We start from the raw sequence: 57,671 nt of genomic DNA on the forward strand, positions 1-57,671 counted from the left end.
CGCTTGATTGTCAAGGGTTTTTCTGAAAGTTTTTTGAAGAAGTTTTCTTCAAAAAACATATACAGGCGGTTATGAAGCGCTTTTCGCGGCGTGTCCGCCGCAAGACAGCTTGATTATTATAGCAAGGAGTATGACTCTTGTCAAGGGCTGTTTTTGATTTTTTCGACAAATTTTGAGAGGGATTTTTGGGCAAGGTGTATATTGGGGTGGTGGGTGGTGATGGGTACAAGGGGTTGTGATGGGAAGGTGGGGCGGGCGGCATGTATGCCGCCCCTACATGGGCGACCTGGCGGGAGTAAGGGGCAATAAAGGCAATGTGCGGCGGAGGGTCAAGCCCCCTCCCTACAATATGGAAGATTAAATTGCAGTAACGGCAAGGTGGAGGGCCGGGCATGCCCGGCCCCTACAGGGGGACGGAAGGTAAGGTTGGCGATAGTGGCAGGGTGCGCGGGCGGCATGTATGCCGCCCCTACGGGTGGGCCGCTTTTTGAATGGTTTCCGTGAGGGGCAGATTGGGTTGCAGTCGTATTTCACAGTGCATCCAGCAGTTGTTCGCGCATCCATTTTAGGATGCGGCGCTCGCGGCGGGAGATTTGGACTTGGGTGGTGCCCAGGACGCGGGCGGTCTCACTTTGGGTGCGGCCAGCGAAAAAGCGCAGGCGGATGAGCTGGCGGTCGTTGGTGTTCAGCTTGTCCATCACCTCGGCCAGGCCGATGCGGTCGGAGAGTTCTTCCTCCGGCGAATCCACCGGCACGTCAAACTCTTTCAGTCCATCCTCGTCATCGGTCGGTGTCAGGCTTAAGGTAGGCAGGGCTGCACGGATGGCAAGGGCAATCTGCTCGGGTGTTGTGTCCAGTGTCTCTGCAAGTTCTGTGACACTCGGCTCCTGGCCGGTACGTTTCAGGCAGCGCTCGCGCTCGGCGTTGATCTTCAAGCTCAATTCTTTTAAAGAACGGCTCACCTTGACTGTGCCGCCATCGCGGAACAGCTTTTTGATTTCTCCCAAAATCACCGGCACGGCATAGGTGGAAAAGCAGACACCCCGCCCAGTATCAAAACCATCGCAGGCCTTGACCAGCCCCAGGCAGCCCGCGGCATACAGCTCCTCGTACTCGATCCCCCGCCCCTTGAAGCGCCCGGCGCAGGCATGGACTAGGCCCAAATTCTTCTCAATAAATTCTTCGCGCGGCAGATCTCGGATGTCAGCAGGCATGGCTGTCCCCTCCTTTTATATATGTAGGGGGTTCACGCGCGGGCATCCAGCCGCTTGGTCAGGGTCACGCGGGTGCCGCGCCCCGGCGCAGAGGAAACTTTGACCTTATCCATAAAGCTCTGCATGACCGCAAAGCCCAGGCCCGCGCGTTCCTCGGCGTCGCCTGTGGTGAACATCGGTTCCATGGCCTTAGCGATATCCGGGATGCCGACGCCGCGGTCGGTGATGGTGATACGCACGACGCCGCCCTCATAGATGGCTGCCGTCATTGTGATGGGGCCGATGCGGTCCGGGTAGGCGTGGACAATGCAGTTGGTCACGGCCTCGGACACAGCGGTCTTGATATCAGCCAACTGAGGCACGGTGGGATCCAGTTGCACCAGAAACGCCGCCAGCGCCGCGCGGGCAAAGCCCTCGTTGACGGAGCGGCCCGCAAAGGTGATTTTTACCTGATTGAGCATTTTCATCTGTGTTTTCCTCCGTTCAGGCGTAGGTGATGTGGGCCAAGTCCAGCATGCGCCGCACGGCCCGGGGTGGGTTCTGGACAGTCAGGCGGCCGCCCAGTGCGCCGATGTGGCGGCCGCGGCCCAGGATAAGCCCGACGCCGGAGGAATCCATGAAAGTGACGCCGGAGAAGTCCAGCGTCAGAAGTTCGGGAAGGCGGTCATCGATTTGGGCGTCGATTTCCTTGCGCAGCGATTGGGCAGCGTGGTGGTCAATCTCGCCGCTGAGGTAGGCGGCAAGGGTACCGCTGCCGGGGATGAAGGTAACTTTGGCCATAGGTTTGTCCTTCTTTTTGTAGGTAAAGTTGCGGTTTCGGGGACGTTGTGCGGGCGGAGCAGAGCCCCGCCCCTACGGAGTGGTTTGTATTTTGATAGGGTGATAATGGGAACGTGGAGGGCCGGGCGCGCCCGGCCCCTACCTGGGTGGTGAAATTTTAATTGCGCGATAAAGGCAAGGTGCGCGGGAGGGATGAATCCCTCCCCTGCAAGCGATTGAAAAGCTGCTGTAAAGCCAATCGCGGCAAATAAAAAAGCCCGTACCGTTATGATACAGGCTTGGGGGTGTTTATTTTGTCAAAATCGCGGGACGCGGGTTATTTTTCTGCTTCTTTGAGAAGCCAGGGGCGGGCCTCGGCGGCAAGGTAGAGCGAGCCGCAGACGACGACGCCCGCAAGGTTGTTCTCGTCGGCGTAGTCAACGGCCTTGCGCAGGGCGTCAGGTACACTTTCGGCGGCCTCAGCGTCCATGTGGAAGCGGGCCTCCTTCTGCAGATCCTTGGCGCTCAGGGCGCGGGGGCAGTTGGGGGTGACGGTGTAGACCTTGGCAAAGCAGGGCGCGAGGTCGGAGAGCATATCCTTATAATCTTTGTCAGCCAGCACGCCCAGCACGCCGACGAGGTTTTCCTCAAAATCGGCACGGGTCAGGGTCGCGGCCAGCATCTTGGCACCATCGGGGTTGTGGCAGCCGTCCAGCAGCAGCAGCGGGTGGCGGCGCAGCACCTCGATGCGGGCAGGCATTTTGGCGTTGGCAAGGCCCGCGAGGATGGCATCGTCGGAAATATCATAGCCAAACTCCCGCCAAAGGGCGAGGGCGATCTCCACCGCCATGGCGGCGTGGTTGGCCTGGTGGGTACCGGGCAGCCCCAGCGCGGTGCGGTAGCCGCCGTAGTCGATGCGGTTTTCCAGCCGTTTGCCGCGCAGCAGCGTCAAATCGTCCTTATCCGGCGTGATGATGCTGGTGTGGGCCTCAGCGGCAGCGGTCAGGATCGGGCCCATAGCCTCGGCAGGCTGGTCGGGATAGTTGACGACGACGCTGCCCTCCTTGATGATGCCGGCCTTCTCTGCGGCAATTTTATCGAGGGTATCGCCCAGCACTTCCATGTGGTCATAGCCAATTTTCGTGATCGCGGCCACCAGCTTGTGGGGCACAACGTTCGTAGCATCGCAGCGACCGCCCAGGCCGGTTTCCAGCACGACGAGGTCACACTTTTCGCGGGCGAACCAAAGCAGCGCCAGCGCAGTGACAGCTTCAAACTCCACCGGCTTTTCGCCGCCCTCGGCCTCGATGGCATCCACGGCGTCCATCACCTTCTGGGTCAGGCTGGCCAGCGTGCGGGGCGAGATCATCTCACCGTCGATTTGGAAACGTTCCCGGAAATCAACGACATAGGGGCTGATGGTCAAGCCGGTCTTGTAGCCCGCTGCCGTCAGAATGGACGACGTCATGGCCGCCAGGCTTCCCTTGCCGTTGGTGCCTGCAATGTGGATGCACTGCAGCTCTTTTTCCGGGTTGTCCAGATGGTCACACAGGTTCTGCATCCGGGCCAGGCCCGGTTTTCCCTGCCCCATGCGCGGCAGGGCGTGCAGGGCTTCGATTGCCTGTTGGGTCGTCATTCTTCATCCTCCTCATCGTCATCGGTCAAGGGGCGGTTTTCCTGCGCCTCGTGGGCGCGGCGGGCGGCACGGCGGGCCAGCCGCTCATGCTCGCGCTGGCGCATTTCTTCCTGTTCGGCGCGCAGGGCACGGTTTTCGCGCTCAACACGGACAAACGCCGCGATGCCGCGGAAAATCAGCAAAATGATAAGGGCCACAAACAGCCCAGCCACAACGCCGGACATATCGATCCAGACATCCACGACTGACGAGGTGCGGCTGACGCTGCGCAGCTGGATCGTCTCGTCCATCAGGGCGGTGGTCATGCCGCCCAGCAGCGGCCAACTCATGTGGCGGACAAAATGCTTGGTGTAGACGCGGATGCAGAGCATCAGCAGGAAGCCCTCCACCGTGAACTCCAAAAAGTGGGCCAGTTTGCGGATGGTATGTTCGGACAGAGGGCCGAGGTGAACCTTTGCCAGCAGGTCATTGACGTAGGCCATAACGGCCTGGCTGCGGGCCGAGGACACCGTACCGGTCTCCATCGAGTTTCGGAAGATAAATGCGATGCAGGCGATCAGCGCCGCCGTGAAAATCACGCGGAACAAGATCAGCCACGGACTGGTTCTTTGCTTTTCCATAATACTCCTTTAATGATACAACTCCTCTATGAACCCTCATTATAACACCCGATGGGGGCAAGAGCAAGTATCCCACACAAAAAACGCGCCTTGCCGCTGGAATGGGCAAGGCGCCGGAAGGCAGTTATATGGGCGAACCGTGTTCACCCGCGCCGTTTAAAGGCAAGCAGGTGTTTGCGGAAACGCTGGGGCCGCAGGGCAAACCGCGTTTCACAGTACCGCCGTCAGCGCCAGGGCGTAGAGTGGCAGGATCATGAGCAGCAACTGCAAAACCTGTTTGGCCGCAATGATCGCCAAATCCATAGATGTTCTTTTCCCTCTTATCGGCCGCCTTTTTGCGGCCCACCCACAATAAAGGCCCAGATTTGAAAGTTGTTAAGAAAAGAATAATGTGCTATTCTTAAATAAATATAATATTTGTGGGGGAACAGCCATGAACATACAGATTTTTGGCACAAACAAGAGCTTTGACACGAAAAAAGCCCAGCGCTGGTTTAAAGAACGGCGCATCAAATTCCAGATGGTGGATTTAAAGGAAAAGGGCTTGAGCCGGGGCGAGTTTGACAACGTCTGCCGTGCCGTGGGCGGCTGGGCCAAGCTGGTGGACGACGCAGCCAAGGACAAGGATACACTGGCCTTGCTGCAATGGCTGGACGAGAGCCAGCAGGCCGACAAGCTGTTTGAGAACCAGCAGCTTTTGCGCCAACCCATTGTACGCAATGGCAAGCAGGCTACGGTGGGTTATTGCCCGGAGGTGTGGGAGAAATGGGAATGAATCTGCCTTAGGTAAAAATCAAATCCGCTTTCCTCTTGACATTTCCCGCATTGTGTTGTACATTATAAGGTACAAATGCAGTGCGAAAGAGTGTACCCGCATCGTACTTTTGCAGCAAGCCGGGGGTTGATGCAAGCCCGGCAAAGCGCGGCGGGTGCTGTCACTTTCAAGCAGGTGCGGTGAGAGGGGGCTGCTCCCCTGCCAGCTGCGCCCGGGGTTGCCGCCGTTATCAGGGCAGGCGGGCTTGCTGGCCTGCCGCAAAGCGGCCTTTTGCAAGGCAACTTGGGTGGTACCGCGACTTGAACTTTTCAGGCCGTCCCATGATACATCATGGGGCGGCCTTTTTGTTTTGCAAAAACACGCCCCGCACATTTTCCAGGAGGTTACAATATGCCGAAAGAACTCGCCAAACAATATGCCCCGCAGGGCACCGAGGACCGCATCTACCAGAACTGGTGCGACAAGGGGTATTTCCATACCCAGATCGACCGCAGCAAAAAGCCGTTTACCATCGTCATGCCGCCGCCGAACGTTACCGGCCAGCTGCACATGGGCCACGCCATGGACGAAACCTGGCAGGACATTCTGACCCGCTACAAGCGGATGCAGGGCTACGCCGCCCTGTGGGTGCCCGGCACCGATCACGCATCCATTGCCACCGAGGCCAAAGTCGTTGCCAAAATGCGCGAGGAGGGCCTGACCAAAGAGATGGTCGGCCGCGACGGCTTTTTGGAGCGCGCCTGGGACTGGAAGAACACCTACGGCAACCGCATCGTCAGCCAGCTGAAAAAGCTGGGCTGCTCCTGCGACTGGCAACGCGAGCGCTTCACGATGGACGAGGGCTGCTCCAACGCCGTCAAGGAAGTGTTCGTCCGCCTGTACAATGAGGGCCTGATCTACCGCGGAAACCGCATGGTCAACTGGTGCCCCCACTGCAACACCTCTATCTCTGACGCCGAGGTCGAGTACGAGGCCAAGGAGGGCAGCTTCTGGCATCTGCTCTACCCCGTCAAGGAGACCGGCGAAATGCTGGAGCTGGCTACCACCCGCCCCGAGACGATGCTGGGCGATACTGCCGTTGCCATCAACGCCGAGGACCCGCGCTACAAGCACCTGCACGGCTGCCATGTGGTGCTGCCGCTGCTGGGCCGTGAAATCCCCATCGTCTGCGACGAGCACGCCGACATGGAAAAGGGCACCGGCGTCGTGAAGATCACCCCCGCCCACGACCCCAACGACTTTGAGGTCGGCAAGCGCCACGACCTGCCGATGATCCGCGTGCTGACCTATGACGGCCACATGACCGGTGCTGCCGACAAGGCCGCCGTCGATGCCGAGAAGGCCGCCGGCCGCGCAGCTGCCGATGAGCCGGATGTTCTGGACTGCGGCAAATATGCCGGCATGACCGCGCTGGAGGCCCGCAAGGCCATTCTGGCCGATCTGGAGGCCTGCGGTGCGCTGAAGGAGACCGAGCCCCTGACCCATGAGGTCGGCACCTGCTACCGCTGCCACTCCGTCATTGAGCCGATGGTCTCCAAGCAGTGGTTCGTCAAGATGGAGCCGCTGGCCAAGCCCGCCATCGAGAGCGTTGAGAAGGGCGAGATCAAGTTCGTGCCTGACCGCTTCACCAAGAACTACATCAACTGGATGAAGGGCGGCCGTGACTGGTGCATCAGCCGCCAGCTGTGGTGGGGCCACCAGATCCCCGCGTGGTACTGCGATGACTGCGGCGAGACCGTTGTTGCCAAAGAGGCTCCCTGCACCTGCCCCAAGTGCGGCAGCACCAAACTGACCCAGGACCCTGACACGCTGGATACCTGGTTCAGCTCCGCCCTGTGGCCGTTCTCCACCCTGGGCTGGCCCAACGAGAACGCCGAGGATTACAACTACTTCTACCCCACCAACACCCTCGTCACCGGCTACGACATCATCGGTTTCTGGGTTTCCCGCATGATTTTCTCCGGCCTTGCCTACACCGGCAAAGCGCCGTTTGACACGGTGCTCATCCACGGCATTGTCCGTGACAGCCAGGGCCGCAAGATGTCTAAATCTCTGGGCAATGGCATTGACCCGCTGGAAGTCATTGAGCAGTACGGCGCGGACGCTTTGCGCATGATGCTGATCATCGGCTCCACCGCCGGTAATGATATGCGTTACAGCGACGAAAAAGTGCTTGCCTGCCGCAACTTTGCCAACAAGCTGTGGAACGCTTCCCGTTTTGTGCAGATGAACCTGCCCGAGGACTTTGAGCCGGGCCTGCCTGCCGAAGACCTGCTGGACATGAGCGACAAGTGGATTTTGAGTGAGCTTGCCAAGGTTGCCGCCGAGGCCACCGCAAACCTCGACAAGTACGAGCTGGGCCTGGCCGCCGAGAAGGTCGAGAACTTCATCTGGGAAGTCTACTGCGACTGGTATATCGAGATCTGCAAGACCCGCCTGAACGGCGAGGACGCAGCTGCCGCCGACGCCGCCCGCAAGGTGCTCGTCTATGTGCTGGACAAGGCGCTGAAGCTGCTGCACCCCTTCATGCCGTTCATTACCGAGGAAATCTATCAGGCCCTGCCTGGCAGCGCCGAGACCATCATGAACGAGAAGTGGCCCGGCGACGAGAACATGAAGGTTTGGGCCGAGGACTGCGCCGACTTTGAGAAACTGATGGACTACATCAAGGCGGTCCGCGCCATGCGCGCCGAGATGAACGTCCACCCCGCCAAAAAGACGAGCATGGTCATTGAGACCGCCAGCCCGGCCGCCTTTGAGAAGGGCGGCGCGTATCTGGCCCGTTTCGCCTTTGCCACAGACGTGACGGTCACTGCCAAGTACGAGGGCAGCACCGACGGCATGGTCAACGTGGCGACTCCCGACGCGAAGGGCTTTATCCCGATGATGGAGCTGATCGACCGCGAGAAGGAGCTTGCCCGCCTGAACAAGGAGCTGACGAAGGCCGAGAAGGAGCTGGGGATGTTCACAAACCAGCTGAACAACCCGAAGTTCGTCGAGAAGGCCCCCGCAAAGCTGGTCGAGGAGACCCGCGCCAAGCTGGCCGCCGCCCAGGAGAAAGCCGCCAAGATCAAGGAGAGCATTGCGGCGCTGGGGTAAGTCTGAAGGCTTCCCCCGTGGGGGAAGCTGTCACCGCAGGTGACTGATGAGGGCAGCATTTCCGCCGCAGCTCGTTCGCGGGCAATACTGGCACAATCGCCCCTCATCCGGCCCTTCGGGCCACCTTCCCCCGCAGGGGGAAGGCTTTTCAGCCACAAACAAAAAATAACCCCGCCCCGTCAGGAACTGCATCCTGACGGGGCGGGGTTTTCTCGTTACAGCACAAAAATTGCAGAAAAAAAGTTCAGAGCAAATTACTTGCGGCGCTTGCCCTTGGTGGTCTTGCGGGTGTTGGTCTTGGCGGCAGCGGTCTTGGCAGCCTCAACGGTCTTTTCGACGACGGGCTTTGCGGTCTCGACAGCCTTCTCAACGACAGGCTCGGCGGCCTTGACGGCCTTCTCGACGGCGGGCTTTGCAGCCTTGACAGCCTTCTCGGCAACCGGCTTAGCGGCCTTAACAGCCTTCTCAACAACAGGCTCGGCAGCCTTGACAGCCTCGGTGGCGGCCTTCTCGGCGGCAGCCTTGGCCTTGACGGCGGAAGCCTTCACACTGGTCTTGGGCTTGCGGGTGACTTCGTTGATGGTCCAGAACTGGTTGTCGCCGTTGACGTCAGCCCAAATCTGCAGCACGGTGCCGTTCTCGGTAGCCATGCCCGGGTCAAGCAGCTTGCCGGCCAGGTTGGACTTGATCTTCACGCGGCCATCGTTGGTCGGCTCAACGACCCACAGCTGGCTGGAAGCCTGTGCGCCCTCCCACTGGTGGACGCGGGTGCCGTCGCTGACGCCGCCCATGTCCAGGTCAAGCATCTTTGCGGTGAAACGGTTCTGGATGCGGTAAACTCCGTCGCCTGCTGCGACGAAGTTCCACTGCTGCCACTCGGCGTTGGCGTTGTCCCACAGCTGGATCTTCGCGCCGTTGTCGATGTTATAGTCAGCGACTTCGACGACTTTGCCGTTGGCGGCACTGATGGTGTAGAACTTACCTTCGGTAATAACGGTCTGTGCAATTTTCTTCTTGGGTGCCATAATGGAATCCCCTCCTGTGTATTGTTAAAAATAGTGTATGTAAGGCGGCCTGTTTTCCCTCTGGCCGCGTGGTCAGGCAGCGCTTTTTGCGTGTCTACGCATACTATTATAACCAATTTTTCCCTCGTCGTCAACTTTTTGGCGCTGTTGCGGCATTTTGCACAAAAACTGCCGGGACAGCGGATGCTATCCCGGCAGTTTTGATTGATTTCAGGCTGTTTTGCGACCTTTTTCGACGGTTTAGCTGTTCTCGGCAAAATTGCCGGTGTACAGGCGATAGTAACGGCCCTTCTGGGCAATCAGCTCGTCGTGGGTGCCGCGCTCGATGATGCGGCCCTGCTCCAACACCATGATGCAGTCCGAGTTGCGCACCGTGGACAGGCGGTGGGCAATGACGAAGGTCGTGCGGCCATACATCAGGCCGTCCATGCCGTCCTGCACGAGCTTTTCGGTGCGGGTGTCGATGGAGGAAGTTGCCTCGTCGAGGATCAGCACCGGCGGATCCGCGACCGCTGCACGGGCGATAGCCAGCAGCTGGCGCTGACCCTGGCTCAGGTTCGTGCCATCGCCGGTCAGCATCGTGTTGTAGCCGTCGGGCAGGTGCTTGATGAAGGTATCGGCGTTCGCCAGCTTGGCGGCTGCCATGCACTCTTCATCGGTGGCGGTCAGGCGGCCATAACGGATGTTCTCCATGACCGTGCCGGTGAACAAGTGGGTGTCCTGCAAGACGATACCCAGCGAGGAACGCAGCGCGTCCTTCTCGATGGATTTGATATCGTGGCCGTCGTACAAGATCTGGCCCTTCTGGATATCGTAGAAGCGGTTGATGAGGTTCGTGATGGTCGTCTTGCCTGCACCGGTGGAGCCGACGAAGGCGATCTTCTGGCCTGGGCGGCCGTACAGGTTGATATCGTGCAGGACGATCTTCTTCTCATCGTAGCCGAAGTCGACATCCTTAAAGACGATATCGCCCTTCAGCTCGGTATACTGGGGCTTGCCGTCAGCTCCGATGTGCTTCCACGCCCACATGCCGGTGGACTCGTTGGTCTCGGTGACGGTGTCGTCAGCGGCGTACTTCGCATGGACAAGGGTGATATCGCCCTCGTTGACTTCCGGCTTTTCATCCAGCAGCGCAAAGATACGCGCACCGCCGGCCAATGCCATGACAACAGAGTTCAGCTGCATGGAGATCTGGCTGATGGGCTGGTTGAACTGGCGGGTCAGCACCAGGAAGCTGGCCAGACCGCCCAGCGACAGGCTACCGCCAAAGCCGCTGATGACCAGCGCACCGCCGATGATGGCGCAGAGTACGTAGGACAGGTTGCCCAGCTGGCCGTTGACCGGCATTGCCACCAGAGAGTAGGCGTTGGCCTTGTCGGCACTGTGGAACAGCTCATCGTTGAGTTCGTTGAACTCCTTGATGGCGGCTTCCTCATGGCAGAAAACCTTGACGACCTTCTGGCCGTTCATCATTTCCTCGATATAGCCGTTGACCTTGCCCAGTTCCTGCTGCTGCTTGATGAAGAACTTGCCGGAATTTCCGGTCAGGTACTTGGTTGCCAACAGCATAACGCCGACCATAGCCAGCGCCAGCAGCGTCAGGGGGATGCTGAGGTAAATCATCGAGAACAGCACGCCGATGATGGTGACGATGGTGTTGACGAGCTGCGGCAGACTCTGGCTGATCATCTGGCGCAGGGTGTCGATATCGTTGGTGTAGACCGACATGATATCGCCGTGGGCGTGGGTGTCAAAGTATTTGATGGGCAGCGTCTGCATATGGGTGAACATTTCGTCACGCAGGTCTTTCAGCGTGCCCTGGGTGATTTTTGCCATCAGGCGGTTCTGCACAAATACGGCGCAGATGCCGACGCAGTAGAACGCTGCCACGCGGGCGATGGCGGCGGCCAGGCCGCTGAAATCCGTGCTGCCGGAATTCAGCAGCGGCAGGATGTACCCGTCAATCAGCGTTTGGGAGAACATAACGCCCTGCAGCTGGGCGAATACCGCCAGCAGGATGCAGCAGAGCACCACAATGACCTGTGCCTTATAGCGGCTCATCACATAGGCAAGGATGCGCTTGAACACCTTGCCGGGGTTTTCGACCTTGGGGCGGGGGCCGTTATTGCGCCCGCCGGGGCCGACCTTGACAACTTTTGCCTGCTGTGCCATTATGCCTCCCCTCCCTTCTCGTCAAAATCGCCGGAGCCCTTGGTCTGGCTGTTGTAGACATCCTGGTAAATCGCGTTGTTTTTCAGCAGATTGGCGGGGGTGTCAAAACCGCTGACCCTGCCGTTATCCAGCACAAGCACCTTGTCCGCATTCTCCACAGAGGAAATGCGCTGGGCAATGATAAAGACCGTCGTGCCGGGGATCTTCTCGGCAAACGAGTGGCGGATCTTCGCGTCGGTCGCGGTATCGACGGCGGAGGTGGAGTCGTCCAGAATCAGGATGCGGGGCTTTTTCAGCAGCGCACGGGCAATGCAGAGGCGCTGCTTCTGGCCGCCGGAGACGTTGTTGCCGCCCTGCTCAATGTGGGTCTGGTACTTATCGGGGAAGCGCTCGATAAATTCATCGGCGCAGGCCTGCTTGCAGGCATCTTCGATCTCGGCGTCGGTAGCGTCGGGGTTGCCCCAGCGCAGGTTCTCGGCGATCGTGCCGCTGAACAGCTCGTTCTTCTGCAGCACCATGGCGACGTTGTTGCGCAGCGTCTCCAAATCGTAGCGGCGCACATCGACGCCGCCGATGGTCACGCTGCCCTCGGTCACATCGTACAGACGGGGCAGCAGCTGCACAAGGCTGGACTTAGCCGAGCCGGTACCGCCGATGATGCCGATGGTCTGGCCGGACTGGATATCGAGGTTGATATCCTCCAGCGCCTTCTTTCCATCCTTTTTATAGGCAAAGCTGACGTGGTCGAACTTGACGGAGCCGTCCTTAACTTCCATGATGGGGTCCTCGCCGTTGGTCAGATCGGACTGCTCGTCCAGGACCTCGGCCACGCGCCTGGCGGAGGCCATAGACATCGTGATCATAACAAAGACCGTCGAGAGCATCATCAGGCTCATGAGGATGTTCATGCAGTAGCTCAGCATACTCATCAGGTCGCCGGTGGTAAAGGTCGTTGCGCCGGAGCTGACGATGAGCTGTGCGCCGATCCAGGAGATGATCAGGATGCAGCTGTACACGGTCAGCTGCATGAGCGGGGCGTTCCAGGCCAGAATCATTTCCGCACGCATCAGCAGGCGGCGGACGTTCTCGCTGGCTTTCTGAAACTTCTCGCCCTCGAACTTCTCACGCACATAGGCCTTGACCACGCGGATGGCGGAGACGTTCTCCTGCACGCTCTCGTTCAGGTCATCGTACTTGCGGAAAGCCTCGCCAAAATACTTGGTGGCACGGGTCATGATGAACACCAGTGCGCATCCCAGCAGAATGACGGCGATCAAGTAAATGTTGGCCAGCTGGCGGTTGATGGTGTAGGACATGATGAGCGCCACGATCATGCTGGCGGGTGCGCGGATGGACATACGCAGCAGCATCTGGTAGGCATTCTGAATGTTCGTCACATCAGTGGTCATACGGGTGACAAGGCCCGCAGTGGAGTATTTGTCAATGTTGGCAAAGCTGAAAGTCTGGATGTTTTCAAACATCGCACGGCGCAGGTTGCGGGCAAAGCCGGTGGCCGCATGTGAGCCGGCAACAGCGCCGAGAATACCGAACAACAGGCCGAACAGCGCAGCCACGATCATCTGAGCGCCGACGGTGTAGATGACCTGCATATTGCCCGGCGTGACGCCGTTGTCAATGATGGAGGCCATGAGCTTCGGGATGATCATTTCCATGATGACTTCCGCAATCATAAACAGCGGCGTCAACACAGAGACGAGCCGAATGCCCTTGGTTTCACGTCCGAGTGTTTTTAACAAGTGATATTTCCCCTCTCTTAGTTGGTATTTCCCTCTTCCAGAATGTGCTGCGCGTTGCGCAGGGTTTGTTCCAGCACAGCGCGGGCGACGGCGGCCTGCTGCGGGTCAATGCCCTTCTGCAGGTCACTTTCAAACTGTGCGATGCTGGCTTCAATTTCCGCATGACAGGCGCGGCCCTTGTCGGTGGCGACAAGCCGTTTCAAGCGGGCGTCCTTCTCGACGGCGCAGCGGGTGATGAAACCGTCCTGCTCCATGCCCTGCAAAAGGGCGGTGACGCTGGAACGGCGAATGTTGAACCACTGTTCAATATCGCGCTGGTAGACATCCCGCCCGTTGCGGTTGGCGCGGACGATGTCGCCAAGCACCATGCCCCGCACACCGGAAAGATCCGGGTTGACGCCGGAAATGCGGGCATCGAGCGCCCTGCGTATGACCCGCGCACTCTGGTTCAGCAGTGCGCCGAAGTGAACATCGGCACAGCAGCCGCAGTCATTTGGCGATGGTTCGTGCATGATTTCCTCCCTTCCCTGTTGATTTTGCGATAATCAGTTAGATTGTGGATTGTTCGCCTTCTAACTATTCGTTTGCGTACTTTACTAGTATATCACAGGTTTGGGGAATGTCAAGAGGTTTTTTAGGTTGTGTCTGCGGGGCTTTGCGTGCGCGTTTGCCATCAGCCGCCGCTTTCCGGCTCCACCCCCAAATACGGCAGCGCCTTTCTTAGTACCTCAGCGCACACCGGGCCGGAGAGCGCCCCACCGCTGGTGGTCCAGCTGTGGGGTTCATCCAAGCAGATCAGCACCGCAATTTTCGGGTCGTCTATGGGCGCGACCGACACAAAGCTTGCAATGCGCGCCCCCTCGTTGGCGCTGTCCAGCTTCTGGCTCGTACCGCTCTTGCCGCCGACACGGTAGCCTTCCAGCGCGGCCTGTTTGCCGGTGCCGCCGGTCACGACGCCCTCCATCAAGCGGCGCATCGTGGCCGAGGTTTCCTCGCTGATGACCCGCCGCTTCACGGTCGGCGCCATTTCCTTTATAATAGTCCCGTCCGGGGCCGTGATTTTCGCCACCACATAGGGCTGCATCAGCTCACCGCCGTTCACCACCGCACAAACCGCTGTGAGCATCTGTAAATAGCTGACCTTGCTGCTCTGCCCAAAGGAACAACTCGCCAGCTCCACCGGGCCCATTTTATCCGCCGTGTAATACTCGCTGCGGCGTATCTCGCCCGGCAGGTCGATACCCGTTGCCTCCCGCAGGCCGAAGTCCGCAAAATAATCGCAGAAACGTTCTTTCCCGAGACGTGCGCCGATTTGGATAAAGCAGGGGTTGCAGCTGACCGCCAGCCCCCGGGCAAATGTCTCGGTGCCGTGGATGTGCCCATTGGCGCAGCGGAACCGCGTACCTGCGACAGAAATTTTACCTGCGCAGGTAAAATAATCTGTGGCCCTGCACGCGCCGGAGTCCAGCGCCGCCGACGCCGTGATGAGCTTGAACACGCTACCCGGCTCGTACAGGTCGCTGATGGCCTTGTTGCGCCACTGGGCCTGCTGAGCTTTTTGCAGTGCGGTGCTGCGTTCCTCGCCGCTCAGGGCGTTCACGGTGTCGCGGACTTCCTTATTTATAAGAGTGCGCGGCGCATTGGGGTCGTAGTCTGGTTGGCAGGACATGGCCAGCACCGCGCCGGTGTGGACGTCCATCACGATGCCGACGCCCCGCTCGGCGACATGGTGCTCCTCCACGGCGGCGGCCAGGGCACTTTCGAGCCAATGCTGGATGTTCGCGTCGATGGTCAGCGTCAGTGTGTTGCCGGGTACGGCGTCCACCAGCGTTTGGTAGTGGGTGGGCAGGTCGTACCCCCAGGCGTTCTTGGCGGTCAGGATGCGCCCATTCTTCCCGGTCAATTCATCGTTGTAGCGCAGTTCCAGCCCCCACAGGCCCGCGTTGTCCACATCGGTAAAGCCCAGGATGCCGCCCATAAAGTTTCCTTCCGGGTAGACGCGCTTGGTGTCCTGGCGTATCTGCACGCCATCCACGCCGTTGGCCGTGCACCAGTCCCGCACGGCATCGGCCATATCTTTATCCACACGGCGGCGCAAAAGGCAGTCGTTGGAGCTGCGCTGGCTGAATTTTGCCAGCGTATCGTCATAATCCAGTTCCAAGATCTCGCTCAGCGCCCGGGCAGCGGGTTCAACTTTGTCGTCGGCCATTTCCCGCGGGGCGGCGCGGATGGTCCAGCAGGTCTTGCTGGCGGCCAGCAGCGTGCCGTCGGCGGAGTAAATCTCCCCGCGGGCGGCGGGCAGCGTGGCCCCGCGCAGCTGTTGGTCGGCGGCACGGGCCGCGTAGCCGCCGGGGTCACGCAGCATCAGGATGAACAGCCGCACGACCAGCCCGCCCAGGCACCCCACCGCCAGCACCGCCGCCAAAAGCCGCGTGCGCAGGCGCATTTTTGCGTTTTGCTGCGGCGTAATATGACGCATACGCTCTGCCCCCTTCCCCATACAATAAGCGTATGAGCCCGCGATGGGCAAAATGACGAATTATCGGCAGTAAATTCTCCGTATTGTCGATTGACCATTTAGACATAAAGGGTGTATACTGTATACAATAGATTTTGACATTTAATTATCAAAGTCAAAAAAGAGCATTTTATTTATATAAGGAGGCATAACCCTATGGCTAGATTTACTTTACCTCGTGACCTGTACCACGGCCCCAACGCGCTGGAAGCACTGAAAACACTGCCCGGCAAACGCGCGATGATTTGCGTCGGCGGCGGCTCGATGAAGCGTTTCGGCTTCCTGGACCGTGCGGAGGCGTACTTAAAAGAGGCCGGCATGGAGGTTGAGCTGTTTGAAGGCATCGAGCCTGACCCGTCGGTCGAGACAGTCATGAAGGGCGCTGCCGCTATGGAAAAATTCCAGCCCGACTGGATCGTCGCAATCGGCGGTGGCTCCCCCATCGATGCCGCCAAGGCCATGTGGATCAAGTACGAGTACCCCGATATCACCTTTGAGGATATGTGCAAGGTGTTCGGCATCCCGCCGCTGCGCCGCAAGGCCCATTTCTGCGCCATTTCTTCCACCTCCGGCACCGCGACCGAGGTCACGGCGTTCTCCATCATCACCGACTACGAGAAGGGTATCAAGTACCCCATCGCCGACTTTGAGATCACCCCCGATGTCGCCATCGTTGACCCAGAGCTGGCCCACACCATGCCTAAGAAACTCGTCGCCCACACCGGTATGGACGCCATGACCCACGCCATCGAGGCTTATGTTTCCACCGCCAACTGCGACTTCACCGACCCGCTGGCCCTGCACGCCATCGAGATGATCCAGGCGGATCTCGTCGGCAGCTACAACGGCGATATGGAAAAGCGCGATGCAATGCACAACGCCCAGTGCCTGGCCGGTATGGCGTTCTCGAACGCTTTGCTGGGCATCGTCCACAGCATGGCCCACAAGACCGGTGCGGCCTTTGCTGATTACGGCGCCCACATCATCCACGGCGCAGCCAACGCCATGTACCTGCCCAAGGTCATTGCCTTCAACGCGAAGGATCCGACCGCCAAGGCACGCTATGGCGTTATCGCTGACAAGATGCACCTGGGCGGCGCGAACGACGACGAGAAGGTCGATCTGCTCATCAAATACCTGCGCGGCATGAACGACGATTTGAACATCCCGCACTGCATCGGCCACTACGGCCCCGACTCCTACCCCGCAGAGCAGGGCTTCGTGCCGGAGAATGTCTTCCTTGAGAGACTGCCCGAAATCGCCAAGAACGCGATTGCCGACGCCTGCACCGGTTCCAACCCGCGCCAGCCCAGCCAGGAAGAGATGGAAAAGCTGCTGAAGTGCTGCTACTACGACACCGAGGTCGACTTCTAAACCAGATTTATTCCTAACTTTAACAAGCCCGCAGCAACCTCCAAGCTGCTGTGTTCCCCTGCCCCGGCCGCGTCCCTCTGCGGCCGGGGCCTTGTTTTTTTGTAAAGTGGGCAATATCCTTGCGATTTGATTTTTCGCCATTTTGGCTGCAAACGCTGCCGTTACAATGTTTTACGCTATATTTTGAACAAGTGTCAAAACGTTGATTTCGTATAAATTTTGCGGTATAATAACGGTAAAATCCAAGAAAAAAAGGAGTAATTTCATGGCAGCCGCTGCAAAGCCGCAAGCGCCGCTCTTCACCAAGCGGGCGCTTTTTACCCTGATCTGGCCCCTGCTGCTGGAGCAGACCCTCAGCGTGACCATGGGCATGGCCGATACACTGATGGTCTCCGGCGTGGGCGAAGCCGCTGTTTCCAGCGTTTCACTGGTGGACAGCCTAAATATTTTGATTATTCAAATTCTGTCTGCCCTGGCCACCGGCGGCGCGGTCATTGCCAGCCAATACCTGGGCCGCAAGGACGAGGAAAATGCCAGCCATAGCGCCGCCCAGCTGTACAGCGTGCTGGGCATTTCCACCATCACGGTGGGCGTTGTCTGTATGCTGCTCTCCCGCCCGATTCTGCGCGGCGTGTTTGGCAGCATCGACGACGACGTCATGCGGTTTGCCCAGCAGTATTTCCTCATCAGTGCGGTGTCGTATCCCTTCATCGGGCTGTACAACGGCGGCGCGGCGCTGTTCCGGGCGCAGGGCAACAGCCGCATCAGTATGCTGGCAAGCCTGGTCATGAACATCATCAACATCGCAGGCAACGCCATTTTAATTTACGGTTTCCGCATGGGCGTTATCGGCGCGGCGCTGGCAACACTGATTGGCCGTGTGTTCGCCGCCGTGTTCATCCTGTGGCAGAACCAGAATATGCACAACCCGCTGCGGGTCCAGCACCTCGCCGACCTGCGCCCCCGGCGCGAGCCGATCATGAAGGTGCTGTCCATCGGTATCCCCTCGGGGCTTGAAAATGGTATGTTCCAGATCGGCAAGCTCTGCGTCAGCAGCCTGACGTCCACCCTGGGCACCTCGGCCATTGCGGCCAACGCAGTGGCGAACTCCGTTTCGACGCTGGCGAACATTCCCGGCGCGACGATGAGCCTAGCGACGATTCCCGTCATCGGCCAATGTCTGGGCGCGGGCGAGAAAAAGCAGGCCCAGCGCTACACCATGACCCTGATGGGCGTTGCCATAACCGGCCTGGCGCTGGCCAACCTGGCGCTGTTCATCCTGATGCCCGAGGTCGTGACCTGGTTCAGCCTCTCGGCTGAGGCCTCGACGATGTGTACCCATGTGGTCCACTGGTTCAATCTGTTCAGCGTGTTCTTCTGGGCAACGAGCTTTACCCTGCCCAACGCCCTGCGCGCGGGCGGCGATGCCAAGTACACGATGACGGTCAGCATCATCAGTATGTGGCTGTTCCGCGTGATTTTGAGCTATGTTTTCGTCTTGCAGTTCCACATGGGCCTGACCGGCGTCTGGTTCGGTATGTTCATCGACTGGATCTGCCGCAGCCTGTGCTTCGGCGTGCGGTTCTTCCGTGGGAAGTGGATGGAACATAAAGTGATATAAGCCACAAAAAATCTCCCTGCCCGGCGTGGACAGGGAGATTTTTTATTTCATAAGGGTGAAACCTTACTCCACCATATACTCAAAATCAATGCGGCCCAGCGCCACATCGGCGGCGGCGACCTGAATCTTCATGGAGGAACCCAGCATCCAGCTTTTGCCGGTCAGGGGGTCCAGCATACTCACGCCGTCGATGACCTGCGGCTCGCCCTTGCAGAGCTGGGCGGCGGGCACAAAGCCCTCGACCGTGTTGTCCAGCTCGACAAAAACGCCGCGCGGGGTGATGCCCGCTACCGTGCCAGTGTAGACCTCGCCCAGATGGCCGTGCATATACTCGGCCTTGTACAGATCCTCAACGTCGCGCTCGATACGCACGGCAGCGACTTCCTGCTTGCTGGACTTCTCGCTGGCCTGCTGGGCAAACTCATTAAAGTCCTTCTGCAGCTGGCTGGCCGATGCGCCGGTGAGCATTTCGCTCAGAATACGATGGATAGCCAAATCCGGGTAACGGCGGATGGGGCTGGTAAAGTGGGCGTAGTCCGCCAGCACCAGGCCGTAGTGGCCCAGGGGCTGCGGGGCGTAGCGGGCCTTCTGCATACTGCGCAGGATGCCAGTGTGCACAGGGATTTGAATGGGCTGGTCGCGGGTCTCGTCCAGCAGGGCGGCCAGCTCCAGCTGCGTCGGGATGGGGTTCTTGAACTTGGCGTTCAGGCCGCAGGCCAGCAGTGTGGCGGACAGCTTTTCCATCTTCTCGGCATCGGGAGCCTCGTGTACACGGTAGACAAAGGGCACCTTGTTCGTGCGGCCCGCGTTGGCGGCGCACTGGTTCGCCAGCAGCATGAACTCCTCGATCATGCACTCGGAGGTGCCGCGGTCGCGCTTGACGATGTCCACACAGCGGCCGTTCTCGTCCATGACAAGCTTTGCCTCGTTGGACTCGATGTCCATGCCGCCGCGGGCCTTGCGCAGCACAAGGCGCTTGCGGTACAGCTCATCCATGGTGGGCAGCTGGTCCAGCACGGCGGCGTACTTGGTCTGCAAGTCGGTCAGGTCTGCACCCTCTTCCGGCTCAAGCAGGGCGTTGATTTCTTTATACACACCTTTGACGCGGCTGCAAATCACACTCTTGACAAACTTGTAGCTGCGGATCTCACCGTTCTCGTCCAGACGCATCAGGCAGGAGAACGCCAGACGGTCCTCGCCCTCGTTCAGCGAGCAGATACCGTTGGACAGCTGGGTCGGCAGCATCGGGATGACCTTGTCGGCGTAGTAAATGCTCGTTGCGCGCTCAAAGGCTTCCTCGTCCAAGGCGGAACCGGGGCGCACATAATGGCTGACGTCGGCAATGTGGACGCCCAGCTCGTAGCCGTCGTCCAGCTTTTGCAGGCTGATGGCATCGTCGATGTCCTTCGTCTCAGCGGAGTCGATGGTGAAGATGGGGATGCCGCGCAGGTCCAGCCGCTTCGCGGCCTCGGTCGGGTCAATCGTGGCGTCGTCATAGGCGTGGGCCTCTTCCAGCACTTCGGGCGGGAACTCGAGCCGGACGTTGCGGCCGTACAGAATGGCCTTGGCGCACTCGGAGGCGTAGTCGGAGGAGCCGAACTTCTCGACGACGGCGGCACGGTGATCACTGTGGCGGTTGCCGCGGTGGGTAATGAGGAAACCGACCTTGTCGCCCAGGTGGACGCCCTCGCTCCCCTGTTTCGCCAGCAGGAACTTCACATCGCGGCAGCCGTCCGGCTCAACGGCCAGGCGGCCATCCTCAGATAGGCAGACCGTACCGGCAAAGCGGTTGTTGGGCACGGTGACTTCGACGACCTCACCCTCAGAGGAACCCTCCACGCGGGGATGGTCGAACAGCTTGACGTTGATCTTGTCCTGGGGCATCGCGCCGTGCAGTGCGCGGCCCGGGATGAAGATATCGCCTTCGCCGTCGTCGCGGCTGGCAAAGCCGAAGCGGGCCGCCAGCTTGACCAGCGTGCAGGGGATGGTCTCGGGGGCATTGGCATTCACATAGGTGGCAAAGCCCGGGGCATAGGTGCCGTTGCGCATCGACAGCTCGCCGGTGGCGACCATGGCGGACACGCTGGTGCGCAGGCGGGAATTATCCACCTGCAAATTGTTCTGCAGCTCGCGCAGCGTCATGGGGCGGCGCTTGACGGCGTTTAAAATGTTTTTCTGTAACGGTGTCATGTGTACTCCTTTAATTTACGTCGCACCGTCGTCCGGCGGTGCCCTACCAGTTTGACTTCTTTATATACTTTCACAAAAAACGGCCCGCCGGGGCGCTGCCTGCAAAGGCCTAAAGCGCTTGGCGGACCCTTTTGTTTTGTGCTTACCCTGCCAAAATCACAGGCGTGCGCTGAGGACGCAGACGACCAGCGTGACGACAAAGAAAACAATGCCGCAGACCTTGGTCAGCTTGGCCAGCTTGGCGTCCACGCCGCGCTCACGGCCAGCAGCCATCGTGGCGGAGCTTTCGCCCATGATCGCGCCAGACAGACCCTGGCCCTTCTGCTCCTGAGCGAGGGTAAAGACGATGATCAAAACGGACACGACGACGAGGACGACGCCGAGAGCGATCTCATACCAGTTCATTGATTAGCACTCCTTCTATTTCTATCCACGCCGCCATGACGTGAAAAGTCTCATGCACCGTACAGTATAGCATAGATTCCTGTACGATGCAAGCGCTTTTTTCACGTTTTGTGCGTAAAATCAGTTTTGCAGCGCAATTTGTTCGCCCTGCACCAGCGGGTAGCGGGTCAGCTTGGTGCTGTCCAGGTTTTCCCGGTGCATATCCACAGCGGTGATCTGGTGGTTGCCGTAAGTCGTGTAGTAATAAATGCCTTTGTCGGCGTTGCAGCAGCTGGTGTAGAGCGTGATCTCATACTTGCCGCCGTCCAGCTCACAGCAGCCGCGCTGCTGTTCGACCGAGTGCAGGATGTGGAAGAACTGGTTGACACTCTCGGCCTCGCCGCTGCCGGATTTGGCGTTCATACGCACAAAGGCCGCACGGACAAAGCGGGACTGGCTGGACAGGTCGCCCGGCAGGCCCAGCCCACCCAGGCCGCGGCTGTACGCGGTCAGATCCAGCCCCTCGGCAAAGGTACTGGCGGGCGTGCGGGGCGACAGGGCGCGGTAGTTGTTCAGCGCGAAAAGCTGCTGCGGGAACGGCGGGTTGTTTGTCAGCACGCCCACCGGGTCATCATAAATGTGCAGGCCGTCGGCGGTGGATTCCACCACGATGCTGCCGGTCTTGTCGGCAATCAGCCAATGCAGCTGGGCCAGGGGCAGCTGGTCACTGAATGGAATATTGACGATGTTTGTCTTTTCCAGCAGCGTGCGGGCCTCGGCCAGGGTGGCGCAGCTGCCCAGCAGCCAGGGGATCAATTCAAACTGTGTGACGTTGTTTTTACCCTCAGCCGCCGGATGGTAGACCGCGTTGCCCACAAAGTTCAGCCCCGCAATGCCGAGGCCCTTCTCATTGACAGCGTCGTAATACAGCGGGTACTCCCCCGCCACGTAGGCCATGCCGATCATGGCGTATTTCGTGCGGAAATTCCCCATGCAGCGCAGGGCAAACGGATAGGCACGCGGCGTGACCGTGACCTCGTCGCCGTAGGAAAATTCATAGTCCAGATTGCGGCCAAAGTAGAAATCTTCGGTTTTATACGTTGCAGCGGTACACATGGCAAGCTCCCCTTTTTATAAAAAATGTAGTATGTTTCTTATGTTGAGATGTAGGGGCGAACATTGTTCGCCCGCAGCACACGACGGCAGCCGCAAAGTCCCGCGGTCGCACGCTGTGCGCCCCTACACATTTGGCGAGTCAATGCAACTAGTGTACCACGCCGGCAAGGAATAATCCACCGGGAAATTGTAAACAAATGGCGGCAGGGGTGTTTCCTGCCGCCATTTGGCTGTATATTACTGTTTTGCTTTTTTGGATGCCGCCATACCCAGGTATGCGCCGCCGCTCAACAGGAGCAGCGCGAACAGCAACGTGACACTGCTGTTATCCCCAGTCTGGGGAATCGTGGGCACTGCCTTGCCGCCAGAAACTTTTCCTCATTTCCGCAGTATTTTAAGCACTTTTAACTATACGCCCCTATCCAAAATTTGTCAAGAAACGCACAGAAATCAAACATCCGCGCAAAAATCGTACAAAAAAGCGCACCGGCTTACCGCCGATGCGCTTGCAGACTATGCTATAAAATCAGTTTTTCTTTTCTTCTTCCTGCTTGGCGGCCTCGTGTGCCTTGTAGGCAATGCCCAGTTCACGCACGGCGACAATCAGAATCGCAACGACCAGGAAGATGGCGGCCATCGTGAGGGCGGAAGCTGCCGCACCTGCGGCCTCGCTCTTCTCCTTTTTGCCCTCGCTGGCCGGGGAAACGATGCTGATGGTGGCGTAGTTGGTAGCGCTGTCCATCGCCTTGATGCCGGTATCCACGATGGTCTCGCAGATGCTCTGGCAGCGCTCTGCATCGTCATCGGTCACAGAAACATTGATGGTCTGCGTGTCGCTGGGAACCGTCACGGTAATATTCTCGCGCAGATTGTCCACCTTGGTATTGACGGCGTCCTCGTTCTCCACATCGATATCCTCGCTGTCCAGCGCGTACTGCTTGGCGATGGGCGCAATGACGGAGTCACTGGAAACGATCTGCGAGAAGGAGTTTGCCAGCATACTGATCTTGGAGGACTCGTTCATATCGTTACTGGTGTCGATCACATCACGGTTCAGGTCAACGAACAGCAACGCCGTGGAGGTATATTTCTCTCCCTTAAATACCTTGGCCTTGACAAAGCCGACCACACCGCCGAGCACAAAGAACACCAGCAGCAGCGCAATGTAGCGCTTTGCAATCAGCAGGCCTTTTTTGCAAAGGGTGATGATGTCATAAATGTCCATTTCATCGTCATCGTCGTTCTCATAGCGGACGTAGACGTAGTTGCGGTCGGTCAGCTTCTCCTGGGCGGCGTCCTTGCGGTTCATTTCCTCTGCCATAAACTCTATATCCTTTCCGTGTTGTGTGCATACGAATATAGTTTATAGTAACACATTTCCCGTCAAAAATCAACCGTGTTCGGCCAATCACTACTTGATTTTTGGCAGAGAAGCAGATATAATGATAAAGTATCCGTATATTCCCGGGGAAAATGTCTCAGTAGCGCAGCCGGATAGAGCACACACCTTCTAAGCGGTTGTTCAATCCTCACTATTTACAATTTCATTTGATATACGCGCCAATAGCTCAGCTGGATAGAGCGTCCCCCTCCTAAGCGGCAGATGGTTCGATTCCTTCGAGCAGTGAAAATTGAATAAAACCAATAAATGTCTCAGTAGCTCAGTTGGATAGAGCACACGCCTCCTAAGGTTGCGTTACAACGGTCACCTTGGAAAAACTTCATACAGGATTCAAGTTCGAGTTTCTTCGGGCTTAGTCATAAAACCAGCCATGTCTCAGTAGCTCAGTTGGATAGAGCACACGCCTCCTAAGCGTGGGGTCGGAGGTTCAAATCCTCTCTGGGACGCCAGCTAATAACGCCGAAAGCCTTTGTTTTCAAGGGTTTTCGGCTTTTCTTATATAAAAAGCTGCGAAAAAGCTCTTTCACTGTATGGGATAAAATTCTACTCCAAAATTTGATTTTTGACAACCCCTCCAGAATCGAACGGTTGTTATAAGACAAAATCGCCAGCTAATTTTTAGCAGAAAACGGGCTGTTCTTGCTAATGAAAATGCCCTTCCTGCTAATCAGCCCCAAAATCGTGCCAAAAATCCAGCTAATCAAAAAAGGCGGATGTTTTGAGTACCATGCAGTTATAGCAGATAAAATCGAATATCGTTATATACATAGAGCGTCTATTTGCCCCGCATCGGGGATGGATAGGCGCTCTTTTTTTATGCCCAAAACCATGGGCAAATACAAGAGATTGGAGGTGTTTCATTTGAGCAAGCCTGTTTATACCGCAGACAAGCCGAGCGACTGTCATTACTGCTACTTCTGGACGAATGGCAGAAAGGGTTGCCGTCTGGGTAGAAATAATTGCTACTACTTAATCTCTTTGCCACCGAAACCCAAGTCGGAATGTGATGGCTGTCCCTATGGGCGAGATCACCCGTGCATTGGCTGGTGTACGAAGAAGGTTATGCGTGAAGTGGGGCTTCGTTGATATGGATGTGTATGAACAGGAATACCGCTTCTGCTTTTTTGCCCGATGTCCTTACGAAAAGACGGATACGACTTTCCGCAGCATTCCGCTGACAACAGAAAGTTTTCCGCAGAAAGAAGGTGGTGAAGCCGTGTGAGTTTTGATTATTTTTACGGTCAGCAATCCGATCTATTCACATTCTATCGAGTTCCGAAGGTGTTGTTCACGAACGAGAGGTTCTGGAATATTTCTGCCGATGCCAAGATGCTGTATGGCATTTTGCTTGACCGCATGAGCCTGTCTGCCAAGAATGGTTGGATAGATAAAAACGGTCGAGTGTATATCATTTTTACAATCGACGAAGCGAAGATGGCTCTGAACTGTGCTGAACAAAAGGCTATCAAGCTGCTCAGTGAACTTGAGAAGAAAGCAGGATTGATTGAACGTAAGCGCCAGGGTTTGGGAAAGCCCAACCTGATCTATGTGAAGAACTTTATCTCTGCTGTGGATTCACAACTCTTGAATTGTGAAAATCACAATTCTGGAACAATGGAAATCACAACTCAAGAACTTCCGAAATCACAAGGTAATAATACTGATATTAAAAATACTGAATTTAGTGATACTGATTCTATCTTTCCTTCCGGAAATGGTGGAATGATGGACGAGAATGACCGGTATCAAGAATACTTTGATTATTTCTCGGATCAGCTCAGTATTGATTTGTTGAAGAAGGATTACCCTTACGATTCCGAAATGCTGGATAACATTCTGGAGTTGATCGTTGAAACAGTTTGCACGAAGCGACCATTGATTCGCATTGGTGCAGAGGAACGTCCGGCAGAAATTGTCCGCAGTCGGTTTATGAAACTGAATGTCGAACACATTCGATATGTTATGGACTGCTTCAAAGAGAACACTACAAAGATTAGAAATATCCGTCAGTATATGCTGACTACGATATACAATGCGCCGACGACAATAGACACCTACTACGATGCTCTTGTTCGGCACGATATGTCACACGGATATTTGGAAGGAGGATTTAAGAAATTGAAAATGAAGCGAGAGGAAGGAGAGTGACGAAAAATGTCGAAAAAAGCAACCATCATTGCGGTGGTCAATCAGAAAGGAGGAACCGGCAAGACCACCACCACCGAGAATTTGGGCGTTGGCTTGGCTCTTGAGGGTAAAAAGGTACTTCTGGTAGACACCGATCCCCAGGCTTCCCTAACGGTCAGTCTTGGCAACCCATACCCGGATGATCTGTCTCCAACACTTTCCGATCTGATGGGAAAAATTATGATGGAGAAACCCATTGCTCCCGGTGAAGGGATTCTGCATCATCCGGAGGGCGTTGATCTGGTGCCATCCAACATCGAACTGTCAGGTATGGAAGTAGCACTGGTCAATGCCATGAGCCGGGAAACCATTCTCAGGCAATACCTGGATACGGTCAAACAGAACTATGATTACATTCTTCTGGACTGTATGCCTTCTTTGGGTATGCTGACCGTGAATGCGTTGGCAGCTGCCGACAATGTGCTGATACCGGTTCAGGCAGCATACCTTCCTGCAAAGGGTCTGGAACAGTTGCTTGGAACCATCAACAAGGTCAAGAGGCAAATCAACCCGAAACTGAGGATTGAAGGGATTCTTCTGACTATGGTAGACAACCGCACCAACTATTCCAAAGACATCAGCAATCTGATTCGGGAGAGCTATGGAGGAAAGCTGAAGGTTTACAAGACCGACATTCCCCGCTCTGTTCGTGCAGAAGAAATCAGTGCCGAAGGACACAGTATCTTTCAGCATGATCCGAAAGGAAAAGTGGCGGATGCCTACCGAGTTTTAACGAAGGAGGTGTTAAACAATGCAGAAAAAAGGCGCAAACATCAGCTTGAAGGGGTACGATGATATTTTCTCCACCGATCAATCCAGAGCTGAAGCCCAGCAGGAGCGTGTGCAGGAAATTCCGCTTTCTGAGCTACACCCCTTTGAGGGACACCCCTTCCGTGTGGTTGATGATGAAGAAATGATGAAAACTGCGGAGAGCGTCCGAGATTTCGGAGTTCTCACCCCTGCGATTGTCCGTCCTGACCCCGACGGTGGTTATGAAATCGTTTCTGGTCACAGGCGGCACCGGGCATCGGAGCTTGCGGGTAAGGAAACCATGCCTGCGATTGTTCGTGACCTAGACGATGATGCAGCCATTATTTTGATGGTCGATGCGAATTTGCAGAGGGAGAGTATCCTGCCGAGTGAAAGAGCATTTGCTTATAAGATGAAGCTGGATGCGATTAAACATCAAGGTCAACGCACCGATTTAACTTCATCCCAAGTTGGGATGAAGTTGCAGGCAATGGATATAGTTGGTCAGGAGGCAGGAGAAAGCAGAAATCAGGTACACCGTTATATCCGTCTGACCGAACTGATTCCGGAACTGCTGGATATGGTAGATACGGGTCAAATCAAATTCAATCCTGCGGTGGAGCTTTCCTATCTGGCAAGTGAAGAACAGAAGGATTTTCTTTCTGCAATGGATTATGCTCAAGCAGCTCCTTCCCTTTCGCAAGCACAGCGAATTAAAAAGCTCGCACAGGAGGGCGAGTGTACGCTGGATGCGATGTGCGAGATTATGAATGAGATCAAGAAGGGAGAGCTGGACAGAGTAACCTTCAAAACGGATTCGTTGCGAAAATACTTCCCGAAGTCCTATACCAACAAGCAGATGGAGGATAAAATCATTCAGCTTTTGGAACAGTGGCAGAAAAAAAGAGAAAAATCTATGGAAAGGTAAGTTGAAAAAATGTTTACACCCAAAAACATTCAGGGCGCTTTGGAAGAACTCTACGACCTTTGCGATCCTGATTATATGGTAGATATGCTCGTAAATTACAGTGAGGAGTTCGATGATATTTCTCCTACGCTTCTGGCAAGGTCATTCCAAAAAAATGCCGAGATGGTTTGCGAGTACCGAGTATTGTCCTCTGCTGGCGATGGGATCGACTATCAGGGAACGGTACTTCTGAACAGTAGAGCCGTGAGGCTTCTGTCCTATGTAGAAGATACGAGCGGCAATGAAAAAGTTCGCACGATTCAGAGCAAGGAGCTGTGGTTAGCAGAAGATATGACTTTCTATGTGGTGTCCTGTATGTCCACGATTACGATGGACAAGGAAGAAGCCATTTGTCTTAACGAACACCGCAGCGTAGTTACTACGGTGGAATGTGAGGACGATATTTTCTTCGACATGGGTTCCCTAATTTGCGAACTGGACGATATTTGCTTGTTCGAGCTTTTAGCCGATGTGGATGCGACTATTTATGAACTGTAACAGGTTCATGGATGGTCGCTTTTCTTATTTCCAAAGAAACGGAGGTATCGAAACTTGAAAGAATACGATGTGAAGATTACCGAAACCTTGGAGAAAACGGTTACGGTGCAAGCAGAATCTCACGATGCGGCAGAGGAACAGGTTAGAGCCGCTTATTACAATTCGGAGTACATTCTGGACTCCGAAAACTTTACCGGTGTTGCGTTCGGCACGACCGAGGAACGGGAGGTTCAGAAAGAACAGGCAGATACCATGAATGTGTTACTGGTAAAGCCGTTTATGTATCCGCAGGCTGTGCAGATCGGCTGTGAGCTGGAAGATTTGCAGAAAGCCGTAGGTGGCGATATTGAGGCAACTTATCCGTTCAATGAGCCGGTTGCACTGGTCATGCACGACGAAGGTAAACTCGTAGGCAAAGAACTGAACCGTGCGCTGCGTGATGATGACGGCGATATTTATGACATTATCGCCGGTGATTTTCTGGTTGTGGGATTGGGCGAGGATGATTTTTGTTCTCTGTCCCCGGAACTGATGAAGCAGTTTGAGGAACACTTTCATCAGCCTGAGACTTTTGTACGCATGGGGCGCAGCATTATGGCGCTTCCCCTGCCGGATGACATGGTGAAGAAAGAAGATGCACCTGTCAAAGCTGATTCGGTCCCCCACAAAAGTAACCCTGACCGAGATGTTCTGTAAGGAGGTTCTTATGCAAAGAAATTCGACGATTGGAGAGCTGATGGAGCGAAAGCGGATTCAGGATGGTGCCAAGGAGTACCAGGGACATACCTATATGGACTTGGCACGATTTGATGACGCCACCAAGCACATGATTATTTTCGATGTGCTGACCGATGAATCGCCTGTCGGTTGGAAAGGCGAAAGAAATCGCCTGTATTTGAGCGATGTGGGTTATCAGAAGGCTCTGGATAACCAGAAAGCTGGCAATATCAAGATTATCAGCCATGCCGCAGTTGCCAAGGGCAATCTGTATTACGACCACAGAGATATGGCACGATAATCTGTTCACTCTACTGCTTGCAGGAGGTGATGAATCATGCAGGAAGAAGTTGAAAACAGGACAGTAAACCTGGCGATCAGCACAACCAAGCTGACGGGGCGCACTATCATTGCCGGTATCCGCAAGTATTTGCAGCACCGGGAAAAAGTGAAGATGAAAAAGGCACGAGACCCTGCCGTTCATGGAAAGCAATCCGTGAAACAGCTTTTGGGACAGAATCAGGGTGCTACGAATGTTGAGATCGACAAAGAGAGTATCCGTGATTTTGAAAAGCTCGCCAAGAAGTACGGCGTGGACTTTGCCGTAAGAAAAGATAAGTCCGTTGATCCTCCCCGGTTTCTTGTTTTTGTCCGTTCCAAAGATGCAGATGCTTTAGATGCAATCTGCAAGGAACATCAGGCAAGGGCATTAACCAAGAATGAAAAACCGAGCGTTCTGGCGCAGCTGAAGAAGTTCAAGGAAATTGTCGCAGCGATTCCGAAGAAGGTTCGAGAGAAGAAACAGGAGCGTGATCTGTGATGGATAAGAGAAAAATTAAAAAGCTCCTGATTTTGAATTTACCGTATTTTCTGGTAGGGTTGTTCGCTACGAATTTAGGCGAAGCATGGAGATTGGCTGAGGGTGCAGATTCATCTGCGAAAATCCTCAGCTTTTTTAATGCCCTTCCGATAGCCCTGAACAATCCGCTGCCCAGCTTTCACCCGTTGGATTTGCTGATTGGCATTTTCTGCGGCGCAGGACTTCGGCTGGCTGTCTATCTAAAAGGCAAAAACGCAAAGAAGTACCGACACAATGTTGAGTACGGTTCTGCTCGTTGGGGAACGGCAAAAGATATTGAGCCGTTTATTGCACCAAAGTTCGAGGACAATGTGATCCTGACGAAAACGGAGCGGCTGATGATGAGCAATCGCCCGAAGAATCCTGCCAATGCCCGAAATAAGAATGTTCTGATTATCGGCGGTTCGGGTTCCGGTAAAACTCGCTTTTGGTTGAAGCCAAACCTTCTCCAGATGCACAGTTCCTATGTGGTCACTGACCCGAAAGGCAGCATCGTGATTGAGTGCGGCAACGCCCTTTTGAAGCATGGCTACACCATTAAGATTTTCAACACCATCAACTTTCAGAAGTCGATGCGCTATAACCCCTTTGCCTATATTCATTCAGAAAAAGACATTCTGAAACTGGTGACAACACTGATTGCCAACACAAAGGGCGATGGAAAAGCCGGTGACGAGTTCTGGACGAAGGCGGAAACGCTGCTCTACTGTGCCTTGATCGGATATATCCACTATGAAGCCCCAGTTGAGGAACAGAATTTCTCCACTCTAATCGAGTTCCTGAACGCAATGGAGGTGCGGGAAGATGATGAGGAGTTCCAGAACCCGGTGGATCTGATGTTTGAAGCGCTGGAAAAGAAAAAGCCGAATCACTTTGCAGTCCGTCAGTATAAAAAATACAAGCTGGCTGCCGGCAAGACCGCTAAGTCGATTTTGATTTCCTGCGGCGCTCGTCTGGCTCCTTTTGATATTCAGGAGGTCAGAGATGTGACTGCCTATGACGAGTTGCAGTTGGATACCCTTGGAGATAAGAAAACGGCGCTCTTTCTGATTATGTCAGATACGGATGCGACGTTTAATTTTTTGATCTCCATGATTTACACACAGCTGTTCAACTTGCTGTGTGAGAAAGCAGATGATGTGTACGGTGGCAGACTGCCGGTTCATGTGCGTTGCCTGATTGATGAGATGGCAAACATCGGTCAGATTCCCAATCTGGAAAAACTGGTAGCGACAATCCGAAGCCGTGAAATATCGGCTTGCCTTGTTCTCCAGGCACAATCACAGCTGAAAGCCATTTATAAAGACAATGCCGATACCATCATCGGCAACATGGATTCCCGAATTTTCCTGGGTGGTTCTGAGCCAACCACGCTCAAAGAACTGAATCAGGCATTGGGAAAAGAAACTATCGACACCTACAACACCTCCAACACCAGAGGTAACAGCCCGTCTTACGGACAAAATTTTCAAAAGCTTGGCAAAGACCTTGCGAGCGTAGATGAGCTTGCGGTTCTGGATGGCAGCAAGTGTATTTTGCAGCTGCGTGGTGTCAGACCGTTTCTTTCTGATAAGTACGATCTGACGCAGCACCCCAATTATAAGTACACATCAGACTTTGATAAGAGAAATGAGTTCAACATTGAACAGTTTCTGAGTCGAAGGTTGAAGCTCAAGGCAGGTGATGAGTTTGTGGTAGTCGATGCGGATTAAGGAGGTTTCTGTTTGGAAAATCTGAAAACGGTATCTGCCCTGGTTAAGAACATCTTGGAACACGACCACAAGGCAAGAAATACCGACAATCATTTGTACCTGATGGTACTGGAACACTATTCCGGTCTGCGTGGCATCGACATTCATGCCATGACGGTTCCTGTGTTTTTGAAAGAACTGGATAGACGCAGCTTTCCGGGGTTTGAAACTGTCCGCAGAAGCAGACAGAAAGTGCAGGCAACCTACCCTGACCTTGCTCCCAGTGAAGCCGTAGGCAAACGCAGAGCAAAAAATGAGGTTGTATATCGAGAATTTGCAGAAAGCGAGGTGTAAAAAATGACTTGGTGGATCACGGATACCTCTATTGGGCAGCGTTTGAAGTTCATTAGACGATTTCGCCGCCTTACCCAGAAAGAGCTTGGACTCTTGATGGGGTATTCCGAGAAAACAGCGGATGTCCGTATTGCTCAGTATGAGAAAAACGCTCGAACCCCTAATGCAGAAACCACAGCGAAACTCGCAGAGGTTCTGAAGGTTTCACCTGCCGTTTTTTCACCGACGATCTGTGCTTCTCGTGAAGATTTGTTGCAGTCAATGTATTGGCTGTTTCTTATGAAAGGTGGTGGTGATATATATGATTGTGAAACTGAATATGCAAGAAGCAGAATGGAACAGAAACTTGGCGTGATAACCGTCGAGGAGTTCCTTGAAAAGATTCTCGCAAACTAAGCCTTCCGTCCGGTTTTGATACCGGTAGTACGGAGGGCTTTTTCTATTCTCAAAACAATTTCAAATTTTAGGAGGAAAATATTATGGCATTTTTCAATAGCGCAGTAACCGTTCTTCAGACTCTCGTTATCGCTCTGGGCGCAGGTCTTGGCATCTGGGGTGCAATCAATCTGCTTGAGGGCTACGGCAACGATAACCCCGGCGCAAAGTCCCAGGGCATGAAGCAGCTCATGGCTGGCGGCGGTGTTGCCCTCATCGGCACCACCCTTGTACCTCTGCTCTCCGGACTGTTCGGTTAATCACAAAACAAGGAGGTAATCGCCTTTGGACAGCATACTCCAACAGATCACAGACTGGCTGAAAGAAATGCTCGTTTCAGCCATTATGGGAAATCTGTCGGGGATGTTTGAGTCCGTCAACAACCAGGTTGGCGAGATAGCAACCTCCGTTGGCATGACCCCGGCGAATTTTTCGCCGGGTGTCTTTGCCATGGTACGAAACATCTCCGAGTCAGTGATTATCCCAATCGCAGGCTTGATTCTGACCTTCATTGCCTGTTATGAGCTAATTCAGATGATTATTGACCACAACAATCTGGCGAATTTTGAAACCTGGATCTTCTTCAAATGGGTGTTCAAGACTTTTGTTGCGGTCATGTTAATCACAAACACATTCAATATCACGATGGCTGTGTTCGATGTGGCACAGCACGTTATAAACGCAAGCGCCGGTATCATATCCGGAAATACTGCCATAGATGCTTCGGCATTGGAAACAATGGAAGAAACGCTGATGGCAATGGATTTGGGGCCTTTACTCGGCTTGTTCCTGCAATCCTTTATCGTGCAGGTCACGATGTCCGCTTTGGCAATCATCATCTTTGTGATCGTCTACGGTCGAATGATTGAAATTTATCTGATGGTCAGCCTTGCCCCGATTCCACTCTCCACTTTTGGAAACAGAGAGCAAAGCAATATCGGACAGAATTATCTGCGTTCGCTGTTTGCAATCGGATTCCAGGGATTCCTGATTATGATCTGCGTAGGCATTTATGCGGTACTGATTCAGTCTATCGCATTCAGTGACGACATCATCGGCTCTATCTGGGGTGTTATGGGCTACACCGTCCTTTTGTGCTTCACCCTGTTTAAGACCGGTTCACTTGCGAAGGGTGTATTCAGCGCTCACTAAGGAAAGGAGGAAATTGTTTGGCAGCGTATATTCCCGTACCTCGTGACCTGACGAGGGTAAAAACAAAAGTGTTCTTTAATCTGACGAAACGGCAGTTACTTTGCTTTGGTGCGGCGGCACTCATCGGAGTGCCGATTTTCTTTCTGGTCAAAGCAACCGGAAATGTGAGCCTTGCAGCACTGTCCATGATGATCGTCATGTTGCCGTTGTTCTTTCTGGCAATGTATGAAAAGGATGGTCAGCCGTTGGAAGTGGTTGTTGAACACTTCATTCAGACTAAATTCGTTCGTCCCAAGGTTCGCCCTTATCAGACGGACAACTATTATGACGCTTTGATGCGTCAGTACAAACTGGAAAAGGAGGTTGAACGAATTGTTTTTCAAAAAGAAGCAGCAGGCAAGAAACATCAAAATGCCTGCAAATCTGAATCGGAAACAGCAGCGAGAAATTAAAGCTGTTGTGGAACGGGCAAAGAAAGACAATGGTATTCCGCAGACTGCACAGCAGTCCATTCCCTTTCAGAGAATGTTCCCGGATGGCATCTGCCGTGTCACTGACAGCTATTACACCAAGACGATTCAGTTTCAGGACATCAACTATCAGCTGGCACAGCAGGAAGATAAGACTGCCATCTTCGATGAGTGGTGCAGTTTCCTGAATTTCTTTGACAGTTCCATTCACTTTGAGCTTTCCTTTATGAACCTGAGTACCGATGCTGAGAGTTTTGAAAAGAGTATCCGCATCCCGTTCAAGAAGGACAGCTTCAATCCTGTCCGTGCCGAGTATAGCCAGATGCTGAAAAAGCAGTTGGCGCAGGGTAACAATGGCTTGACCAAAACCAAGTACCTGACATTCGGCATTGAAGCCGAATCCATGAGGCAGGCAAAGCCGAGACTCAACCATATCGAAAACGATCTGCTCAATAACTTTCGTCGTTTGGGTGTCATTGCCACTACTATGAACGGCAAAGAGCGGCTGCATCTGATGCACTCTATGTTCCACATGGGTGATAATGATAAGTTCTTCTTCGATTGGAAGTATCTTGTGGAATCCGGGCTGTCTGTAAAGGACTTCATTGCTCCGACAGCATTTGCTTTTAAGACCAACCGCACCTTCCAGATGGGCAGCATCTTCGGTTCGATGTCCTATCTGGCAATTACGGCATCAGACCTGTCTGACCGTATGCTGGCGGATTTTCTGGATATGGAATCCACGCAGATTGTGACCATGCACATCCAGTCGGTTGACCAGACTGCGGCGATTAAGACCATCAAGAGAACCATCACCGAGCTTGACCGTTCCAAAATCGAGGAACAGAAAAAAGCGGTGCGTTCCGGCTATGACATGGACATTATCCCGTCTGACCTTGCTACCTATGGCAAAGATGCGAAGTCGCTTCTGAAAGAATTGCAGAGCCAGAACGAGCGAATGTTCATGGTGACGTTTCTGGTGCTGAACACCGGACGCACCGAGCAGGAACTGGAGAACAATGTGTTCCAAGCCCAGAGCATCGCCCAGAAGCATAACTGCAATCTGCGCCGTTTGGATTTTCAGCAGGAATCCGGGCTGATGAGCAGCCTGCCATTGGCACAAAACCTGATCGAGATTCGTCGTGGCCTGACTACCAGTTCCACGGCTATTTTTGTGCCTTTCACCACACAGGAGCTGTTCCAGAATGGTGGAGAAACGCTCTATTACGGGCTGAATGCTCTGTCGAACAACCTTATCATGGTGGACAGAAAGAAGCTCAAGAACCCCAACGGACTGATTCTGGGTACGCCCGGTTCCGGTAAATCCTTTTCCGCAAAGCGTGAAATCACCAATGCGTTCCTGGTTACGGATGACGATATTATCATCTGCGACCCCGAAGCGGAATATGCGGCTCTGGTTCATAAGTTCAATGGTCAGGTGGTAAAAATCAGCTCCTCCAGTACCAACTATATCAACCCCATGGATATCAACCTGAACTACTCTGAGGATGACAACCCCGTAGCACTGAAAGCCGATTTTATCCTGTCCCTCTGTGAGTTGATTATGGGCAGTAAGGATGGCTTGCAGCCTATCGAAAAGACGGTTATCGACCGTTGTGTGCATCAGATTTACCAGAGATATTTCGACAATCCTGCCCCTGAGAATATGCCGATCCTTGAGGATTTGTATGATGCCCTTCTGAAGCAGGACGAAAAGGAAGCCCACCATGTAGCGACCGCCTTGGAAATCTATGTTAAGGGTTCTCTGAAACTGTTTAACAACAGAACCAATGTGGATATTCAGAATCGTCTGGTGTGCTTCGACATTAAGGAGCTGGGCAATCAGCTGAAAAAAATCGGTATGCTGATTGTTCAGGATCAGGTCTGGGGGCGTGTAACTGCCAACCGTTCTGCCGGTAAATCGACCAGATATTATATTGACGAGTTCCATCTGCTTCTGAAGGAAGAACAGACGGCAACCTATTCCGTAGAAATCTGGAAGCGATTCCGTAAATGGGGCGGCTTGCCGACCGGTATCACCCAGAATGTCAAAGACCTGCTTCGTTCCCCGGAGATTGCCAACATCCTCGAAAACTCTGATTTCATCTATATGCTGAATCAGGCAAGCGATGACCGAAGTATTCTGGCACAGCGTCTGAACATTTCGCCACATCAGCTGTCCTATGTAACTAACTCCGGTGAGGGCGAAGGACTTCTGTTCTATGGCAATGTGATTCTTCCGTTCATTGACCGATTCCCGACCGATCTGGAACTGTATCGCATTATGACCACGAAGTTAAACGAGGTGGCACAGGAAAAGGAGGCGTAATGTATGGCGAAAAGACCTACACGACTCCGTTTTACCGAAGATGACCTTGCAGATTCTCGTGTGAAGAAAGCTGCCGACCGTGCAGATAAGGCGGTTGATAAGGCTGAGAAAGCGGCAGACAAATTGGCTTCCAAAAAGGCAAAGCCGAAGCTAAAGCTGGAAACAGATGCAGCCGGTTCCCGTAAAGCAAAGCTCCGTTTTGAAAAAGCGGAGTTTACGGAAATCGAGCGCCCATCTGTGGCAAAGCACATGGCAAGCCGTGGTGCCGCAGTCACGCTCACATCCAAAGCACATCAGGCGGTGTCAGAATATGAGGATGATAATATCGGCGTTCAAGCTGTGCAGGAAACGACCAAGGCTGTTGAATCCACTGCATATACCGTCGATCATGCCGTTTACAGCCACAAGCTGAAAGCCTACGACAAGGCAGAAAAGCTGGTAGAAAAATCAGATAAGGCAAATGTAAATGCCCTGTATGAGAAGTTCAAAAAGGACAACCCCGATGCCGCTTCTAATCCCATTTCCCGATGGAAACAAAAACAGGCAATCAAAAAGGAGTATGCAGCGGCGAAGGCAGGCAAAGGGACAGCGAAAGAAACTGCCGCTAAAGCAACAAAGAAAGCAGCCCAAAGCACCAAAACGATTACAGAGAAAGCGATGGAGTTTTGCACCACACACTCTAAAACGATCCTGTTTGTTTTGATTGCTGGACTGCTTTTTATGATCCTCTCAGGGATGTTCTCGTCTTGTTCGGCTATGTTCCAAGGCGGCACACAGATCGTTCTGGGAACTTCTTTTACCGCAAAAGAGGAAGATATTATCGGTGCGGACAATGATTACAAGGCTTTGGAAGCTGCGCTCCGCAATGAAATCAATAATATCGAGCGTACTCATAGCGGATATGACGAGTACCGGTATGACCTTGATGAAATCAACCACAATCCTTATGAGCTTGCGGCATATCTGACGGTAAAATTCGAGGACTACACCAGAGATGAGGTGCAGGCTACCCTGCAATGGCTGTTTGAGCAACAATATGAGCTGACCCTCACAGAAGTAGTAGAGATTCGTACACGAACAACATCTTCTACTGATCCTGAAACGGGAGAGACAACAACAGAGGAAGAAGATTACGAATATTATATTCTGAAAGTGAAGCTCAGAAATAAGGGCTTGGACAGTGTGATTTCAAATTCCGGATTGTCGGAAGATGATATGGAGCGATATAGAATTTTGCTTCAGACAAGGGGCAACAGACCGGATATTTTCGGAAATGACATTTACGCCACCCCTGGCGGCGAGTACACCGACTATGACATTCCGGGCGAAGCTCTGACGGACACACGATTTGCCAATATGATTCGTGAAGCCGAGAAGTATCTGGGATACCCGTATGTGTGGGGTGGAAGCAGCCCCTCCACTTCCTTTGACTGCTCCGGGTTTGTTTCCTATGTAATCAATCACTGTGGCAACGGTTGGAGTGTTGGACGATTGACCGCAAACGGTTTGATGGGCGTATGCGATATTATTCCCAAAAGTTCTGCCAAGCCGGGAGATTTGATTTTCTTCCAAGGCACTTATGATACCTCCGGTGCATCACACGTTGGTATCTATGTTGGCAATGGTATGATGATCCACTGCGGAAACCCCATTTCCTACGCTTCTATCGAATCGAATTACTGGCAACAACATTTTTACTGCTTCGGCAGAATCAAAAACTAAGGAGGAATGTCGATTGAGTGCCAAATTAGACAGAATTGGTGCAGACCTTGAGAAAGCTCGAAAGAAACGGGCTGAATGGGATGTCAGAGTAAAAGATCTGGAACGCAGATACCGTGAGGAGGAAAATTCCGAAATTCACGAGATGGTTCATGCTGCGAATCTGAATCCCGAACAGCTTTCTGAGCTGCTCCGTATGTTTGCAGCGGATATGGCTCCGAAGCCTGATACGATCAATACTATGAATGAGGAGGAAACGCAGAATGAGATTTAAGAGATTCAGTGCCATGCTGCTGGCACTTGCGATGTGCATGGGTGTGTTTTCGACAACGGTGTTTGCCTACTCCGATGAGAGTGCAACAACCACTACTACGGAAAAGGCAGAAACCGTGGAAACTGTCCCTGAAAAGACCGAAGATAAGACTTCCGAGGAAGTTCCCTACACCGTGACCGTCAATGAGGATGGCACGGTGGTTTTTTCTTTCAATGGTAAAGAATGGACTTACGGTGCAGAGGAATCCGAGGATAATAACATGGGAACTGGCAAGGTGGTAACGAGCGGTTCCCGTTTGAATGTGCGTACCGGTGCAGGCATGAATTATGAAATCATCGACCAGCTCCGTCCCGGCGAGGAAGTTGTGGTGGTCGGTGTTGAGGGTGACTGGTATCAGATCACTGTGCCTGAAAAGAACGGTTATGTTCACAGTGACTATCTGGAACTGATTGAAAAAGCCGAACAGAACAGCGAAATGGATATGGCGCTGCTTATGATGTTTATGAGTGCGTTCATGCAGAACACGGACACAAGCGAACCTGCCCTTACTCCTGACGGCAATCTGACTCTGGTTGACGATGTTGGTTCACCTACGAAAAGTGGAAAGCAGTTCATTACTGCTGTAACCAAAAACGGAAACTACTTCTATATCATCATTGACCGTGATGATAAGGGCGAGGAAACCGTGCATTTTCTGAATCAGGTGGATGAAGCTGACCTGCTCAAGCTGATGGACGAGGAAGAAGTTGCAGAGTTCACCAAGCCGATTGAGGAAACAAAGCCGGAAGTGGTTGAAACAGTTCCTGAAATTACAGAACCGGCGCCGGAGGAAAAGCCAAAATCCTCGAATATGCTCCCAGCGATTCTTACTCTGATTGTGCTTGCCTGTGGTGGTGGATTCTTCGTATTTAAGAAAGTCCAGGAAAAGAAGAAGGAACAGGAAGCGGCAAAGCCTGACCCGGATGCTGATTATGTGGACGATGATGAGGATTATGGGTACGATCCGGAGTTTGAGGACGATGATGCAGATAGCTCCGTCGATGTAGATGATAATGAACCTGTGTAAACAGGATAGGCTTGATGCCTGGGGCAATCTTCGGATTGCCTTTACATAGCATCTGCTTTCAAAAAATAAAATATTTTGTGTTTTTGAAAGCGATCTCTTGAATATGCTGTGTGGTAGGTGTGCATACTATTATTTCAGTCATAGTGACTGGAAAATTTATCCGCCTCATCCCATTGAAATCTCCGTCATTTTAGAGTAAAATGAGGTAGATAATTCTGAAATGAGGTAGATAACATGAGAGCTTTTGATTATATAAAAGAGCCAGAAAAGTTGCTTACTCCTGAAATTGTGCAGATGATCGGAAAAATTCATGAGCACAAAGGTAAGCAAGAGCTTTTTTTGGAAGCTAATATTGATGAATTGAAAACCCTTCTTGAAGTCGCTTTGATTCAAAGTACAGGTGCTTCTAACCGTATTGAGGGTATTTATACAACAGATAAGAGATTGGAAGAATTGGTCAGCCAAAAGGCAGAACCAAGAAACCGATCTGAGCAGGAAATCTCAGGTTACCGAGAGGTGCTTTCTACAATCCACGAAAGCTATGAGTATATTGTGCCCAGACCTAATATTATTTTGCAGCTTCATCGTGATTTGTATTCCTACGCCGGTTCCGGTGGAGAATATAAAAATGCTGATAATGTAATTGCAGAAACAGATGCAGAAGGTCACCAGAAAGCAAGATTTATTCCGGTTCCTGCCTTTCAGACTGCGGAAGCTATGGATGAATTGTGCAGACAGTTTTTAGAAGCATGGAATACTGATAAAATTGATAGATTACTTTTGATACCTATGTTTATTCTGGATTTCCTCTGTATCCACCCTTTCAATGACGGAAATGGACGCATGAGCCGTTTACTGTCGCTTCTTTTGTACTATAAGGCAGGATATATTGTAGGAAAATATGTCAGCATGGAAATGTTGATTGAAAAAACAAAGGAAACTTACTATGAAGCATTGCAGGCAAGTTCGACAGGATGGCATGAAAATGAGAACAGCTATGAGCCTTTTGTTAAGTATTATCTGGGTATCATGTTGAAAGCATATAATGAATTTGAAAGCCGTGTAGAACATTTAAAGAACCGCACTCTTTCTAAGCCCGAAAGAATTAAAGCGATGATTGATCAGAAAGTTGGTAAAATCACAAAGAAAGAAATTATGGATGCTCACCCTGATATAAGCAAAACCACGGTGGAACGCACTCTGGCAGATTTAGTTAAGAGTGAGTACATTGCGAAGGTCGGTTCAGGTCCGGCTACAGGATATGTAAAAATCTAAGTCATAAATTATTTATCTACCTCATTTCATATACAGATGAGGTAGATATTTTTACGATGACGGAGATTATAAAACAGAAAATTGTGTCAGGTTGCAAAAATTCTTTCCGAACTTTTTACATAGCAGTCATGCACTACGGTGTGTGGCTGCTTATTTTTTTGCGAAAGGAGCAGATGCAAATGAAATTAGTTTTGGCTGAAAAGCCTTCGGTTGCACAGAGTATTGCCAAAGTGTTAGGTGCTGCCAAGCGTGAGGATGGCTACTTAGAGGGAAACGGATATGTGGTCAGCTGGTGTGTAGGGCATTTGGTGGAGCTGGCACAGCCGGAAGTCTATGATGCGAAGTACAGCAAATGGGCTTATGCAGACCTTCCTATCTTCCCGATGGACTGGCAGTATGAGGTTTCTGCCGGTACGAAGAAACAGTTTGGGATTCTGAAAAAGCTCATGGCCAGAGAAGATGTTGCGAGTCTTGTGTGTGCAACAGATGCCGGTCGTGAGGGCGAGCTGATCTTTCGGTTGGTGTACCACAAAGCCGGGTGCAGAAAGCCGTTTGAGCGGCTTTGGATTTCCTCGATGGAAGATGTAGCAATCAAGGAGGGCTTTGAAAACCTCAGGTCTGGAACGGAATATGATGCTTTGTATGAAGCAGCACTGTGTCGAGAACGAGCCGACTGGATTGTTGGTATTAACGCTACTCGACTTTTTTCGACCCTTTACGGGCAGACCCTGAATGTTGGTCGTGTTATGACCCCTACCCTTGCTATGGCTGTTATGCGAGAAGCTGCCATTTCCGCATTCAAGCCTGAACCGTTCTACACAGTTCAGATTGGATTGGATGGTTTTACGGCTGCAAGCGAACGCTTCAAAACCAAGGCAGCAGCCGAAGCTGTCAAACAAAGCTGTTCGGTGGCAATCGTTCAGAAAGCTGAATGTAAGGAGAAAACAGAAAAGCCGCCTGCGCTCTATGACCTGACCAGTTTACAGAGAGAAGCCAACCGTGTGCTTGGCTACACGGCACAGCAGACCTTGGACTACACGCAGAATCTCTATGAAAAGAAGCTGGTCACTTATCCCCGTACCGACAGCAGGTTTCTGACGGAAGATATGGCACATAGCCTGACCGACCTCGTAAAGCTGGCTTTCAACATATTCTCCGTGGAGGATGTGGATAACATACCAGTTCATGCAGAGCAGGTTGTGAATAACAAAAAGGTCACAGATCACCACGCCATCATTCCGACCAAAGAATTGCAGAAATGCAATCTGAGCGAACTTCCCAAGGGTGAACTTGCAATTTTGCAACTGATTTCCAATCGGCTGTGTGTTGCAGTGGGAGATCCACACCGATACGCAGAGACAGTCATTGAACTGGACTGCGGCGGCACAGCGTTCTCCGCAAAGGGCAAAACCATCGTGCAGAACGGATGGAAGGCTTTGATTCAGAAGGGTTCTTCGACAAAAAACGATGAAAACGAACAGGCGCTTCCTGCGGTATCCGTTGGGGACGAGCGGAAGGTGCTTGATTCTGAAATTAAGGAAGGAAAAACTTCTCCCCCTAAACATTTTACCGAGGATACGCTGCTTTCTGCTATGGAAACAGCAGGTGCAGATGAAATGCCGGAGGATGTCGAGCGAAAAGGTCTGGGAACACCTGCGACCCGTGCCGGTATCATTGAGAAGCTGGTTCGCATCGGTTTTCTGGAACGTAAGGGTGATAAGAAAACCAAACACTTGATTCCGACTCACAAGGGTACGGCTCTGGTAACAGTCATGCCAGAACAAATTCAGTCCCCATCCATGACGGCGGATTGGGAAGAAAAATTGTTACTCATTGAAAAAGGCGAATATGCCAGTGAGGACTTTATGGACGAGATCAAAGATGTGATTGCCGGTCTGATTCAGAACTATGAAGTAATCCGTGATTCCGAGGTTCTGATGTCGAAAGAAGCCAATTCTATCGGCAAATGCCCTCTCTGCGGCAGTGCAGTAGAGGACAAATCCAAGGGATACTTCTGTTCTAACCGAGGGTGCAGCTTTGCCCTTTGGAAAAACAATCGTTACTTTGCGAGTATCGGCAAGAGCATGACTTCTGCCACGGCGCAGAAACTGCTCGGTTCCGGCAAGGTAAAGCTCAAGAATTGCAAGTCCGCAAGGACGGGCAACACCTTTGATGCCACCGTTTTTATGGAGGTATCGGAGGATGGCAGGACGAAGTTCAGCATGGAATTTGATAATGGAGGAAAAAGCAAATGACGAATGAGTACAACCCGGACGGTAAGGAAATCCGATTTATCGACAGCCATTATAAGGATTTGTTTCATATCCCCGATGGCAGCTGTGTGCAGATTCACTACCCAGATGAAACGGTTGTGAAGCCCTGCACCTTCATTGACGAGTATCATACGCAGATCGGATACAATGTGTTTCATATCTGCCAGTTTGCAGAGATTATGGAGCGCAACGGCGCAAGCTATATGGCGGAGCCTGAGATTATGGGCAATGAAGCTGCATGGAAGGTTGGAAGGGACAGAATCCTTGCGGTACAGACCTGTGAAGATGGTTATGACTACACCCTGTTAGATGAAAACTACAACGAGGTTGATGGCGGTCAGGTCGATAACCCTGAACTGTCCATGATTGAAGTCCGCCAGGATATTCTGGAATCCTTTGGACTGGAGCGCCGGGAACTGCGGGCGATGTTCTATGAGGATGTCATGGAGCAGATGTTTGAAAACGGCAGACTGGCGGTAGATGCACCCGAAAAACGAGAATCTGTTATGGAAAAGCTGATGCAGACCGGAGAAATGGCTGCACCGAGCAGCCGTTCTCATAAACCCAAAGAGCCTGAACGATAAGGAGGACACGGATATGAAAAACGAAAAATGGGATGATGTTCACGGAAATACCACCCCGGATGACAGAATGGTTGCTTTTCTGGAAAGCCCCACGGATTCCTATGCGATTCTTCAGCTGCGGGAAGATGTAGACGATAATATCCCGCTCATGTTTGCAAATTACAGCTACCTTCAAAAGAAAGAAATGGAGCCTGAGATTGACCGTTACGAGGTGGTCTATCATGGCTCCATTTCTGCGTCCGAGGATGTGAATCGGCAGCTGGAAGATTTGTATGTGAAGTTCAATATTGACCACCCGAATGATTTCCGTGGTCACAGTATGTCGGTCAGCGACATCGTAGCCTTAAAGGTAGCCGGTGAGGTATCCTTTCACTATGTAGATTCTGTCGGGTTTCAGAAGCTGGAAAACTTTATGAAGTCCGAAAACTACCTGAAAAACGCAGAGATGGCAATGGAAGATGATTATGGGATGATTGACGGCATCATCAACAACGGAAAAGCGCCTGGATTAGAGGAACGCCCTTCGGTATTGGAACAGTTAAAGGAAAAGCCCGTGCCGGATGTTTCCCATAAGCCGCCTAAGAGCCACCCGGAAAGGGAGATTGAATGATGGATTTCACACAAGATGAGCGGAACATGATGATGCTTTACAGCCCTGGCACAAGGTCAGGGCTGTGTGAAGCATTGACACTGATGAAGGAACAGCTTTCGGAGGACGAGTCAGAGCTTTTTGCTTTGGCAGACTCGGTTCTCCGTAAAGTTTCAGCCATGGACGATGCCGCCTTTGAGAAGCTGAACCTTTATCCGGATTGATAGGATTGGAGGGATACAATGAACGCAAAAGAGCGATTTTATTCCGGATTAGCAAAAGAAACGATTGGGAAAATCACCTCGAACACAGATAACTGGACTTCGTTTTTGAGAACGATGTCCCGCAACTATGAGTTCACCTATCCGGAACAGGTGATGATTTATGCTCAGCGCCCCAATGCGACCTTTTGCAAGCCCTATGAGGACTGGAACGCTGAAAATTACCGCAGATATGTAAAGCGTGGCTCTACCGGTATTGCCCTGTTTGTGATGAACAGGGATAAACCGTATCTGCGCTATGTGTTTGATGTGGCGGATACCGGCGTTCGCCGTTCTTCCCCGGAACTGAAACCGTGGGAGGTGACGCCTGAAAACCGCTCCTATGTCATGGAAGCGATGGAGCGTACCTTCGGTGTTGCCGCTGACGGGGTGCTGGAAGCACAGCTTGAAGATATTGCATCCGCACTGGCGGCTGAGTATTGGGACGATTACAAAAAGCAGCTCCTCGACATCGTTGCCAACAGCTTCCTTGAGGAGTATGATGAACTCAACATCGAAGTAGCTTTCAAAAATGCGGTGGCAAACAGCGTATCCTATACGATGTATTGCCGATTCGTGGAAAGTCCCGACAACTACTTCGAGCATGAGGATTTCCAGAAGGTGTTTGATTTTAACACCAGACAGACGGTAAATGCCCTTGGCACTGCGGTGAATGCCATCAGTACAAGGATGTTTCAGGAAATCGAAAAAGCGATTGGAGAACATGAGCAGATCAGAGCTGCTGAAAGGAGTGCAGATTATGAACGAGATGACTTACAGACAGGCCGGAGATTATCAGATTCCGAACCTTCAGTTGGAGAACGAGGGAGAGAAACCTCTGGGCAAGTACGGCAGGATGCGTCGAGCATTTTTGGAGCAGAACAATCCGATGCTCCTGAACGACATGATTCTGACGGAGAGCCTGTTCCCGCACCTGTGGGAGATCGAGGAAACGGCGAAAGCCAGAGTGGAGTTTCTGATGGAGCAGTACCTGAAGGACAGCCCCGCACCGGACAAAGAAACGCAGCAGATGGCGTGGGTACAGCACATGAACAGCCTGAAAGCACAGGCGGAGGAAGTCGTGATGACGGAGCTTATCAACAGCTGAGTCTGAACCTTTTCCTCTCCGAAAATGAACAAATCAGTTTTATCGACCGAGCAGAGAGCTTTACGCCCTCTGCTTTTTCTTTTGCCCAGGCAGAAATCGACCACTTTCTTCTGCTTGGCAGCAACACCGATGAAGCCCGAAAAGTCGTAGCGCTGGAATATATGAAGCAGAAGCCGTTGGAAGAAATCGTTCAGACCTTAAAGCAGGTCTATCACGGCGGCTATGGTCTGAAAGAAGATAGTGGGAATATCTGTGCGTGGTATGGCGAGGACGGTATCCACTTTGCCAAAGGTTCCTCTGCCATTGACAGTCCCAGAGCGCAGATCGTTTCTTGGGAAACGGTTGCCGAGCGTATTGAAGAACTTCTTGAAAATGGTCAGTTCGCAACCAATGTGGAACTGGTAGAAGCTCCCGGATATGAGCGTCAGAAGCTGGCTGAATCCCTGTGGCATCTTTATCACGATTTGAGTGAAGAAGCCCGTGCCGGCAGCTATCTGGCAATTCTCCATCAGGAACCGTTTCGTGGGTTTCCTGATGAAACCGCAGACTTGGCTGAAAAGTTGGATGACCCTCGTTTCCACGCAACCTTGGTGCAGCAGTATTCGGAATTTAGAAAAGCCTTTGCGGAAAATCCAGATCTGCTTCGCTTTCACTATCACAAGCTGAATCTCATTCAGAAACAGCTGTATGAGCTGAATCTGCCTTTGCGTGAGTATCAGACCGATATGATGCAGATGCCCCTTGTCCGCCAGTTCATTACGGATGATGAAGTCAATGCAGACTTGACCCGTGGAAGTGGCTTTTCCGGTGGCAAAGCCCGTATTTATAACTACTGGCAGGAGAATCATTCTGCCAAAGAAAAGATGGATTTCTTGAAGCATGAATACGGAACCGGTGGTCATTCCCATGCCTGCTCCGGCGCAACGCACAGCGGTCAGGATCACGATGCCAAGGGTGTTGCGTACACCAAGAGCGGCTGCGATAAATTGCAGATGTCCTGGGCGCAGGTGGTACAGAGAATCGACGGTCTGATGCGAAAGGGACGCTACCTCAGCCCAGAGGAAGAAGCGGAACGACAGGCTATCGAAGAAGCTAAAACTGATCCGTTGGAAGATGTTTATGACCGTTTCGCAGTAATTGATACCGAGGATGGCGAGTATGCAATCTGGGATAATCAGACCGATGACTACTATGTAGACCCGGAAGGCGTTACGGAATACTTTACGGACGAATGGCTTGCCAATGACTATCTGGAGGAAGTTCGGCAGTCCGTAGCTGCGATGGAGTCGGTTCAGCCAGAAGCGCCTGCGGCAGAATCTGCCGAAATTGTGGAAGCATCTGCTTCCAAGGAACCGGAATGGAACTATCAGGTCGGTGACACGGTATATCTGGACGATACGGCTTTCCGTGTGGAGCAGATTACGGACAGAGAGGTTCAGCTGCGTGACCCTTCCCTTGCCTATCCGATCTTCCGTGCTGAGAATCGTGAGAATTTCGAGCGTATGCTCTCTCAGGACGAAAGAAACCATGCGGTAAGGGTTGATGCCCAAACCGAAGAAAAGCCCGTTACAGAGGATTTTCTGGGCGAAACCGAACCGAGGGACTACACCCCTGAGTATCAGCTGTTAGACCGTCTGCGTATGGACTGCGAATACTTCCTTGGTGCAGGACAGCACAGCGAAAAGCATCTGTGGGCAGGCAACCGCCATGCACAGATTGCCAAGATGCGTGAGCTGTATGAAATGATTCCCGACAAACCGGAATGGCTGACACCTGAGATGATTAACAGCTACGAGGAGCGCATGGCTCCCCGTTATCTGGTTGCCGCCTACCATCACTTTGAAAACGGCTTCGATGATAAGCTGGACTACTACACTTTGGAGGAAGCGGAAAAAGCTGCCCAGGGCTATGTGGACGGAACCATGGAGGATGACGGATTCAAGTACGATGGTGCTGCCGTTTACGATCAGCAGGAGCATAAGTGCATCCGTATCTATGGGGACTACCCTGACGAAAAGGCACACGCACAGGTCAGAGCCAATGCTAAACCCAAACAGCAGGAGCCGGAACACTTCATCGACCATTTCTATGTTGCCGAGGACATTCAGAAGCGGGGTGCGCTGGACATCAAGGAATACAGTTCCTTTGATGATGCCCTGCGAGCCTACTATGCACTTCCTGACACGCAGAGAAAAGCCCTGGGTGCAATGAATACCAGAGATTTGCCGGGGAGTCTGGACTTCGTACAGTGTGTAGATGGCAAGGACACCATCATTCAGGATTATGCTCAGGTGGACGGATGGCAGAATGCCGAAGTTATGGACATTATCGCTCAGCTTGAGCAGTCTATCACCACCAGAGAAATTCCACCTGTTCCTGCGGTGAACTTCCACATCACAGATGACAACATCGGTGAAGGTGGACCGAAGCAGAAATTTGCAAGAAACATCGCAGCCATTGAAACCCTGTTCAAACTGGAAAGCGAGAACAGGAACGCTACTTCCGAAGAACAGGAGATTTTGTCGAATTATGTCGGTTGGGGCGGTCTGGCAGATGCCTTTGACCCGGACAAGGGAAATTGGGCACAGGAGTATCAGACACTGAAAAACCTGCTTTCCGAGGATGAATATGCTGCGGCAAGAGCTTCTACCCTGAACGCACATTACACCAGTCCTACGGTCATTCGCTCCATCTACGATGCAGTCGGACAGATGGGCTTTGAAACGGGAAATATTCTGGAGCCTGCTATGGGTGTCGGCAACTTCTTTGGTATGCTCCCTCCTGAAATGCAGAGCAGCCGCTTGTATGGTGTGGAACTGGATTCCATCACCGGCAGAATTGCTCAGAAGCTCTATCCCAATGCCGAAATCAAGGTGGCTGGCTTTGAAACGACAGACCGCCGAGATTTCTACGATCTGGCTGTGGGCAATGTCCCTTTCGGCAACTACAAAGTGTCCGATAAGCCTTATGACAAGCTGGGATTCTCCATTCACAACTATTTCTTTGCCAAGGCTTTGGATCAGGTTCGACCCGGTGGTGTGGTCGCTTTTGTGACAAGCCGTTACACCATGGATTCCAAGAACTCTGACGCAAGGCGATATATGGCGCAGAGGGCGGAACTGCTTGGTGCAATCCGTCTGCCAAACGACGCCTTTAAGAAAAACGCAGGCACGGAAGTTGTGTCCGACATCCTGTTCCTGCAAAAGCGTGACCATCCGATTGACATTGTTCCGGAGTGGGTAAATCTTGACCGCACCGAAGAAGGACACACCATGAACAGCTACTTTGTCGCTCACCCTGAAATGGTTCTGGGCGATACGGTGGAAGAAAGTACCGCCTACGGCATGGACATTACGGTGCGTCCGATTGAGGGCATGGAACTGTCCGAACTTCTGAAAGAAGCGGTTTCCCACATCCAAGGAACCTATCAGACTGTGGAGCTTCCCGAAGCTGACAAGGGTAAGGAAATCGAAACCATTCCTGCGACTCCGGATGTAAAGAATTTCTCTTATACCGTGGTGGACGGTGATGTGTACTTCCGTGAAAACTCCCTGATGCGCCGTGTAGACCTGAATGAGAAAGCAAAAGACCGTGTGATGGGCATGGTGGAACTCCGTGGTATCGTCAATCAGCTGATTGAATATCAGCTTGAGGATTACCCGGATGAAATGATTACTCAGAAGCAGGCAGAACTGAATGATGCCTACGATGCGTTTGCCGCAAAGAACGGGCTTATCAATAACCGAGCCAATGGTCAGGCATTTGCTGACGATTCCTCCTACTATCTCCTGTGTTCTTTGGAAAATGTGGATGAGGACGGTAATCTGAAAAGCAAGGCGGATATGTTCACCAAGAGAACCATCAAGCCGGAACGCAGAGTGACGAGCGTGGATACGCCGTCCGAAGCTCTGGCAATCTCCATCGGTGAGCGTGGCAAGGTGGATTTGCCGTTTATGGCACAGCTGCTTGGAAACCCCGGAGAATACGATGCGATTCAGGCAGAGCTTCGAGGGGTGATCTTCAAAGACCCGATGGCTCCCGATGCTGTGGAAGTTGGATGGCAGACTGCCGATGATTACCTTTCCGGTGATGTAAGAAGCAAGCTGCGTGTCGCACAGATGGCGGCAGACAGGGATTCTTCCTTCCGCATCAATGTGGAAGCCTTGCAGAAAGCACAGCCGAAGGACTTGGATGCGTCCGAGATTGATGTGCGTTTGGGTGCAACATGGATTGATGCAGACTATATTCAGCAGTTCATGGAGGAAACCTTTGAAACGCCGTATTACCTGCGCCGTTCCATTGAGGTCAAGTTCTCTGAGCTGACCGCAGAGTGGCGCATCAACGGTAAGAGTTCTCCGAACTACAACGATGTGGCGGCGTATGTCACCTACGGTACAGAGCGAGCCAACGCATATCGAATTTTGGAGGAAACGCTGAATCTGAAGGATATTCGTATCTATGATACGATTGAGGATGCGGATGGCAAGCAGAAGCGTGTTCTCAACAAAAAAGAAACGACCTTGGCACAGCAGAAACAGCAGGCAATCAAGGATGCGTTCCGAGATTGGATTTGGCGAGATCCGCACAGACGAGAAACCCTTTCCACCAAGTACAACGAACTTTTCAACTCCACCCGACCTCGTGAGTATGATGGCTCTCATATCCGTTTCGGCGGTATGAACCCGGATATTACCCTCCGTGAACACCAGAGAAACGCCATCGCTCATGTGCTGTACGGTGGAAATACGCTGCTTGCACACGAAGTTGGTGCGGGCAAGACCTTCGAGATGGCTGCATCGGCTATGGAGAGTAAGCGGCTTGGATTGAGCCAGAAATCCCTGTTCGTTGTGCCGAATCACCTGACTTTACAGTGGGCAAACGAGTTCCTGCACCTCTATCCGAGTGCCAAGCTCCTTGTTGCCACCAAGAAGGATTTTGAAACAGCAAACCGCAAGAAGTTCTGCGCTCGTATCGCAACGGGTGACTATGATGCAGTTATCATCGGCCACAGCCAGTTTGAAAAAATCCCGCTTTCTGCCGAACGACAGGAACGGCAGCTTCGAGAGCAGATTGATGAGATCGAGGGTGCGATTGCGGAGCTGAAATGGCAGCGTGGTGAAAACTTCACGATTAAGCAGATGGAGAAAACACGAAAATCACTGGAAGCCAGACTGGACAAGCTCCTTGCTGCCGACAAGAAGGATGATGTTATTACCTTTGAGCAGTTGGGTGTAGACCGGCTATTTGTGGACGAAAGCCATGCGTTCAAGAATTTGTTCCTCTACACAAAAATGCGAAATGTGGCAGGTCTGTCCACCTCCGAAGCCCAGAAATCTTCGGATATGTTTATGAAGTGCCGCTATATGGATGAGCTGACCGGCGGGCGTGGCGTGATCTTCGCAACCGGTACTCCCGTAAGCAACTCGATGACCGAGCTTTATACGGTCATGCGCTATCTCCAGTACAGTACGCTCCAGCAAAAGAACCTGACCCATTTTGATTCCTGGGCATCGACCTTCGGAGAAACAACAACTGCGATTGAGCTTGCACCGGAGGGAACCGGCTATCGTGCCAGAACCCGATTTGCGAAATTCTTCAACCTGCCTGAGCTGATGAATATGTTCAAGGAAGTTGCCGACATCAAGACCTCTGACCAGTTGCATCTCCCTGTTCCCGAAGCAAAGTTTGAAACGGTTGTGGTTCAGCCTTCTGAGTATCAGAAAGATATGGTGGCTTCCCTTTCAGAGAGAGCGGCTGATGTTCATGCCGGTATCGTTGACCCGTCCGTCGATAATATGCTCAAGATTACCAGCGACGGACGAAAATTGGGACTGGATCAGCGGCTGATGAACCCTCTGTTACCCGATGACCCTGACAGCAAGCTCAATGCCTGCGTAGGAAATATCCTGCGTATCTGGCAGGACGGTCAGGCTGATAAGTTGACCCAGTTGGTGTTCTGCGACCTCAGCACACCGAAAAATGATGGCACATTCAATGTCTATGATGATGTCAAAACCAAGCTGATTGCAAACGGTGTGCCAGCGGAAGAAGTTGCCTTTATCCATGATGCAGATACCGAAGCAAAGAAAAAAGACCTCTTTGCCAAGGTTCGTACCGGACAGGTACGAGTGCTGCTTGGAAGTACGCAAAAGATGGGCGCAGGAACCAACGTCCAGGACAAACTGGTGGCAATTCACCATCTGGATGTGGGCTGGCGTCCGTCTGATATGACCCAGAGAAATGGTCGTATCATCCGTCAGGGCAACCGGAACAAAGAGGTTCAGGTGTATCAGTACGTGACCGAGGGAACCTTCGACGCTTACCTGTATCAGACCTTGGAAAACAAGCAGAAGTTTATTTCTCAGATTATGACCTCCAAATCGCCGGTCCGCTCCTGTGACGATGTGGACGAGCAGGCGCTGTCCTATGCGGAGATCAAAGCGCTGTGTGCCGGTAATCCGCTTATCAAGGAAAAGATGGATTTGGACATTGATGTGGCAAGGCTGAAGGTGCTGAAAGCTGACCACCAGAGCCAGCAGTACCGCATGGAAGATAAGCTCCTGAAATACTTCCCGGCTGAGATTGAAAAGCAGACAGGCTATATTCATGGCTTTGAAGCTGATATTAAAACCGTGGAAGCACACCCGCAGATTGCCGAGGGCTTTTGTGGCATGGAAATCATGGGCAAAGCCTACACCGAAAAGGCAGATGCCGGTGAAATCCTCCTTGCGGCTTGTAAGGATACCAAAAGCGCCGATCCGGTTCCGCTTGGCAATTACCGTGGCTTTCAGATGGAGCTTTCGTTTGACAGCTTCCGGAACGAGTTTGATGTGACCCTGAAGGGCGCTGTGAGCCACAGAGTAGCCCTTGGCACGGATGCACGAGGAAATATCACCCGACTGGACAATGCCCTTGCAGGCATTCCTGAGCGCTTAGAACGAGCCAATGAACAGCTGAATAACCTCTACAATCAGCAGGAAGCAGCCGAGGCGGAGGTTGGAAAACCGTTTCCGCAGGAAGCAGAGCTGGCAGCAAAAAGTCAGCGGCTGGCAGAACTGGATGCAGCCCTGAATATGGAGGACTCTGCGGAAAATCGTGACGAAAGAAGCGAGTCAGAGCGCCCTTCTGTGTTGGCTGATCTGAAATCCAAGGCGGAGCATATCCCGCCTGCAAAATACTCTGAAACCCGTGAGGAGGTGTTGTAATGGCAAAGCGAGACCAGGATGTTCATTTCCTTGCATCCAAAGAGGAGGTCGAGCGAATCCATGAGAAGATGGATGAGCTTGGCATCCGCAGCATGGGAGCCTATCTGCGGAAAATGGCTCTGGATGGTTACTGCATCAGACTGGATTTGCAGGATGTGAAAGCCCTGGTTTCGCTCCTGCGAATCTGCTCCAACAACCTGAATCAGTACGCAAAACGAGCGAACGAAACGGGCAGCATCTACCATGCCGACATTGAGGATTTGCAAAAACGACTGGAGGAGATCTGGACGGATATGAAAGAAGTCCTTGTTCGCCTGTCCTCAATCCAGTAATCCGACAACTTGTCGGGAAGTCGCAGTTTCGACTGCGGCTTTTACGTAAGGGTTGACATCATTGCGTTATTGCAGATACCCTTGTACAATGTAGTTAGAAGAAAGGGGTTGAGCCTATGAAGCTGATATTGAAGATATTGGCACTGCCGGTGCTGTTCGTTGTAAAAGTGATTTGCGTTCTTGGAAACCTGCTTACAAATGTTGTGTCCTATGTGATTGGCATACTACTTTTGGTTATCGGCGGTTCTGCGATTTACTGCATTGTAAAGGCTTTGTGGCAGTCTCTGCTTATCCTTGTGGTTCTTGGAATTGCGACAATAGCAGCGGTGTTTCTGCTCGTCTGGGCTGTTATGAAAGCCGAGAATATAGGAGAAAGTCTGGGAGCATTTATCAGGTCATAAGATAATATCAGAGAAAAGTCACCGACCGGTGGCTTTTTCTTTTTGGGAAGGAAGTGATGGGAATGGCAGCAACAAGACTGATTGCGCTCCATGTGAATAAGGGAAAGACGGTCGCTCAATGTTTGGCAGACAGAACTGACTACTCACAAAATGCTGCAAAAACCAATGATGGCGAATTTATCAGCTCCTATGAGTGTGATCCAAAGACAGCGGATGAGGAATTTCTGCTTTCCAAACGGCAGTATCAGCATATTACCGGCAGACAGCAGAAGAACAATATCATCGCATATCAGATACGCCAGTCCTTTAAGCCGGGAGAAATCACTCCAGAAGAAGCGAACCAGGTCGGCTATGAAACAGCGATGCGATGGACAAAGGGCAAACACGCTTTCATCGTTGCGACCCACATCGACAAATCCCATATTCACAACCATATCATTTACAATTCGACCTCGCTGGATGCCACACGGAAATTCAAAAACTTCTTCCTTTCCGGTCTTGCGGTGCAACGGCTCAGCGACATGGTTTGCCTGGAACACGGTCTGTCTATTATTACACCGAAGCCGTATCGGGAGCGTCAGAAAAGAACTGTTTATCCCAAGAAGCGTACCCAGCGTGACGAATTATGTGATGCGATTGATGCGGTGCTGAAGCAGAAACCAAAGAGCTTTGATGGCTTTGTTCAGGCTCTGGCTGACATGGGATTTGAGTTCAAGGATGGAAATCAGCCTGCGTTCAAGGGCAAGAATCAGAAACGTTTCATTCGGCTGCGTTCTCTGGGCGAAGGTTATAGCAAAGAGGAAATTCAAGCCGTTATCTCCGGTAAGAACCTGCACAAATCAAAAGGCAGCTCTGCCAAGGCTCCTGCCCCGAAGCAGTTCCAGATGCTGATTGATATTCAGGCAAAGATGGCCGAGGGTAAGACGGTCGGTTATGAAAAGTGGGCGAAGAAGTTCAATCGAAAAGAAGCTGCCCGAACTGTGATTTTGCTGAAGGAAAAAGGCTTGGGCAACTACGATGATCTGACTGCTCATATTGAAAATCTGTCTGCCCGGTTCGATGCGCTTTCTGATTCTATCAAGGCCGCAGAGAAACGAATGGTTGAGGTTCAGGCGTTGCAGCAGCACATCAAAAATTATCGCAACACAAGGCAAATCTATATCGAGTACCGCAAGTCTGGATATAGCAGACAGTTCTTTGAGGAACACCGTCAGGAAATCACAATTCATAAAGCGGCAAAGCAGGCCTTTGATGAATTGCAGATTACAAAGCTCCCATCTACGCAATCGTTATATGAGGAGTTTCATCAGCTGGCAGTCCAGAAAAAGCAAGATTACGCTGAGTACCGTCAGATAAGAAAAGAGAAAGAAGAATTGCTGATTGCCAAACGGACGGTTGAAACGATTCTGAATATCGACAGACAGAAAGAGCAGGAAAAAGAACAAGAGAAAGAGGAGAAGAAGAACTTCCGTTAAAGCAAAAAGCCACGGTCTGCACTCCCCCAAAGGGTGCGGATCGTGGCTACTTTTTTGCTTTTCGACTTCGGTGCTTTCAACCATGGGCAAATTTTTATTCTACTGTTCTTTTGAAAACGATTGAAAATCGTGCAGCCATCATCGGCAGATGATGTTCAAAGGGGATTGGGGATGCTGCCCCAACAAGCAAATTGGCGAAGATTGCACCGAAGGGAAAATCGAGAAAATGAGTGAACCTGTACAGGTTTACACTGCTTGCCAATTTGTTTTTCCTCACTATATTTTACTTTTTCTTTAGCTCAATACGTCTACGCAACAGAGAATTTATATTCATCACAGCTGTATTCATTGCCTTTAGGTTTTCTTCAAAATCGCCATTTTCAATACAAGGAGCAGTATCTAAGAGAAATTGAATCTGTCTGGCAATATTATTCTCGCAGTTAATTACAGAACTCTTTCCGTATCCGAAGTCGCTTTCAACGGACAACTTTTCTTCTAGTTTCTTTACTGAATATATCAGTGAATCGAGTTGTTTGCTGTTCCTGCGAGCTTTCAACTGTTTGAGCGCATCAGTTACATCCTGAATCATCAGATACGGTTCTTTCTTTGTAAGAATGGCATTGGACGCATTTGGCTCAGGTTTTGCTTGGAGTTGTTTCCCGACAAAGAATAGAGAAGTAATCAGTCCTGCCAACCATACCCACCAGAAAATCCTTATACCAATGATGCTATTGACCTGAGGTAAAACAGCATTTGGATCACATATAGTATCTATGATATTCTGAGGATCAGTGAAAAGCCAATCAACGAACGATACGATCCTTCCATAGATGTTAGGAATCACGATAAAGTATGCGATTACTCCAACTAAAAGGATAATTACTGGAATGACAAACACAAATTTGTTCATCACCTTTTTATCTAAAGCAACAGGCTCGTCCGGTTCACTTACAGTAGGTGGAACAAAGTTCACGACCCGTCCATTAGATTTAGGTGGAGCAGTGTCTGCTACATTTTCGTGTTCATATTTTTGTTCTGGTCTTACAACAGGTTCTACTTCCGGAATATCTGTAGGAGGAACTTCACCAATGCTTTCAAACAAGTGCTTGTTAATGGAGTTGTTTCGTTTATCTTCAATATGTTCTTCTGAACCAGATAGCGGAGCAGTTTCACCTAATGTAGAACCATATTCTTTTGCACTTGGCTCATCAATCGGTTTTGTGCAAGAAGATATACCAAAATTTATTTTTTCATTGAATATCTCAGAAGGTGTGTTGTCGATTGCCAATTCCAAAGCGCCCATAAATTCATCGGCGGTTTGGAATCTTTCGGAGCTACTGGAGATTGCTTTTACAATAACACGTCCAATTTCTTCTCCACCAAGAGCAGGCAGATCAGGTGTTTTTCCACTCATTCTTTCCTCAAAGGCGGCATCTTCATCCTGGGCAAAATATTGTTCAGGGAAACGAGGAAGGAAAGGATTTCTGCTGTAGTTTAGAAGTCTGTAAAGCACAATACCGAGGGAATATAGATCAACAGACTTTGTGTAACCTTCTTTCCCAAGATATACCTCTGGAGCGAGAAAATTTGGTGTACCTTTTAGGGATTCGGCTTTGGAACTATCCTTCAAAACTTTTGAAACGCCAAAGTCGCCAATCTTATACTCACCCTTATCAGATACGAAAATATTATCGTCTTTTATATCTCGATGAATTACACCGTTGTTGTGACATGATTGGAGTCCATTCAATACGTCCAATCCAAGTTTAACGACATCACGGACAAGAAAATCTGTACCTTGGATAAAATCTTCAAGGGGAGTCAGATATTCCATTAGGATAAAAATATCATATCGTCTCGGTGAGTCAGTAACAAGAATATCGTTCTCGTAATATCTGACGATATGTTGCACACCTTTCTCGGAGAGATCATTCAGGATTCTGATTTCCGAAACAATATTCTTAAGCATTTGGGAGAAATAGCTGTCTGCCTTGGAAACATCACCGCCCATAGAGTTCAGTACAGAATAGTATTGTTTTTCAGTTGGAATTGTGATGTGTTTTAGCGCACGAACATACTGACCAGCAGCATTTGTTTTGATGACTTTGTAGACCGTACCAAATGCACCTGAACCGAGTTTTTCGCTGACAGTATAGCCCAAAATATTCTTCCCAATTAAATTTGTTTGTGCCATGAAATCACCTCCTTAGTGGTATAAGCATAACGGTTGCGTTGTCTGCATCGTGTGACGCTACCGCTTCGTTAACAAGTTGTTTGCCGGCACTTTCCAAATTGTTTGCTGAGTGCAGGATTTCTGAGATTCGACTATCCGGAAGATAGTCTGAGATCCCATCGCTGCATAGAAGCATCACACCATTATCTAAAATAGGGTAGTATTCATCAGCTTGCAAAACATAACCATTCTGGCCATAACCAATATAACGATTCAAGTTTTTTCGAGCAGGAAAACCAGAGAGTTCCTTTCTGGTCAAAAGCCCAAGGTCAAGCATTCGCTGCCCTTCGGTATGATCTTTTGTGATTTGAATGAGTGCATCATTGTTAAAATGATAAGCACGACTGTCACCTATATTTAAGATGGCATAATCCGCCCCACAAATGACAAACAAGACAAGGGTGGCACCCATGCCTTTTAATTCTCCGTGGTTGCGACTTTTTTCACAAACAATAGCGTTGATTTCTGCAATGCTTGATTGCAGGTACGCTACGACTTCTTTGATATAAGAACAGCTCTGCAATACTTTTCCTGTTTCAGCAAGTTTTTCTACACATATTCGACTGGCAACTTCACCAGCGTTATGTCCGCCCATACCATCACTGATCGCAAAAAGATGTACCTTTGAGCGAGCATCATCAGTGACAAAGCAACAGCAATTATCTGACATCTTTTTTTGCTCATCGGATGTCAAATACAAGCCATTGATAAGAAAATTATCTTCGTGGTTTGGTCGTTTGCCAATGTGGGAATAACATACTGGTTTTTCCATAAGCAAAACCTCTCATTCCCCAATAATTAGTTGG

Annotated in this window: 51 protein-coding genes and 1 tRNA gene (1 of these 52 running past the window's edge); 33 read left to right on the forward strand and 19 right to left on the reverse strand. The window is 51.8% G+C overall.

From position 1 onward, the window contains the following. Positions 1 to 530: 530 nt before the first annotated feature. The 5 genes from GPK89_RS12150 to GPK89_RS12170 form a co-directional block, all read right to left on the reverse strand. Positions 531 to 1,214: a sigma-70 family RNA polymerase sigma factor gene (locus GPK89_RS12150; RefSeq protein WP_215693497.1), complete on the reverse strand. Its 684-nt coding sequence runs from the start codon at positions 1,212 to 1,214 to the stop codon at positions 531 to 533. Between the two features lie 32 nt (positions 1,215 to 1,246). After that, positions 1,247 to 1,681 carry an anti-sigma F factor gene (gene spoIIAB, locus GPK89_RS12155; protein WP_215693499.1) on the reverse strand — a complete coding sequence of 145 codons (435 nt, stop codon included), beginning with the start codon at positions 1,679 to 1,681 and terminating at the stop codon, positions 1,247 to 1,249. Positions 1,682 to 1,697: 16 nt separating this feature from the next. Beyond that, positions 1,698 to 1,994, reverse strand: a complete 297-nt coding sequence (locus tag GPK89_RS12160; protein ID WP_215693501.1) for an anti-sigma factor antagonist — start codon at positions 1,992 to 1,994, stop codon at positions 1,698 to 1,700. A gap of 316 nt (positions 1,995 to 2,310) precedes the next feature. Then, positions 2,311 to 3,609 carry a bifunctional folylpolyglutamate synthase/dihydrofolate synthase gene (locus GPK89_RS12165; protein ID WP_215693503.1) on the reverse strand — a complete coding sequence of 433 codons (1,299 nt, stop codon included), beginning with the start codon at positions 3,607 to 3,609 and terminating at the stop codon, positions 2,311 to 2,313. Beyond that, complete coding sequence (locus GPK89_RS12170) at positions 3,606 to 4,229, reverse strand: VanZ family protein (protein WP_215693505.1); 624 nt, start codon at positions 4,227 to 4,229, stop codon at positions 3,606 to 3,608. The genes GPK89_RS12165 and GPK89_RS12170 overlap by 4 nt, the downstream gene beginning before the upstream one ends. 433 nt (positions 4,230 to 4,662) lie before the next feature. On the opposite strand from GPK89_RS12170, the gene GPK89_RS12175 reads away from it, so the two are divergent. Both GPK89_RS12175 and GPK89_RS12180 read left to right on the forward strand, forming a co-directional pair. Beyond that, complete coding sequence (locus GPK89_RS12175; protein WP_215693506.1) at positions 4,663 to 5,004, forward strand: arsenate reductase family protein; 342 nt, start codon at positions 4,663 to 4,665, stop codon at positions 5,002 to 5,004. Positions 5,005 to 5,394: 390 nt separating this feature from the next. After that, positions 5,395 to 8,103 (forward strand): valine--tRNA ligase, encoded by a 2,709-nt coding sequence (locus GPK89_RS12180; RefSeq protein WP_215693509.1) that lies wholly within the window; start codon positions 5,395 to 5,397, stop codon positions 8,101 to 8,103. A 254-nt stretch (positions 8,104 to 8,357) separates the two neighbouring features. On the opposite strand, the gene GPK89_RS12185 is transcribed toward GPK89_RS12180, so the two are convergent. From GPK89_RS12185 to GPK89_RS12205, 5 genes are all read right to left on the reverse strand, one after another. Then, positions 8,358 to 9,128 carry an RICIN domain-containing protein gene (locus GPK89_RS12185; RefSeq protein WP_215693512.1) on the reverse strand — a complete coding sequence of 257 codons (771 nt, stop codon included), beginning with the start codon at positions 9,126 to 9,128 and terminating at the stop codon, positions 8,358 to 8,360. 240 nt (positions 9,129 to 9,368) lie between these two features. Further along, positions 9,369 to 11,300, reverse strand: a complete 1,932-nt coding sequence (locus GPK89_RS12190) for an ABC transporter ATP-binding protein (RefSeq protein WP_215693514.1) — start codon at positions 11,298 to 11,300, stop codon at positions 9,369 to 9,371. Next, entirely contained in the window at positions 11,300 to 13,057 is a 1,758-nt protein-coding gene (locus GPK89_RS12195; protein ID WP_215693516.1) for an ABC transporter ATP-binding protein, read from the reverse strand. The genes GPK89_RS12190 and GPK89_RS12195 overlap by 1 nt, the downstream gene beginning before the upstream one ends. Before the next feature lie 17 nt (positions 13,058 to 13,074). Next, the gene (locus tag GPK89_RS12200; RefSeq protein WP_215693518.1) at positions 13,075 to 13,569 is read right to left on the reverse strand and encodes a MarR family winged helix-turn-helix transcriptional regulator; all 495 of its coding nucleotides are present in this window, start codon (positions 13,567 to 13,569) and stop codon (positions 13,075 to 13,077) included. Between the two features lie 161 nt (positions 13,570 to 13,730). Further along, entirely contained in the window at positions 13,731 to 15,536 is a 1,806-nt protein-coding gene (locus tag GPK89_RS12205; protein WP_252261661.1) for a peptidoglycan D,D-transpeptidase FtsI family protein, read from the reverse strand. A gap of 195 nt (positions 15,537 to 15,731) precedes the next feature. Here GPK89_RS12205 and GPK89_RS12210 point away from each other — a divergent pair, with 195 nt between their 5' ends. Together GPK89_RS12210 and GPK89_RS12215 are read left to right on the forward strand one after the other, a co-directional pair. Next, positions 15,732 to 16,949, forward strand: a complete 1,218-nt coding sequence (locus GPK89_RS12210; RefSeq protein ID WP_215693521.1) for an iron-containing alcohol dehydrogenase — start codon at positions 15,732 to 15,734, stop codon at positions 16,947 to 16,949. A 265-nt stretch (positions 16,950 to 17,214) separates the two neighbouring features. Then, positions 17,215 to 18,570, forward strand: a complete 1,356-nt coding sequence (locus GPK89_RS12215; protein ID WP_215693523.1) for an MATE family efflux transporter — start codon at positions 17,215 to 17,217, stop codon at positions 18,568 to 18,570. A gap of 63 nt (positions 18,571 to 18,633) precedes the next feature. Here the strand turns inward: GPK89_RS12215 and rnr are convergent, their stop codons facing one another. The 5 genes from rnr to GPK89_RS12240 form a co-directional block, all read right to left on the reverse strand. Next, entirely contained in the window at positions 18,634 to 20,760 is a 2,127-nt protein-coding gene (rnr, locus tag GPK89_RS12220; protein WP_215693525.1) for a ribonuclease R, read from the reverse strand. A 156-nt stretch (positions 20,761 to 20,916) separates the two neighbouring features. Continuing rightward, positions 20,917 to 21,165, reverse strand: coding sequence for a preprotein translocase subunit SecG (gene secG, locus GPK89_RS12225; RefSeq protein ID WP_215693527.1), 249 nt, complete (start codon positions 21,163 to 21,165; stop codon positions 20,917 to 20,919). A 120-nt stretch (positions 21,166 to 21,285) separates the two neighbouring features. After that, positions 21,286 to 22,260: a choloylglycine hydrolase gene (gene bsh / locus GPK89_RS12230; protein ID WP_215693529.1), complete on the reverse strand. Its 975-nt coding sequence runs from the start codon at positions 22,258 to 22,260 to the stop codon at positions 21,286 to 21,288. Between the two features lie 237 nt (positions 22,261 to 22,497). After that, positions 22,498 to 22,614 (reverse strand): LPXTG cell wall anchor domain-containing protein, encoded by a 117-nt coding sequence (locus GPK89_RS16795; RefSeq protein WP_215693531.1) that lies wholly within the window; start codon positions 22,612 to 22,614, stop codon positions 22,498 to 22,500. Positions 22,615 to 22,786: 172 nt separating this feature from the next. Next, positions 22,787 to 23,581 carry a YveK family protein gene (locus tag GPK89_RS12240; protein WP_215693532.1) on the reverse strand — a complete coding sequence of 265 codons (795 nt, stop codon included), beginning with the start codon at positions 23,579 to 23,581 and terminating at the stop codon, positions 22,787 to 22,789. 453 nt (positions 23,582 to 24,034) lie between these two features. Between GPK89_RS12240 and GPK89_RS12245 the strand changes: the two genes are divergently transcribed. The 24 genes from GPK89_RS12245 to GPK89_RS12360 all read left to right on the forward strand — a co-directional run bounded on the left by GPK89_RS12245 (position 24,035) and on the right by GPK89_RS12360 (position 44,075). Beyond that, positions 24,035 to 24,111 (forward strand) — tRNA-Arg (locus GPK89_RS12245). Between the two features lie 569 nt (positions 24,112 to 24,680). Then, positions 24,681 to 24,884 (forward strand): hypothetical protein, encoded by a 204-nt coding sequence (locus GPK89_RS12250; RefSeq protein ID WP_224209075.1) that lies wholly within the window; start codon positions 24,681 to 24,683, stop codon positions 24,882 to 24,884. Then, on the forward strand, positions 24,881 to 25,810 hold the full coding sequence (locus GPK89_RS12255; RefSeq protein WP_117930254.1) for a DUF6017 domain-containing protein: 930 nt from the start codon (positions 24,881 to 24,883) through the stop codon (positions 25,808 to 25,810). The genes GPK89_RS12250 and GPK89_RS12255 overlap by 4 nt, the downstream gene beginning before the upstream one ends. Before the next feature lie 6 nt (positions 25,811 to 25,816). Then, a complete protein-coding gene (locus GPK89_RS12260) occupies positions 25,817 to 26,644 on the forward strand; it encodes a ParA family protein (protein ID WP_008791938.1) in 828 nt (275 codons plus the stop codon). Then, the gene (locus GPK89_RS12265) at positions 26,601 to 27,527 is read left to right on the forward strand and encodes a ParB/RepB/Spo0J family partition protein (protein WP_002304314.1); all 927 of its coding nucleotides are present in this window, start codon (positions 26,601 to 26,603) and stop codon (positions 27,525 to 27,527) included. The genes GPK89_RS12260 and GPK89_RS12265 overlap by 44 nt, the downstream gene beginning before the upstream one ends. Before the next feature lie 9 nt (positions 27,528 to 27,536). Beyond that, the gene (locus tag GPK89_RS12270) at positions 27,537 to 28,064 is read left to right on the forward strand and encodes a hypothetical protein (protein ID WP_002578960.1); all 528 of its coding nucleotides are present in this window, start codon (positions 27,537 to 27,539) and stop codon (positions 28,062 to 28,064) included. A 54-nt stretch (positions 28,065 to 28,118) separates the two neighbouring features. Continuing rightward, a complete protein-coding gene (locus tag GPK89_RS12275; protein ID WP_002588969.1) occupies positions 28,119 to 28,760 on the forward strand; it encodes a DUF3846 domain-containing protein in 642 nt (213 codons plus the stop codon). 10 nt (positions 28,761 to 28,770) lie between these two features. Beyond that, entirely contained in the window at positions 28,771 to 29,082 is a 312-nt protein-coding gene (locus GPK89_RS12280; RefSeq protein ID WP_002304317.1) for a DUF5720 family protein, read from the forward strand. A 36-nt stretch (positions 29,083 to 29,118) separates the two neighbouring features. Next, positions 29,119 to 29,601 (forward strand): PcfB family protein, encoded by a 483-nt coding sequence (locus tag GPK89_RS12285; protein ID WP_002304320.1) that lies wholly within the window; start codon positions 29,119 to 29,121, stop codon positions 29,599 to 29,601. Continuing rightward, positions 29,601 to 31,352 (forward strand): VirD4-like conjugal transfer protein, CD1115 family, encoded by a 1,752-nt coding sequence (locus tag GPK89_RS12290; protein ID WP_215693575.1) that lies wholly within the window; start codon positions 29,601 to 29,603, stop codon positions 31,350 to 31,352. The genes GPK89_RS12285 and GPK89_RS12290 overlap by 1 nt, the downstream gene beginning before the upstream one ends. Positions 31,353 to 31,364: 12 nt before the next feature. Further along, the gene (locus GPK89_RS12295; protein ID WP_002304332.1) at positions 31,365 to 31,685 is read left to right on the forward strand and encodes a hypothetical protein; all 321 of its coding nucleotides are present in this window, start codon (positions 31,365 to 31,367) and stop codon (positions 31,683 to 31,685) included. 3 nt (positions 31,686 to 31,688) lie between these two features. Further along, positions 31,689 to 32,081 (forward strand): helix-turn-helix domain-containing protein, encoded by a 393-nt coding sequence (locus GPK89_RS12300; RefSeq protein ID WP_118629860.1) that lies wholly within the window; start codon positions 31,689 to 31,691, stop codon positions 32,079 to 32,081. An 83-nt stretch (positions 32,082 to 32,164) separates the two neighbouring features. Beyond that, positions 32,165 to 32,380 (forward strand): Maff2 family mobile element protein, encoded by a 216-nt coding sequence (locus tag GPK89_RS12305; RefSeq protein WP_002576404.1) that lies wholly within the window; start codon positions 32,165 to 32,167, stop codon positions 32,378 to 32,380. A gap of 25 nt (positions 32,381 to 32,405) precedes the next feature. Beyond that, entirely contained in the window at positions 32,406 to 33,272 is an 867-nt protein-coding gene (locus GPK89_RS12310; RefSeq protein WP_002578954.1) for a VirB6/TrbL-like conjugal transfer protein, CD1112 family, read from the forward strand. Between the two features lie 17 nt (positions 33,273 to 33,289). Next, positions 33,290 to 33,724, forward strand: a complete 435-nt coding sequence (locus GPK89_RS12315; RefSeq protein WP_044943914.1) for a PrgI family protein — start codon at positions 33,290 to 33,292, stop codon at positions 33,722 to 33,724. After that, the gene (locus tag GPK89_RS12320) at positions 33,684 to 36,071 is read left to right on the forward strand and encodes a VirB4-like conjugal transfer ATPase, CD1110 family (RefSeq protein WP_008791945.1); all 2,388 of its coding nucleotides are present in this window, start codon (positions 33,684 to 33,686) and stop codon (positions 36,069 to 36,071) included. The genes GPK89_RS12315 and GPK89_RS12320 overlap by 41 nt, the downstream gene beginning before the upstream one ends. A gap of 3 nt (positions 36,072 to 36,074) precedes the next feature. Beyond that, positions 36,075 to 37,793 carry a C40 family peptidase gene (locus tag GPK89_RS12325; protein WP_215693534.1) on the forward strand — a complete coding sequence of 573 codons (1,719 nt, stop codon included), beginning with the start codon at positions 36,075 to 36,077 and terminating at the stop codon, positions 37,791 to 37,793. A gap of 13 nt (positions 37,794 to 37,806) precedes the next feature. Then, positions 37,807 to 38,064 carry a DUF4315 family protein gene (locus tag GPK89_RS12330; RefSeq protein WP_008791947.1) on the forward strand — a complete coding sequence of 86 codons (258 nt, stop codon included), beginning with the start codon at positions 37,807 to 37,809 and terminating at the stop codon, positions 38,062 to 38,064. Further along, positions 38,054 to 39,130: a CD1107 family mobile element protein gene (locus GPK89_RS12335; protein WP_008791948.1), complete on the forward strand. Its 1,077-nt coding sequence runs from the start codon at positions 38,054 to 38,056 to the stop codon at positions 39,128 to 39,130. Before GPK89_RS12330 ends, GPK89_RS12335 begins: the two co-directional genes overlap by 11 nt. Positions 39,131 to 39,364: 234 nt before the next feature. After that, entirely contained in the window at positions 39,365 to 40,405 is a 1,041-nt protein-coding gene (locus GPK89_RS12340) for a Fic family protein (RefSeq protein WP_008791949.1), read from the forward strand. 179 nt (positions 40,406 to 40,584) lie between these two features. Next, complete coding sequence (locus GPK89_RS12345; RefSeq protein ID WP_215693536.1) at positions 40,585 to 42,660, forward strand: type IA DNA topoisomerase; 2,076 nt, start codon at positions 40,585 to 40,587, stop codon at positions 42,658 to 42,660. Next, positions 42,657 to 43,262: an LPD16 domain-containing protein gene (locus GPK89_RS12350; RefSeq protein ID WP_215693538.1), complete on the forward strand. Its 606-nt coding sequence runs from the start codon at positions 42,657 to 42,659 to the stop codon at positions 43,260 to 43,262. The genes GPK89_RS12345 and GPK89_RS12350 overlap by 4 nt, the downstream gene beginning before the upstream one ends. Positions 43,263 to 43,275: 13 nt before the next feature. After that, a complete protein-coding gene (locus GPK89_RS12355; RefSeq protein ID WP_215693540.1) occupies positions 43,276 to 43,872 on the forward strand; it encodes a YodL domain-containing protein in 597 nt (198 codons plus the stop codon). Beyond that, positions 43,872 to 44,075 (forward strand): transposon-transfer assisting family protein, encoded by a 204-nt coding sequence (locus tag GPK89_RS12360; RefSeq protein WP_015564218.1) that lies wholly within the window; start codon positions 43,872 to 43,874, stop codon positions 44,073 to 44,075. Before GPK89_RS12355 ends, GPK89_RS12360 begins: the two co-directional genes overlap by 1 nt. Positions 44,076 to 44,123: 48 nt before the next feature. On the opposite strand, the gene GPK89_RS16310 is transcribed toward GPK89_RS12360, so the two are convergent. After that, positions 44,124 to 44,837 carry a hypothetical protein gene (locus GPK89_RS16310; RefSeq protein WP_252261662.1) on the reverse strand — a complete coding sequence of 238 codons (714 nt, stop codon included), beginning with the start codon at positions 44,835 to 44,837 and terminating at the stop codon, positions 44,124 to 44,126. A gap of 43 nt (positions 44,838 to 44,880) precedes the next feature. Here GPK89_RS16310 and GPK89_RS16315 point away from each other — a divergent pair, with 43 nt between their 5' ends. From GPK89_RS16315 to GPK89_RS12380, 5 genes are all read left to right on the forward strand, one after another. Further along, entirely contained in the window at positions 44,881 to 45,219 is a 339-nt protein-coding gene (locus GPK89_RS16315) for a TnpV protein (protein WP_118199520.1), read from the forward strand. Then, on the forward strand, positions 45,147 to 52,424 hold the full coding sequence (locus GPK89_RS12365; protein ID WP_346344856.1) for an LPD11 domain-containing protein: 7,278 nt from the start codon (positions 45,147 to 45,149) through the stop codon (positions 52,422 to 52,424). Before GPK89_RS16315 ends, GPK89_RS12365 begins: the two co-directional genes overlap by 73 nt. After that, positions 52,424 to 52,756, forward strand: coding sequence for a plasmid mobilization protein (locus GPK89_RS12370; protein WP_008791955.1), 333 nt, complete (start codon positions 52,424 to 52,426; stop codon positions 52,754 to 52,756). Before GPK89_RS12365 ends, GPK89_RS12370 begins: the two co-directional genes overlap by 1 nt. 116 nt (positions 52,757 to 52,872) lie before the next feature. Continuing rightward, the gene (locus GPK89_RS12375; RefSeq protein ID WP_215693545.1) at positions 52,873 to 53,157 is read left to right on the forward strand and encodes a hypothetical protein; all 285 of its coding nucleotides are present in this window, start codon (positions 52,873 to 52,875) and stop codon (positions 53,155 to 53,157) included. Positions 53,158 to 53,219: 62 nt separating this feature from the next. Further along, positions 53,220 to 54,632, forward strand: coding sequence for a relaxase/mobilization nuclease domain-containing protein (locus GPK89_RS12380; RefSeq protein ID WP_215693547.1), 1,413 nt, complete (start codon positions 53,220 to 53,222; stop codon positions 54,630 to 54,632). 283 nt (positions 54,633 to 54,915) lie between these two features. Here the strand turns inward: GPK89_RS12380 and GPK89_RS12385 are convergent, their stop codons facing one another. The 3 genes in view from GPK89_RS12385 to GPK89_RS12395 are tightly spaced (at most 26 nt apart) and all read right to left on the reverse strand, a layout consistent with a single transcriptional unit that may run on beyond the window. Continuing rightward, entirely contained in the window at positions 54,916 to 56,826 is a 1,911-nt protein-coding gene (locus GPK89_RS12385) for a serine/threonine-protein kinase (RefSeq protein ID WP_215693549.1), read from the reverse strand. A 4-nt stretch (positions 56,827 to 56,830) separates the two neighbouring features. Next, complete coding sequence (locus GPK89_RS12390) at positions 56,831 to 57,637, reverse strand: PP2C family protein-serine/threonine phosphatase (RefSeq protein ID WP_009257944.1); 807 nt, start codon at positions 57,635 to 57,637, stop codon at positions 56,831 to 56,833. 26 nt (positions 57,638 to 57,663) lie between these two features. Continuing rightward, a protein-coding gene (locus GPK89_RS12395; protein ID WP_009257945.1) for a DUF4176 domain-containing protein crosses the window boundary here: on the reverse strand, positions 57,664 to 57,671 show its 3' portion. 271 nt of this gene lie beyond the right edge of the window; only the last 8 of its 279 coding nucleotides appear in the window; the start codon falls outside the window, past its right edge — the gene reads right to left on this strand; it ends in the stop codon at positions 57,664 to 57,666.

The sequence above is a fragment of the Gemmiger formicilis genome, from assembly GCF_018784445.1.
Taxonomy (GTDB): Bacteria; Bacillota; Clostridia; order Oscillospirales; family Ruminococcaceae; genus Gemmiger.

Coding starts and splice junctions, on each gene's coding strand:
- GPK89_RS12150 (WP_215693497.1), bottom strand. CDS start 1,214: ATGCCTGCTGACATCCGAGATCTGCCGCGCGAAGAATTTATTGAGAAG.
- spoIIAB (WP_215693499.1), bottom strand. CDS start 1,681: ATGAAAATGCTCAATCAGGTAAAAATCACCTTTGCGGGCCGCTCCGTC.
- GPK89_RS12160 (WP_215693501.1), bottom strand. CDS start 1,994: ATGGCCAAAGTTACCTTCATCCCCGGCAGCGGTACCCTTGCCGCCTAC.
- GPK89_RS12165 (WP_215693503.1), bottom strand. CDS start 3,609: ATGACGACCCAACAGGCAATCGAAGCCCTGCACGCCCTGCCGCGCATG.
- GPK89_RS12170 (WP_215693505.1), bottom strand. CDS start 4,229: ATGGAAAAGCAAAGAACCAGTCCGTGGCTGATCTTGTTCCGCGTGATT.
- GPK89_RS12175 (WP_215693506.1), top strand. CDS start 4,663: ATGAACATACAGATTTTTGGCACAAACAAGAGCTTTGACACGAAAAAA.
- GPK89_RS12180 (WP_215693509.1), top strand. CDS start 5,395: ATGCCGAAAGAACTCGCCAAACAATATGCCCCGCAGGGCACCGAGGAC.
- GPK89_RS12185 (WP_215693512.1), bottom strand. CDS start 9,128: ATGGCACCCAAGAAGAAAATTGCACAGACCGTTATTACCGAAGGTAAG.
- GPK89_RS12190 (WP_215693514.1), bottom strand. CDS start 11,300: ATGGCACAGCAGGCAAAAGTTGTCAAGGTCGGCCCCGGCGGGCGCAAT.
- GPK89_RS12200 (WP_215693518.1), bottom strand. CDS start 13,569: ATGCACGAACCATCGCCAAATGACTGCGGCTGCTGTGCCGATGTTCAC.
- GPK89_RS12205 (WP_252261661.1), bottom strand. CDS start 15,536: ATGCGTCATATTACGCCGCAGCAAAACGCAAAAATGCGCCTGCGCACG.
- GPK89_RS12210 (WP_215693521.1), top strand. CDS start 15,732: ATGGCTAGATTTACTTTACCTCGTGACCTGTACCACGGCCCCAACGCG.
- GPK89_RS12215 (WP_215693523.1), top strand. CDS start 17,215: ATGGCAGCCGCTGCAAAGCCGCAAGCGCCGCTCTTCACCAAGCGGGCG.
- rnr (WP_215693525.1), bottom strand. CDS start 20,760: ATGACACCGTTACAGAAAAACATTTTAAACGCCGTCAAGCGCCGCCCC.
- secG (WP_215693527.1), bottom strand. CDS start 21,165: ATGAACTGGTATGAGATCGCTCTCGGCGTCGTCCTCGTCGTCGTGTCC.
- bsh (WP_215693529.1), bottom strand. CDS start 22,260: ATGTGTACCGCTGCAACGTATAAAACCGAAGATTTCTACTTTGGCCGC.
- GPK89_RS12240 (WP_215693532.1), bottom strand. CDS start 23,581: ATGGCAGAGGAAATGAACCGCAAGGACGCCGCCCAGGAGAAGCTGACC.
- GPK89_RS12250 (WP_224209075.1), top strand. CDS start 24,681: ATGGGCGAGATCACCCGTGCATTGGCTGGTGTACGAAGAAGGTTATGC.
- GPK89_RS12260 (WP_008791938.1), top strand. CDS start 25,817: ATGTCGAAAAAAGCAACCATCATTGCGGTGGTCAATCAGAAAGGAGGA.
- GPK89_RS12265 (WP_002304314.1), top strand. CDS start 26,601: ATGCAGAAAAAAGGCGCAAACATCAGCTTGAAGGGGTACGATGATATT.
- GPK89_RS12270 (WP_002578960.1), top strand. CDS start 27,537: ATGTTTACACCCAAAAACATTCAGGGCGCTTTGGAAGAACTCTACGAC.
- GPK89_RS12280 (WP_002304317.1), top strand. CDS start 28,771: ATGCAAAGAAATTCGACGATTGGAGAGCTGATGGAGCGAAAGCGGATT.
- GPK89_RS12285 (WP_002304320.1), top strand. CDS start 29,119: ATGCAGGAAGAAGTTGAAAACAGGACAGTAAACCTGGCGATCAGCACA.
- GPK89_RS12290 (WP_215693575.1), top strand. CDS start 29,601: ATGGATAAGAGAAAAATTAAAAAGCTCCTGATTTTGAATTTACCGTAT.
- GPK89_RS12300 (WP_118629860.1), top strand. CDS start 31,689: ATGACTTGGTGGATCACGGATACCTCTATTGGGCAGCGTTTGAAGTTC.
- GPK89_RS12305 (WP_002576404.1), top strand. CDS start 32,165: ATGGCATTTTTCAATAGCGCAGTAACCGTTCTTCAGACTCTCGTTATC.
- GPK89_RS12320 (WP_008791945.1), top strand. CDS start 33,684: ATGCCTGCAAATCTGAATCGGAAACAGCAGCGAGAAATTAAAGCTGTT.
- GPK89_RS12325 (WP_215693534.1), top strand. CDS start 36,075: ATGGCGAAAAGACCTACACGACTCCGTTTTACCGAAGATGACCTTGCA.
- GPK89_RS12335 (WP_008791948.1), top strand. CDS start 38,054: ATGAGATTTAAGAGATTCAGTGCCATGCTGCTGGCACTTGCGATGTGC.
- GPK89_RS12340 (WP_008791949.1), top strand. CDS start 39,365: ATGAGAGCTTTTGATTATATAAAAGAGCCAGAAAAGTTGCTTACTCCT.
- GPK89_RS12345 (WP_215693536.1), top strand. CDS start 40,585: ATGAAATTAGTTTTGGCTGAAAAGCCTTCGGTTGCACAGAGTATTGCC.
- GPK89_RS12350 (WP_215693538.1), top strand. CDS start 42,657: ATGACGAATGAGTACAACCCGGACGGTAAGGAAATCCGATTTATCGAC.
- GPK89_RS12355 (WP_215693540.1), top strand. CDS start 43,276: ATGAAAAACGAAAAATGGGATGATGTTCACGGAAATACCACCCCGGAT.
- GPK89_RS12360 (WP_015564218.1), top strand. CDS start 43,872: ATGGATTTCACACAAGATGAGCGGAACATGATGATGCTTTACAGCCCT.
- GPK89_RS16310 (WP_252261662.1), bottom strand. CDS start 44,837: ATGTTCTCCAATCGCTTTTTCGATTTCCTGAAACATCCTTGTACTGAT.
- GPK89_RS16315 (WP_118199520.1), top strand. CDS start 44,881: ATGACTTACAGACAGGCCGGAGATTATCAGATTCCGAACCTTCAGTTG.
- GPK89_RS12370 (WP_008791955.1), top strand. CDS start 52,424: ATGGCAAAGCGAGACCAGGATGTTCATTTCCTTGCATCCAAAGAGGAG.
- GPK89_RS12375 (WP_215693545.1), top strand. CDS start 52,873: ATGAAGCTGATATTGAAGATATTGGCACTGCCGGTGCTGTTCGTTGTA.
- GPK89_RS12380 (WP_215693547.1), top strand. CDS start 53,220: ATGGCAGCAACAAGACTGATTGCGCTCCATGTGAATAAGGGAAAGACG.
- GPK89_RS12385 (WP_215693549.1), bottom strand. CDS start 56,826: ATGGCACAAACAAATTTAATTGGGAAGAATATTTTGGGCTATACTGTC.
- GPK89_RS12390 (WP_009257944.1), bottom strand. CDS start 57,637: ATGGAAAAACCAGTATGTTATTCCCACATTGGCAAACGACCAAACCAC.